The organism is Gemmatimonadota bacterium (genome assembly GCA_040388535.1).
Lineage (GTDB): Bacteria > Gemmatimonadota > Gemmatimonadetes > Gemmatimonadales > GWC2-71-9 > Palsa-1233.
On the sequence record JAZKBR010000007.1, the window covers coordinates 227867 to 285537 of the forward strand.

At 66.1% G+C, this 57671-nt stretch carries 50 protein-coding genes and 8 tRNA genes (2 of these 58 running past the window's edge); 22 read left to right on the forward strand and 36 right to left on the reverse strand.

The annotated features are described in order from the left end of the window. The 3 genes in view from V4558_14365 to V4558_14375 are tightly spaced (at most 31 nt apart) and all read right to left on the reverse strand, a layout consistent with a single transcriptional unit that may run on beyond the window. Window positions 1-889, reverse strand: partial view of a hypothetical protein gene (locus tag V4558_14365; protein MES2306691.1) — the 5' portion only. 206 nt of this gene lie to the left of the window's left edge; 889 of the gene's 1095 nt are visible here — the first part of the coding sequence; its start codon is at window positions 887-889; the stop codon falls past the left edge of the window. Beyond that, complete coding sequence (locus V4558_14370) at window positions 886-2808, reverse strand: acyl-CoA dehydrogenase (GenBank protein MES2306692.1); 1923 nt, start codon at window positions 2806-2808, stop codon at window positions 886-888. The genes V4558_14365 and V4558_14370 overlap by 4 nt, the downstream gene beginning before the upstream one ends. A gap of 31 nt (window positions 2809-2839) precedes the next feature. After that, a complete protein-coding gene (locus tag V4558_14375; GenBank protein MES2306693.1) occupies window positions 2840-6253 on the reverse strand; it encodes a glycosyltransferase in 3414 nt (1137 codons plus the stop codon). Between the two features lie 141 nt (window positions 6254-6394). Here V4558_14375 and V4558_14380 point away from each other — a divergent pair, with 141 nt between their 5' ends. The 3 genes from V4558_14380 to V4558_14390 all read left to right on the forward strand — a co-directional run bounded on the left by V4558_14380 (window position 6395) and on the right by V4558_14390 (window position 10771). Beyond that, on the forward strand, window positions 6395-7633 hold the full coding sequence (locus V4558_14380; protein MES2306694.1) for an aminoacetone oxidase family FAD-binding enzyme: 1239 nt from the start codon (window positions 6395-6397) through the stop codon (window positions 7631-7633). 26 nt (window positions 7634-7659) lie between these two features. Then, window positions 7660-10356: a M14 metallopeptidase family protein gene (locus V4558_14385; GenBank protein MES2306695.1), complete on the forward strand. Its 2697-nt coding sequence runs from the start codon at window positions 7660-7662 to the stop codon at window positions 10354-10356. Between the two features lie 64 nt (window positions 10357-10420). Then, window positions 10421-10771 (forward strand): hypothetical protein, encoded by a 351-nt coding sequence (locus tag V4558_14390; GenBank protein MES2306696.1) that lies wholly within the window; start codon window positions 10421-10423, stop codon window positions 10769-10771. Between the two features lie 79 nt (window positions 10772-10850). Here the strand turns inward: V4558_14390 and V4558_14395 are convergent, their stop codons facing one another. The 5 genes from V4558_14395 to V4558_14415 all read right to left on the reverse strand — a co-directional run bounded on the left by V4558_14395 (window position 10851) and on the right by V4558_14415 (window position 16254). Beyond that, window positions 10851-11225 (reverse strand): cupredoxin domain-containing protein, encoded by a 375-nt coding sequence (locus V4558_14395; GenBank protein MES2306697.1) that lies wholly within the window; start codon window positions 11223-11225, stop codon window positions 10851-10853. Beyond that, complete coding sequence (locus V4558_14400) at window positions 11222-11806, reverse strand: YceI family protein (protein MES2306698.1); 585 nt, start codon at window positions 11804-11806, stop codon at window positions 11222-11224. Before V4558_14400 ends, V4558_14395 begins: the two co-directional genes overlap by 4 nt. Beyond that, window positions 11806-12639 (reverse strand): hypothetical protein, encoded by an 834-nt coding sequence (locus V4558_14405; GenBank protein MES2306699.1) that lies wholly within the window; start codon window positions 12637-12639, stop codon window positions 11806-11808. The genes V4558_14400 and V4558_14405 overlap by 1 nt, the downstream gene beginning before the upstream one ends. Continuing rightward, window positions 12636-13631 carry a plastocyanin/azurin family copper-binding protein gene (locus tag V4558_14410; GenBank protein ID MES2306700.1) on the reverse strand — a complete coding sequence of 332 codons (996 nt, stop codon included), beginning with the start codon at window positions 13629-13631 and terminating at the stop codon, window positions 12636-12638. Before V4558_14410 ends, V4558_14405 begins: the two co-directional genes overlap by 4 nt. Window positions 13632-13824: 193 nt before the next feature. Further along, window positions 13825-16254 carry a prolyl oligopeptidase family serine peptidase gene (locus tag V4558_14415; GenBank protein ID MES2306701.1) on the reverse strand — a complete coding sequence of 810 codons (2430 nt, stop codon included), beginning with the start codon at window positions 16252-16254 and terminating at the stop codon, window positions 13825-13827. A gap of 85 nt (window positions 16255-16339) precedes the next feature. Between V4558_14415 and V4558_14420 the strand changes: the two genes are divergently transcribed. From V4558_14420 to V4558_14435, 4 genes are all read left to right on the forward strand, one after another. Continuing rightward, complete coding sequence (locus V4558_14420) at window positions 16340-17062, forward strand: metal-dependent hydrolase (protein ID MES2306702.1); 723 nt, start codon at window positions 16340-16342, stop codon at window positions 17060-17062. 8 nt (window positions 17063-17070) lie between these two features. After that, a complete protein-coding gene (gene rocF / locus V4558_14425; GenBank protein ID MES2306703.1) occupies window positions 17071-17976 on the forward strand; it encodes an arginase in 906 nt (301 codons plus the stop codon). 10 nt (window positions 17977-17986) lie between these two features. After that, a complete protein-coding gene (locus V4558_14430; GenBank protein MES2306704.1) occupies window positions 17987-18712 on the forward strand; it encodes an SIMPL domain-containing protein in 726 nt (241 codons plus the stop codon). Between the two features lie 135 nt (window positions 18713-18847). Then, window positions 18848-19456, forward strand: a complete 609-nt coding sequence (locus V4558_14435; protein ID MES2306705.1) for a C40 family peptidase — start codon at window positions 18848-18850, stop codon at window positions 19454-19456. A gap of 74 nt (window positions 19457-19530) precedes the next feature. Here V4558_14435 and V4558_14440 read toward each other — a convergent pair whose 3' ends face one another. Then, window positions 19531-20847 (reverse strand): amino acid permease, encoded by a 1317-nt coding sequence (locus tag V4558_14440; protein MES2306706.1) that lies wholly within the window; start codon window positions 20845-20847, stop codon window positions 19531-19533. 152 nt (window positions 20848-20999) lie between these two features. Here V4558_14440 and V4558_14445 point away from each other — a divergent pair, with 152 nt between their 5' ends. Genes V4558_14445 through V4558_14460 form a run of 4 tightly spaced genes read left to right on the forward strand, consistent with a single transcriptional unit; the run spans window position 21000 to window position 26276 of the window. Beyond that, window positions 21000-22367: a Gfo/Idh/MocA family oxidoreductase gene (locus V4558_14445; protein MES2306707.1), complete on the forward strand. Its 1368-nt coding sequence runs from the start codon at window positions 21000-21002 to the stop codon at window positions 22365-22367. Then, window positions 22364-24136 carry a sodium:solute symporter family protein gene (locus tag V4558_14450; GenBank protein MES2306708.1) on the forward strand — a complete coding sequence of 591 codons (1773 nt, stop codon included), beginning with the start codon at window positions 22364-22366 and terminating at the stop codon, window positions 24134-24136. The genes V4558_14445 and V4558_14450 overlap by 4 nt, the downstream gene beginning before the upstream one ends. Further along, window positions 24133-24954, forward strand: coding sequence for a sugar phosphate nucleotidyltransferase (locus tag V4558_14455; GenBank protein ID MES2306709.1), 822 nt, complete (start codon window positions 24133-24135; stop codon window positions 24952-24954). The genes V4558_14450 and V4558_14455 overlap by 4 nt, the downstream gene beginning before the upstream one ends. Then, window positions 24951-26276, forward strand: coding sequence for a galactokinase family protein (locus V4558_14460; protein MES2306710.1), 1326 nt, complete (start codon window positions 24951-24953; stop codon window positions 26274-26276). Before V4558_14455 ends, V4558_14460 begins: the two co-directional genes overlap by 4 nt. On the opposite strand, the gene V4558_14465 is transcribed toward V4558_14460, so the two are convergent. Beyond that, window positions 26277-27929: a M1 family metallopeptidase gene (locus V4558_14465; GenBank protein ID MES2306711.1), complete on the reverse strand. Its 1653-nt coding sequence runs from the start codon at window positions 27927-27929 to the stop codon at window positions 26277-26279. Window positions 27930-28084: 155 nt separating this feature from the next. Between V4558_14465 and V4558_14470 the strand changes: the two genes are divergently transcribed. Both V4558_14470 and V4558_14475 read left to right on the forward strand, forming a co-directional pair. Continuing rightward, window positions 28085-29662, forward strand: coding sequence for an Ig-like domain-containing protein (locus V4558_14470; protein ID MES2306712.1), 1578 nt, complete (start codon window positions 28085-28087; stop codon window positions 29660-29662). A gap of 205 nt (window positions 29663-29867) precedes the next feature. Beyond that, window positions 29868-31820 (forward strand): serine/threonine-protein kinase, encoded by a 1953-nt coding sequence (locus V4558_14475; protein MES2306713.1) that lies wholly within the window; start codon window positions 29868-29870, stop codon window positions 31818-31820. Between the two features lie 121 nt (window positions 31821-31941). Here V4558_14475 and V4558_14480 read toward each other — a convergent pair. Then, window positions 31942-32015: transfer RNA gene (locus V4558_14480), tRNA-Pro, on the reverse strand. Window positions 32016-32112: 97 nt separating this feature from the next. Here V4558_14480 and V4558_14485 point away from each other — a divergent pair. The 3 genes from V4558_14485 (at window position 32113) to V4558_14495 (ending at window position 33830) form a co-directional block, all read left to right on the forward strand. After that, complete coding sequence (locus V4558_14485; GenBank protein ID MES2306714.1) at window positions 32113-32571, forward strand: MarR family transcriptional regulator; 459 nt, start codon at window positions 32113-32115, stop codon at window positions 32569-32571. Beyond that, window positions 32568-33224 carry a dienelactone hydrolase family protein gene (locus V4558_14490; GenBank protein ID MES2306715.1) on the forward strand — a complete coding sequence of 219 codons (657 nt, stop codon included), beginning with the start codon at window positions 32568-32570 and terminating at the stop codon, window positions 33222-33224. The genes V4558_14485 and V4558_14490 overlap by 4 nt, the downstream gene beginning before the upstream one ends. A gap of 147 nt (window positions 33225-33371) precedes the next feature. Further along, entirely contained in the window at window positions 33372-33830 is a 459-nt protein-coding gene (locus tag V4558_14495; protein ID MES2306716.1) for a hypothetical protein, read from the forward strand. A gap of 33 nt (window positions 33831-33863) precedes the next feature. Here V4558_14495 and V4558_14500 read toward each other — a convergent pair whose 3' ends face one another. From V4558_14500 to V4558_14515, 4 genes are all read right to left on the reverse strand, one after another. Continuing rightward, window positions 33864-35555, reverse strand: coding sequence for a GspE/PulE family protein (locus V4558_14500; GenBank protein MES2306717.1), 1692 nt, complete (start codon window positions 35553-35555; stop codon window positions 33864-33866). A 159-nt stretch (window positions 35556-35714) separates the two neighbouring features. Then, window positions 35715-35789, reverse strand: a tRNA-Thr gene (locus tag V4558_14505). Window positions 35790-35802: 13 nt separating this feature from the next. After that, window positions 35803-35884, reverse strand: a tRNA-Leu gene (locus V4558_14510). 36 nt (window positions 35885-35920) lie between these two features. Then, entirely contained in the window at window positions 35921-36553 is a 633-nt protein-coding gene (locus tag V4558_14515) for an outer membrane beta-barrel protein (GenBank protein MES2306718.1), read from the reverse strand. A 170-nt stretch (window positions 36554-36723) separates the two neighbouring features. On the opposite strand from V4558_14515, the gene V4558_14520 reads away from it, so the two are divergent. Next, window positions 36724-37440 (forward strand): SURF1 family protein, encoded by a 717-nt coding sequence (locus V4558_14520; protein MES2306719.1) that lies wholly within the window; start codon window positions 36724-36726, stop codon window positions 37438-37440. Here V4558_14520 and V4558_14525 read toward each other — a convergent pair. After that, window positions 37385-38587 (reverse strand): dipeptidase, encoded by a 1203-nt coding sequence (locus V4558_14525; GenBank protein MES2306720.1) that lies wholly within the window; start codon window positions 38585-38587, stop codon window positions 37385-37387. The two genes, V4558_14520 and V4558_14525, sit on opposite strands and share 56 nt — an antisense overlap. Window positions 38588-38592: 5 nt before the next feature. Then, complete coding sequence (locus V4558_14530; GenBank protein ID MES2306721.1) at window positions 38593-40179, reverse strand: alkaline phosphatase family protein; 1587 nt, start codon at window positions 40177-40179, stop codon at window positions 38593-38595. An 85-nt stretch (window positions 40180-40264) separates the two neighbouring features. On the opposite strand from V4558_14530, the gene V4558_14535 reads away from it, so the two are divergent. From V4558_14535 to V4558_14545, 3 genes are read left to right on the forward strand one after another with little or no spacing between them, the layout of a single operon-like run. After that, window positions 40265-40642, forward strand: coding sequence for a transcriptional repressor (locus tag V4558_14535; GenBank protein MES2306722.1), 378 nt, complete (start codon window positions 40265-40267; stop codon window positions 40640-40642). 4 nt (window positions 40643-40646) lie between these two features. Continuing rightward, window positions 40647-41573 carry a CopD family protein gene (locus V4558_14540; GenBank protein ID MES2306723.1) on the forward strand — a complete coding sequence of 309 codons (927 nt, stop codon included), beginning with the start codon at window positions 40647-40649 and terminating at the stop codon, window positions 41571-41573. A 35-nt stretch (window positions 41574-41608) separates the two neighbouring features. Beyond that, a complete protein-coding gene (locus V4558_14545; GenBank protein ID MES2306724.1) occupies window positions 41609-41995 on the forward strand; it encodes a MarR family transcriptional regulator in 387 nt (128 codons plus the stop codon). Here V4558_14545 and V4558_14550 read toward each other — a convergent pair. The 11 genes from V4558_14550 to V4558_14600 form a co-directional block, all read right to left on the reverse strand. Next, window positions 41992-43266, reverse strand: coding sequence for an FAD/NAD(P)-binding oxidoreductase (locus tag V4558_14550; GenBank protein MES2306725.1), 1275 nt, complete (start codon window positions 43264-43266; stop codon window positions 41992-41994). The two genes, V4558_14545 and V4558_14550, sit on opposite strands and share 4 nt — an antisense overlap. Then, the gene (locus V4558_14555; GenBank protein MES2306726.1) at window positions 43263-43514 is read right to left on the reverse strand and encodes a (2Fe-2S)-binding protein; all 252 of its coding nucleotides are present in this window, start codon (window positions 43512-43514) and stop codon (window positions 43263-43265) included. The genes V4558_14550 and V4558_14555 overlap by 4 nt, the downstream gene beginning before the upstream one ends. After that, the gene (locus V4558_14560; GenBank protein MES2306727.1) at window positions 43511-44650 is read right to left on the reverse strand and encodes an FAD-dependent oxidoreductase; all 1140 of its coding nucleotides are present in this window, start codon (window positions 44648-44650) and stop codon (window positions 43511-43513) included. The genes V4558_14555 and V4558_14560 overlap by 4 nt, the downstream gene beginning before the upstream one ends. Further along, on the reverse strand, window positions 44647-45591 hold the full coding sequence (locus tag V4558_14565) for a proline racemase family protein (GenBank protein MES2306728.1): 945 nt from the start codon (window positions 45589-45591) through the stop codon (window positions 44647-44649). Before V4558_14565 ends, V4558_14560 begins: the two co-directional genes overlap by 4 nt. Then, window positions 45588-46490, reverse strand: coding sequence for a dihydrodipicolinate synthase family protein (locus V4558_14570; protein ID MES2306729.1), 903 nt, complete (start codon window positions 46488-46490; stop codon window positions 45588-45590). Before V4558_14570 ends, V4558_14565 begins: the two co-directional genes overlap by 4 nt. Before the next feature lie 20 nt (window positions 46491-46510). After that, the gene (locus V4558_14575; GenBank protein MES2306730.1) at window positions 46511-47950 is read right to left on the reverse strand and encodes an aldehyde dehydrogenase family protein; all 1440 of its coding nucleotides are present in this window, start codon (window positions 47948-47950) and stop codon (window positions 46511-46513) included. After that, window positions 47947-48618, reverse strand: a complete 672-nt coding sequence (locus tag V4558_14580) for a GntR family transcriptional regulator (GenBank protein ID MES2306731.1) — start codon at window positions 48616-48618, stop codon at window positions 47947-47949. The genes V4558_14575 and V4558_14580 overlap by 4 nt, the downstream gene beginning before the upstream one ends. Before the next feature lie 142 nt (window positions 48619-48760). Continuing rightward, window positions 48761-49423, reverse strand: a complete 663-nt coding sequence (locus tag V4558_14585; GenBank protein ID MES2306732.1) for a hypothetical protein — start codon at window positions 49421-49423, stop codon at window positions 48761-48763. Beyond that, entirely contained in the window at window positions 49420-50034 is a 615-nt protein-coding gene (locus V4558_14590) for a hypothetical protein (GenBank protein MES2306733.1), read from the reverse strand. Before V4558_14590 ends, V4558_14585 begins: the two co-directional genes overlap by 4 nt. Before the next feature lie 174 nt (window positions 50035-50208). Further along, window positions 50209-50919, reverse strand: a complete 711-nt coding sequence (locus tag V4558_14595) for a hypothetical protein (protein ID MES2306734.1) — start codon at window positions 50917-50919, stop codon at window positions 50209-50211. 119 nt (window positions 50920-51038) lie between these two features. Continuing rightward, window positions 51039-52757, reverse strand: a complete 1719-nt coding sequence (locus tag V4558_14600) for an NAD-dependent malic enzyme (protein ID MES2306735.1) — start codon at window positions 52755-52757, stop codon at window positions 51039-51041. A 151-nt stretch (window positions 52758-52908) separates the two neighbouring features. Between V4558_14600 and V4558_14605 the strand changes: the two genes are divergently transcribed. Then, on the forward strand, window positions 52909-53817 hold the full coding sequence (locus V4558_14605) for a hypothetical protein (GenBank protein MES2306736.1): 909 nt from the start codon (window positions 52909-52911) through the stop codon (window positions 53815-53817). Window positions 53818-53873: 56 nt separating this feature from the next. On the opposite strand, the gene V4558_14610 is transcribed toward V4558_14605, so the two are convergent. The 7 genes from V4558_14610 to V4558_14640 all read right to left on the reverse strand — a co-directional run bounded on the left by V4558_14610 (window position 53874) and on the right by V4558_14640 (window position 55921). Further along, window positions 53874-53946, reverse strand: a tRNA-Lys gene (locus tag V4558_14610). A 13-nt stretch (window positions 53947-53959) separates the two neighbouring features. Further along, window positions 53960-54031: transfer RNA gene (locus tag V4558_14615), tRNA-Glu, on the reverse strand. Window positions 54032-54056: 25 nt separating this feature from the next. Then, window positions 54057-54129, reverse strand: a tRNA-Glu gene (locus V4558_14620). Between the two features lie 83 nt (window positions 54130-54212). Further along, window positions 54213-54285: transfer RNA gene (locus V4558_14625), tRNA-Trp, on the reverse strand. A 12-nt stretch (window positions 54286-54297) separates the two neighbouring features. Then, window positions 54298-54371: transfer RNA gene (locus tag V4558_14630), tRNA-His, on the reverse strand. Between the two features lie 45 nt (window positions 54372-54416). Beyond that, window positions 54417-55070 (reverse strand): aminotransferase class IV, encoded by a 654-nt coding sequence (locus V4558_14635; protein ID MES2306737.1) that lies wholly within the window; start codon window positions 55068-55070, stop codon window positions 54417-54419. Continuing rightward, a complete protein-coding gene (locus tag V4558_14640) occupies window positions 55067-55921 on the reverse strand; it encodes a DMT family transporter (GenBank protein MES2306738.1) in 855 nt (284 codons plus the stop codon). Before V4558_14640 ends, V4558_14635 begins: the two co-directional genes overlap by 4 nt. Window positions 55922-56069: 148 nt before the next feature. On the opposite strand from V4558_14640, the gene V4558_14645 reads away from it, so the two are divergent. Continuing rightward, entirely contained in the window at window positions 56070-57065 is a 996-nt protein-coding gene (locus V4558_14645) for a COX15/CtaA family protein (protein MES2306739.1), read from the forward strand. On the opposite strand, the gene V4558_14650 is transcribed toward V4558_14645, so the two are convergent. Beyond that, window positions 56987-57671, reverse strand: partial view of an HD domain-containing phosphohydrolase gene (locus tag V4558_14650; GenBank protein MES2306740.1) — the 3' portion only. 437 nt of this gene lie beyond the right edge of the window; 685 of the gene's 1122 nt are visible here — the last part of the coding sequence; its start codon lies beyond the right edge, outside the window; the stop codon is at window positions 56987-56989. The two genes, V4558_14645 and V4558_14650, sit on opposite strands and share 79 nt — an antisense overlap.

A 57671-nucleotide genomic window follows, 5' to 3' on the forward strand; every position in this document is an offset into this window, starting at 1 on the left:
GCCCTGCCCCATCCTCGGCAATCGCTGTCACCGTGATCTGGGCCTTCGGCCTCTTGAGCAGCGGGTCGATGATTGCGTGCGCGGCCTTCAATTGCTCCGCTGTCGCGCCCTTGAGTTGAGTAGCCAGCTGCTCCTCCACCCGGGCCTTCTCCGCCTTGGTCATGAACTCTGGCGGCATCCCTGGGCGGCTCATCGTCAGCCGCTTGATCCCCTTGGCATCGAGCACGAAGACCATATGGTCGCGTGGCGCCGGCAAGTACCAGCCGCCAGCACGACGAGGCAGCACCGCGGTGGCGAACGGCGTAACCATCTTGAGATTCGGGTCAACGAAATGGCCGGCCGAGTCGGCAGCGATCGGCGCAAAGTGCGCGACACTCTTGCCGCTCGTCAACGATACCGCGACGAGCGACTGGCCCTGCGTCGCAGGCTTGCCGGCCACCGGGGCATCGTTGGAATTCGTCGGGACGCCCAGCCCGTAGATCGAATCACCCACGACCTGATAGACGCCGAGCATAATGCCCGGTACCGACACTGAGCGCTCGATCTTCCAGGCCGACGAGATGAGCGACATCCGTGCATTGGCCTGATCGTAGGCGACCACGCCGCCCCCGGGCCGGGCGACGATCGGGCCCGCCAGCCGGAACTCGCCGGGTCCGCTTCCCTTGTGGCCGACCGAGCGCGTCGTTCCGGTCGCCATGTCCGCGCAGAGCACCACTGCATCGTCGGCATTGAACATTGCCAGGCAACCAGACTTCTCGAGTGCAATGCGTGGATCGATGCGGAAATCGAGCTCCTGCAACGAGGCCGCCACCGGCAAGGGTGTCAGGGTCGGTAGCGCCTGCGCCTGCATCGGCAGCGGAAGGAACGCGAGCAACAGGAGGCGTTTCACGAGTGTGCCGTGGGAAGAGGATCAAAGGCAATCGGTGCGGCGAGTACCGCATCGGGAATGGCAAAGGACTGGGTGATCTGTTCCGCGACCGGTCGCATCTCCTGCATGCAGTTGTTCACCAGATACCGGATCGCCTTGGCCTTGGGAGTCTCGACCACGCCGTTCATCAGGAACCAGCCGAGATCGCGTTCGACGCGCGTGGCCCAGAAGGTGTCACGGACCAGCGCCAGCACCGGTCGCAGCGAACGATTGGCCCGCTGGACCTCCTGCTGGACCGCTTCGAATGCCACCCGTTCAACATGCGCGGTCGCGAGGTGCATCAGGTGGTCCTGCACGTCCTGCATCGTGGCTCCCGGATCACCCTTCTTCATTCCCGCGCGAATCCGTCGGGCGGCACCATCGAGCAGCCGTTCCTCGCGGTAGCGGAGCAGGTCGAGCTGCTGCTCGGGGTCGCGGAGGTGATCTTCATCATCGCGCCGGGCACTGACCGGGTTCATCGATTTGAGCACGGCACGTGCGCGGCGAGTCATCAGGCGGATGACGCCGAGTTCGGCGAACTCCTCTTTGTACCCAGTGAGCAGCGCCTTCGCGAGCAGTTGCATCAGGACGGTGTTGTCGCCCTCGAACGTCGTCCAGACATCGATATCGCCCCGCAGCACCGCGATCCGGTTGATGGCGAGATATCCCTGGCCGCCGCAGCACTCGCGCGCATCAGTGATCGCCTCCTGCGCCGCCCACGAGGCATACGCCTTGAGACCGGCCGCGAGCCCTTCGAGTTCCCTGCTCTCGCTCTCCTTCCGTGTCACAAAGCGATCGACGAGTCGTGACAGTGCGAGATCGAGCACGACTGCCGTCGCGAGAGCCGGCAGCAAGCGACGCTGATGGGTGCGATAGTCGAGCAGCAACGTCTCCGGACGCCCTTCCTCGCCGAACTGGCGCCGGCGATTGCCATAGCGTACGGCAATGGTGAGCGCGCTCTTGGCGGCCGACAGTGCCGACAGCGCAATGGTGATGCGGCCACCGACCAGCGTACCGATCATCGTGAAGAAGCGTCGTGCGGGATTCGCAATTGGCGACGAATAGATCCCGTCGGGCGAGACATCGCCGAAACGATTCAGCAGATGCTCGCGCGGCACGCGCACCTGATCGAACCAGATTCGCCCGTTGTCGACCCCGTTGAGGCCTTCCTTGATGCCGGTGTCGCCGATCCGCACCCCGGCGCAGACGGTGCCGTCGGCCTCGCGAATCGGTACCAGCAGCGCGTGAACGCCGTGCCGCTGATCACCGACGTGCAGCTGGGCAAAGACCGTCGCCATCCGCCCGTGCACTGCGGCATTGCCGAGCCACTCCTTGTGCCCGCTCCCTGAGGGAGTATGGATGACGAATTCCTGGGTGGTCGGATCGTACGTCGCCGTTGTCTCGAGATCGCGCACGTTCGAGCCGTGCCCGAGCTCCGACATCGCGAAGACGCCGAGGAGTTCGCCTCGCGCGATGCGCGGGAGGAAGTGCTCGTGGTGCCAGCGGGTGCCCAGCAGCTGGACACTCCCCTGAAAGAGGCCGAACTGCACGCCGAACTTGATGGTGAGCGAGAGATCGTGAAAACCGAGCGTCTCCATCGCCGCCATGAACCCGCGGATGTCTCCCTTCCCGCCGAACTCCGGCTCCACCGATAGCGCGCCGAGGCCATCCTTGGCGAGTTCACGAAGCCACTCCAGCACCACTTCGCGATACTCGTGATGGGAGATGCCGTAGCGGTAGGCGAAGCGGGGATCGGCGAGCCGGGCGCGCAGGAAGTCGCGGATCCCGACCGATTCACCATCGAACAGCGCCTTGAGTCCGGCGACGTCGACGAAAGGCGCCGGCCGTGGCGGAACCGGATCGGGACGTGACGGCGTGCGGCGAGCAGATGGAGGCGTCATCGGATCCTGTGAGCGTCGAGAAACATGTCGGTCATGGCGCGGTGGCGCGCGCGGCCACGGTGGCCTTGCGGTCGAGCTTGCCCCAGCCGACGAGGCCCCCGCGCAGTGCGGCAACGACCGAACGCACCACCACCCAGTACATCACTTGACGATACGCGAATCGCTGCAGAAAGACGAGCCAGGTCAGCCGCCGATCCTCGCCCGGTTCCATCAGGAACGCGAGCACTGACGCGAGCCAGTCGACCAGCAGGAAGAGCGCGTACCAGGAGACCACCTGTTCCAGCGACGCGAGCGCGTAGGTACTGCCGTGCGAACGCTGCGTCAGGGCGATCGAGAGCAGGCTCCAGACGAAGAGCAGGTCGGCCAGCGGAGCGATCACGGCAAAGAGCAGCTGAAAGATCCAGACATTTGGCAGCGCCACGAATCCGAGCGTGCCGGCGCTCGGCCGGAAGAGGAGGTCGCGATGCTTCCAGGCACACTGCAGGGTACCAAATGCCCAGCGGAATCGCTGCTTCGCCAGCGTCCGCAACGTGTCGGGCGCTTCCGTCCACGCCACGGCGTCGCCCGCGTACGCCACCCGATGGCCACGACGGCCAATCGCCAGCGTCAGGTCCTGGTCCTCGGCGAGGGTGTCGCTACTGAAGCCGCCGGCTTCGAGCACCAGCGATTTCCGCCAGGCGCCGACCGCACCAGGAACCACGGTGATGCAGTCGAGCAGGGCGAACGCCCGTCGATCGAGATTCTGTGAAGTGATGTATTCGAGCGCCTGCCACCGGGTGACCAGGTTGATGCGATTGCCCACCTTGGCATTCCCCGCCACGGCGCCGACCTTGGGGTCGACCAGCGGCGCCACCAGGTGCGCCACAGTACCGGGCTCGAACAGCGTGTCGGCATCAAGACCCACGACGATTTCACCTTGCGCCCGCGCGATGCCGAAATTCAACGCGCTCGCCTTGCCGCCATTCTCCTTGCGATACACCGTCACGCGCGCGTCGTCTGCGAACCCCTGCTCGACGATGGCGCCGGTTCCGTCAGGCGAGCCGTCGTCGACCACTACGATCTCGAATGCGCCGAGGTACTCCTGGGCGAGCAGGGACCGCACCGTCTGCGGAATCACCTTGGCTTCGTTGTAGGCCGGCACAATCACCGAGACGGACGGGTGGTAGTCCATCGATGCGCGCGACCGCCGGAAGCGCTGGATCGCCGCCAGCACGAGGATGAAACCGAGGCGCCCCATGCCGAGCACGATGGCGATGAAGAAGATCGTGTAGACGCCGCGCTCGACCAGCGAGATGCTCCCGAAGGCCATCAGTTCCATCGCCCGGAGCCAGGCGCCACGGGGCGGTATCGGCGGCATGGTCACCGATGGTGGCAACCCGGCGAGATCGCCGAGCGACACGAATGTGTCGCCCGCAGCGCGCAGCGAGTCGATCAGCGGACCGAGCGCCGCCACGGTCTGCGAGCGGTCGCCCCCACCGTCGTGGAGCAGCACCACTTCGCCCCGCGGCAACGCATCCATCACGTTTTCGACGATCCTCTCGGCGCCCGGGTTGGTCCAGTCCTCCGCGTCGACACGAGTGCCCACGTTGATGTATCCGAGATCTGTCGCAATCGAGACCGGCACCAGTTCGTCGGCAGTCGTCGGCTCGGCATCGCCGAAATACGGTGGCCGGAAGAGAATCGTCCGGCGATCAAGTACCGCTTCGATCAGGCGCTCGTTGGCGTCGATTTCGAGTCGGGTAACCCAGTCGGAGGTGAGCGCGAGGTTGGGGTGGGTGAAGGTGTGGTTGCCGATCTCGTGCCCTTCGGCGAGGACACGACGTGCCAGCGCCGGCGATGCCTCGATGTGCGTCCCGATCATGAAGAAGGCCCCGTGCACCCCGCGCGAGCGCAGGGTATCGAGAATCATCGGGGTCCAGCGACGATCGGGGCCGTCGTCGAAGGTCAGCGCCACTCGGCCGGGGTGTCGGCCGGTGCGATTGACCACCCACGGCGACGGAACACGCTCCATCGTCTCGCGGGCGATCGCACCGGTGGCATCCACCGCAACAGTGCGCGACCCGGTGCGTGGGTGCGAGCCGATCGCCAGCAGCTCGCCACCGCCCCGGAACTCCACGTCGGAGCCCGGCTCGATCAGCCGAAGTGAATCGGGTGACTGCAATTCGCCGCGACGGTTGATAGCTCGCCAGAGCGACTGATCTTCTTCACCCAGCCGCCAGACCGCATGACTGGTGATCCCGAGCGCACGCGCACTGCGCATCTGATCGAGCGCTGTCACGGCGTCCTGGTACCAGATCACATGGTCGGTTGAATCCGGTGCGGTCCAGGCGAGATACGGATTCCGCGACAAGGTATCGAACTGGGGCAGGACGTTATTCTCGCGCGAGAAGCGCCAGACATCCTGGCTCGTGACGGCATCGCCCGACCCGCTGCCGGCATCGTTCCAGTCGTAGCCGTAAGCGGAGAAGGCCGCGATCGCCTTGGCCGCTGGCACCGCCTCGAGCAGATGTCGCGTGCGTTCGGCGTACCAGGCCCGGCTCGCCACCGGCCCGGCTTCAGCGCCGGGGCCACTGCCGTAGTGCTCATCGTAGAGCATCAGCAGGACACGATCACAGCGGGCAGTGAAACGTCGTACCCACGAGAGGTCGAGCGAGGGTTCGATTGCCATCGTCAGCAAGGGGCCCTGGCCGAGCGCCTTCCGCAACTCGTCGAGGAATCGCTCGATATCCGGCAGCGAACCCTCGGGCATGCTTTCGAAATCCACCGTGATGCCGGCGAGCCCGAGACGTCTGACCGCACTGACGGCCTGGCGCACGGCACGCTGCCGCCGGGTCGCATCGGCGAGCAGGCGCGGGCCACTGCTGCCACCAAACTCGCCGACTCCCTGCGTGACATTGCTGAGCATCAGCAGTACGCGCGGTCGTGCCGAATCCGGCAGCGACTGGATCAGGAAGAGCAGCTTCGGGTCGATTTTCAGCTGCAGCGAATCGCCACCGGGCGTCACGAAACCCCACTCGGCAATCACCCAGTCGAGCTGGTCAACATGCGCCTTGAGCGATGCAAAGGAGTTGTCGTCCCAGTTGACATAGAAACCGGCGAAGATCGAGTCAGGACTGCCACGGCGCTCCCTGACGGGGTGGAGCGGCAACCGGCCCGGGCGAACCGCTGGCGGCTGGCCTTGATGCCGCAACGCGCGGTAGAGACGTTCCCGGGCACTCTCTCGGAGCCGGGCGGCGCGGGAGCCGACCACGGCGGGCGCGTGGCGGCGGGTGGCCGGAGTAAAAGCGTCAAACTGAGGGAGCGCCGGCGGCAGCAAGGCAGCAACGATTAACCCGAAGACGCCGACCGTGCTGAGTGCCCCCAGGAGGTAGGCTCCTGCCCGGACGCGCTGCCAGCGGCGCCCAGTGGGCTCCGAGAAGACATGCGCCGAACGGTCTGCCGACAATCACACCTCGCTAAGCGGTGAAACAGAGAGGGGTCACGACCCGGGATGCGATAGATTCTAAGGGTTCGCCTCCCCCGATGTATTCCCTGTGAGCCCCGGAGTCCCTGTGCCACACGTCCGCCCGCGCCTGCAGGGGCGCTGATGCCGGAGATCGCCGTCATTGGCGCGGGGGCTGCTGGCCTGATGGCAGCAATTCACGCGGCCGGACCTGGTCGACGGGTCCGCCTCTACGAATCCACCGCCGACGGTGGCCGGAAGATCCTCATCTCCGGTGGCGGGCGTTGCAACGTGCTGCCGTCGGTCCTGGAGCCGCGCGACTATGTCACGGCGTCATCTCCGAACACGATGCGCAATATCCTGCGCAGCTGGCCGCTGGCCGAGCAACAGCAATTCTTTGAGGAAGAGGTCGGCCTCCCGCTGGTGCTCGAACCGGAAACCGGCAAACTGTTCCCGGTGGCGAACAAGGCACGCGCGGTGCGCGACTCGCTCCTCCATCTCGCCGAACGACGTGGCGTGGAGTTTGTCCCTGAGACCCGACTCGTCGACCTCATGCCAGACGCGGGGCGCTGGAAACTGATCTTCGCGCAGGCCGCAGCCAGGACCGCCGACGCGGTCATCCTGGCGACCGGCGGACTCTCGGTCCCGCAGACCGGATCCGATGGCGCCGGCCTCTCCCTCCTCGCCCGGCTCGGCCACACCGTCCACCCGACGTATCCCGCGCTCACCCCGCTCACACTCGAGCCCGCGCACTACACCGACCTCGCGGGCATTTCCCTCACCGTCACGATCACCGCGACAAGTGCGACCGAGAAGCGGATCGCAACAGGGGGCTTCCTCTTCACGCATCGCGGGTTCAGCGGCCCGGCAGCGCTCGACGTCTCTCACGTGGCGGTGCGAGGTCGGCTTGCTGGCGACGCACCGGCTCGGCTCTCGGTCCACTGGGGAACCCGCACCCAGGCGCAGTGGGAGTTCTCGTTAGCACCGGGTGCGCAATCGGTGGCGAACGCAGTGCGACAGTGGCTCCCCGCTCGACTTGCCGATCGGCTGCTGGCTCATGCCGACGTACCGGGTGCGACTGTGCTGGCGCAGTTGACCCGCGGCGCCCGACTGAAGGTGCTCGATGCCGTGCTACGGTATCCCCTGCCCTGGACTTCCGACGAAGGCTACAAGAAGGCTGAAGTGACTGGCGGCGGCGTTGCGCTCGCCGAAGTCCAACCACGTACCCTCGAAAGCCGAATCCTCCCCGGACTCTTTCTCGCCGGTGAATTGCTCGACGCATTCGGCCCGATTGGGGGCTACAATTTCGTCTGGGCCTGGACCACCGGTCGGCTTGCCGGCCTCGGCGCAACGCAGCACGAGGTCACCGTTCCGGGCCTCTGATCCACTCCTTCAACCCACCACTACCTATGCCACTACCGCGCCTGCTCGCCGCCTTGTTGCTCGGCCTGAGCGTCTCCGCAACAGCCCAGGCACCAGCCCACCTCACCACCCCGCAGGAAGCGCTCGGGCACGCGATCGGTGCCGACTATCGGCTGCCGAACTACACCCTGCTGCAGCGGTGGTGGGAGCAACTGGCGAAGCAGTCGCCCCGGATGCGGCTCGACACGATCGGTCGCACCGCCGAAGGACGGCCGCAGCTGATGGCGGTGATTTCCTCGCCGGCGAATCTCGCGAAACTCGAGGAATACCGTCGCACGAGTGAGTCGCTGGCGCGCGGGCGCATCGATGAGGCCACGGCACGCAAGTTGGCGGCGAGCGGCAAGGCCGTGGTCTGGATCGATGGCGGACTCCACGCCGACGAGGTGCTCGGCGCCAATCAGCTGCTCGAACTGGTCTGGCAGTTCGTCTCGATGAACGACCCCGAAACACTGCGGATTCTCGATGATGTGATCATCCTCGCGGTGCAGGTGAACCCCGATGGCATGGAGCTGGTGGCCGACTGGTACATGCGCAGCGCCGACTCGCTCAAGCGCTCGACCGGCGGGCTGCCGCGGCTCTACGAGAAGTACGCGGGGCACGACGACAACCGCGATTTCTATCGCAACGCACTCCCCGAGTCACGCAATGACTCGCGGATCCAGTATCGTACCTGGTACCCGCAGATCATCTACAATCACCATCAGACCGGTCCGGCCGGCTCGGTGATGTTCGTCCCGCCGTTCCGAGATCCGTTCAACTACTTCTTCGATCCGCTCATCCCCACTTCGCTCGACTGGGTCGGGATGGCGATGCAGCGACGCTTCGCCGCCGAAGGCAAGGGCGGCATTGTCGACGAGAACTCCACCTCGTATTCCACCTGGTGGAACGGCGGACTCCGCACTGCCGGGTACTTCCACAACATGATCGGCATTCTCACCGAGTCGATCGGCAACCCTACCCCGCAGACCATCCCGCTGCGCCTCGACCGCCAGCTGCCGAGCGGCGACGGCGTCTTCCCGGTGCAGTGGGGACCCTGGCGGTTCCGCCAGTCGATCGACTATTCGATGACCGCCAATCGCGCCATCCTCGATCTCGCGTCACGCTATCGCGAAGACCTGCTCTTCAATTTCTGGCGGATGGGCCGCAACTCCGTGGAGCGCGGGATGCGCGACAGCTGGACCGCCGAGCCGAACATCATTGATGCGGCGGCCAAGGCGAGCGTCGGGATGCAGGGCGCCGCCGCACAGCAGGCCCAGGCCGCCGTGCTGCGGGAGCCTGCTCGTCGCGATCCGCGCGCGTACGTGATTCCCGCGGGGCAGGCCGAGATGGGCAACGCGCTCGATTTCCTGCAGGCGCTGTCGACGTCGGGGATCGAGATTCACAAGGCCACGGCACCCTTCACCGTGAAGGGCGTGACCTACCCCAAGGGTTCCTTCGTGGTCCGTGGCGACCAGGCCTTCCGCCCCCACGTGCTCGACATGTTCGAGCCACAGCACCATCCGACCGACCTGCAGTACCCGGGTGGGCCGCCGAAGCGACCGTACGACAACGCCGGCTACACTCTCGCCTTTCAGATGGGCGTGCAGTTCGATCGCCTGCTCGATGCGTTTGATGCGCCACTCGCACCAGTCGTGACCGAAGAGATTCAACCCGATGCCGCACCGTTCGACAGCAAGGCGAAAGCGTGGCGAATTGCGGCGGGCTCGACCGATGGCTTCCTCGCGGTGAATCGCCTCGTCAAGGCGGCCCAGAAGGTTGATCGCCTCGCCAACGGTGATTTCCTCGTGCCGGCGAGCAAACTCAGCAGCCAGATCCTCGGCGAGCTGGCTCGCGAGCGCGGCCTGCCGACTTTCGCAGTCGCGAAGAGCAGCGGCGGCACTCCCGTGAAGCCGTTGCGTGTCGGACTCTGGGATCGCTACGGTGGCTCGATGCCGGCAGGCTGGACCCGCTGGATTCTCGAGAAGTACGAAATGCCCTTCGAACTGGTGTATGCTCCGCGACTCGATGCCGGTGACCTGCGCAAGCAGTTTGACGTGCTGATCTTCGTCGACGGCGCCATCCCTGGTGCACCGCGCGGTGGTGGGCCCGGCGGCGGTGGCCCTGGCGGTCGCGGCATCGATACCGCCACGATCCCGGTGGAATACCGCAACCAGGTCGGCAATGTGACACTCGCGACCACGGTGCCGCAGCTCAAGGCCTTCCTCGAACAGGGTGGCAAGGTGGTCGCCATTGGCTCTTCGGCCCTCAACCTTGCCAGCGGGCTGGTGCTGCCGATCGAGAGCCAGCTGGTCGAGAAGCAGGCGGATGGTTCAGCGCGACCGATCTCGCTCGACAGGTACTACATCCCTGGCTCGGTCCTGCGTGTGGCGGTCGACACCGCGCAATCCGCGGCGCTCGGCGCGCATCCGGTGACCGATGTCTTCTTCGACAACTCGCCGGTATTCCGGTTCCTGCCAGGTGCCGAGGCGAAGGGACTGAAGCGCATCGCCTGGTTCGCCGAGCCGGAGCCACTCAAGTCCGGCTGGGCCATCGGCCAGAACTATCTGCGCGACGGCATTGCAATGGCTTCGGCGCCGGTGGGACAGGGCACCGTCTACCTCTACGGGCCCGAGATTCTTTTCCGGGCACAGCCGCAGGGGACGTTCCGATTCCTGTTTAATGTGATGTACGGGACGACGCGATGACAGATGACAGATGACAGATGACAGCCGATAGATGACGGACGACGGAGGAGGAGGAGGAGGACGGATGGATCGAAACATTGCTTGCGTCGCGATCGCGCTGGTACTCGCGGCCAGCGGCTGCGCTGAAAACCCGGCATTGTACGGGCCCGGCGAAGGGAAGGTACAGGCGACCAACGCGCTGGTCTTCACACCGGCGACGGTGTTGACCACGGCAAACCATGACGTGACCTTCTCATTCGGCAGCACGGCGCATTCCATCATGTTCGATCCGAAATCTGGCGTGCCCGAGGATGTTCCACCGTCAAGTAACACCAGCGTCACCCGGAGATTTTCCGGACAGGGCCCGTTCAGCTATCACTGCGGGATTCACCCCAGCATGACCGGGACCGTCAACGTGTACTTCGCACCAGACTAAGGCAAGAGAAAGCGAAGACCGGTCTCCCAAACGGGAAGCCGGCCTTCGCTTCTGTCATCTGTCATCCGTCATCCCTGCTTCAGTACGTCCCCGTCACCGGCGCCGCCGTCACGTGCACGGTCCCCGTCATGGTCGGGTGGATGCCGCAATGATACGGGAAATCTCCCGGGGTATTGAAGGTGCGGGTCACCGACTTGCTGCTTGAAGGGGTCGCAATATCCTCCGGCTTGCCGTCGGCGGCAGCGAAGATCACCGTATGCGCGGTGCTGCCGAAGACAAATCGCATCGGCTCACCGGTGTTCACGTTGAGTACGGCCGGGGTGAAGGCAAGCGCGTTCGAGGCCTGGACGGCTGGGCCGATCCCGTTCCCGTTGGTCCCCGAGTCGCCGCTGCAGGCAGACAATCCGACCGTGGCGGCCAGGGCGAAGAGTGCTGCGAAACGTGATGCGGTCATGATGTTCCTCCGGTGCCGAACGTGACGTCGACACGCACGATGATGTTCTCGTTCATCCGGAGCATTCCGAGCGCCTTGGTGAGACCGCCAATGCCGTAGTCCTTCACATTGACTGGTGTCGCGCCCTTGAAGCGGATGATACTCCCCTGTCGCCAGACCCAGCCGGGGAGCCGTGCAGAGCGGGTCTGTCCATGAAGCGTGAAATGCCCCATCAACACGACAGACGTTGAATCACCGTGCAGTTCACCGGGCGCAACCGAGTCGAGCTGAAAGCGCAACGCGGGATACTTCTCGACTTCAAGGGAGGACCAGGTATCGCGATCGCGCTTGCCGTTCTGGCTGCTCAGCGTTTTCGCCGGCGCCTCGACCCAGCCGCGAACCCGGGCGAGTCCATCGGTGCTCGACATCTCGCCCTTCAACGTGGTCGTGGTGCCGGTGAACGCGCCGAGCGTGGCCTTGGCATCAAAAGAGAGCGAGCCACGCAGTGCGGTCGCGGCGGGGTAGCCCTGCGCGATGGCCGACGACTGAGGCACCCCGCCGATCACCAGCACGCTGCAGAGCGCCAGCCAGCGCGTGTGCATCAACGCACCAGCGGCGCGCGAACTACCAGGCGTCCGACCACGGCGTCACCCACCGTGCCATATCCTTCGGCCGTCACCCGCAACACACCGACGGGAAATGTCACGCCGCCAAAGAGTGACGCACGCTCCAGATTCACCTCGACCTTGCGCCGGTCGGTCTCGCCCTGTGCATTGGTGAAGTCCACCTGGAAGCGCGGACGCAATACGCTGTAGCCCACGCCGAGGTGCGGCCGGACCCTTCCCTTGCCGCCGCCGACGACCGCCTCGACCCCGAACACGCCCGGCGCCCAGCGATCGTCCGAGATGGTGCCACCAGAGCACTCGCTCGCGGGGTCTCGGATGGCGGCCTTGTCGCAGACAATCGGTGCGTGCAATGCGCCGAGAACACCTTCGGCCCGCAGGCCCAGTGCCCAGCCGTTCGAGAGCGCAAAGGGGTGCGCGATCGCGAGTGACACCAGATTCGCCTTCACCCCACGCACGCGCACGGGTGGAATCCAGGCCGCCTCGAGCAGGAAGCCGCCGACCACCGCACTCAGGCGCGGACGCACCACCACCGGAATCGGATCGGTGTTTTCCGGACCCTTGCCCGGACGGCAAGTCGTCGGCGTCGCCGTGGCGTCGTTTACCTTCGGCAGGTTCGCGACTTCGACGCCGATACTCACCCCGCGCGGCTTGCCCACCGGGGCACGCGCACCGGTGAACGCCATCGGCACCGAGAGGATCGCGAAGCTCTTCGCCTCGTTCGATTCCTTGCCAGGGAAGCAATCGCCCTGCGCACGGAGCACCATCGGCGCGAGCATCAGCGCCGCCACAATTCTCGAAGTCTTCCTCACTGGACGATCACCGTACCGCGCATGCCGCTGGTCGTGGAGCCGTGCACGCTGCAGTAATACTTGTACGTGCCCGGCGCCGTGAACTTGACCTGATAGGTCTTTGGAGGATCGAATCCCCCGCCTTGGCCAGGGAAGGACGGATTGCCGTAGGGCACCAGATCGTGGAACCCATCCTGCCAGACGAAGCTCACCGTCGTCCCCGCTGCGATCACGAGAGTCGCGGGCTCGAAGCGGGCACCGCCAGCGGTGAAGAGCTTCACGGTGGCCGTACCTGGCGGCAACGCGACGCTCGTCGCGGCGAAGCCAAGGCTCGGCCCTGCGAGCGTGCCGGCAAATGCCGTTGCGGTCTGCGCGCCGATCGCCGTACCGAGCGTCCAGAACGAAGTCGCGATACCGTCCACGCCGGAGGTCGTCTGGGCCGGCTCGAAGAACGCGTTGGCACCGTCGGCCTGCCAGATGACGAGCTCACCACCAGCCGGTACGCCACCACGAGTCACCATGACCCGCAATTCGTTGCCGAGCTGGGATCCGGCGTTGCCCGTCTGCCCGTTCCCGGCGCTCCCGGGGAAGGCCAGACCGAGTACGCCAGGAGTCGCAGTGAGTACCGTCGCGGCGAACTGCGTTGACGCGGTCCCCACCGTGGCGTTTGCCGTTTGTGGTCCCGCGATGTTGCCGACGGTCCAGGCCGCGGTGGCGACTCCGTCGGCATTGGTGGCACCGCTGCCGATGATGGTCCCTCCGCTCGCGGTCCAGGTGACGTCCTGGCCTGTAACGGCCGCGCCCGAACGCGACACCTTGACGCGCAGGGGAACGGCAATGGCCTGACCGGTAATCACGGTCTGCGCATCGCCGCTGGGTGACCCCTTTTCCACCAGGATGGGTGCGGGCGGCGGCGGCGGAGGAGGGGCAGTGCCGCCGTCGCCACCGCAGGCACTGACCAGCAGCATCGCGAGCACGGGAAATGACGCCCGTGACGAACAGTTGCGTGACATACATCTCCTCGGCGGTGAACAGCGCAAGCACTGAGAAGCTAGTATCAGCCGCCCGGCTGTGAATCAGTAGCAATCCGGACCGGCGAAGAAGCCGACGGGGAGGGGCCCGGCGTGCGAGCAGACGGCGGGGCCTCTGCTGGAGATGCGCGGCGCGCCGGGAATCCCGACATGGAGGAGACGTTTGTACGCGCGGTCAGGGCACCAACGCCTTCGGTCCCTTCAAATGCTTGTCCAGCCACCCCGTCATTTCGGCGAGGGTCTGACCAATCGATTCGCGTGCCGCGTAGCCGTGACGCTCTCCCGGTAGCATCACCAGTCGCGCCGTGCCGCCATTCCCCTTCACCGCCGCATACATCCGCTCGGACTGGATCGGGAAGGTGCCCTGATTGTCGTCGTCGGTGCCGTGGATGAAGAGAATCGGATCCTTCAGCTTGTCGGCGTAGTTGAATGGCGCCATCCGGTTGTAGACATCTTCCGCTTCCCAGTACGTGCGCTGCTCATTCTGGAAACCGAACGGCGTCAACGACCGGTTATAGGCGCCACTGCGCGCGATCCCCGCCTTGAACAGTCGGGTATGCGCGAGCAGGTTCGCCGTGGTAAAGGCGCCGTATGAATGTCCGCCGACAGCCATCCGGTCGCGATCGCCAACGCCCATTGCCACCAGCGTGTCGATGGCGGCCTTCGCTGACATTTCGAGCTGCTCGACATAGGTGTCATTCGGCTCCTTGCCGTTGACACCGACAATCGGGAAGGTCGGGTTGTCGAGCACACCGTAGCCCTGCGTCAGCAGGAAGAGCTGCGAGGCTCCGGAGGGCCGCACGAAGCGATACGGCGAGCCGCTCACTTGCGAGGCCGCGTCAGCGGATCCGAACTCGGCCGGATATACCCAGAGCAGGAACGGCAGCCGACCATCGCGCGATGCGTTGTAACCCGGTGGCAGATAGAGTGTGCCGGAGAGCTTGACACCGTCGGCGCGCGTGTAGGTGATAAGCTGCGACGTGACCCCCGCGAACTCGGGCGCGGGATCCTTCACATCCGTGAGTGCCAGCGGCGCGCGCCGCAGGATCACGTCACGCTGGAAGTAGTTCGCCGGCTCGGCCTTCGATTCGCGACGGGTCAGAAAGGTTCCGGCGTCGGCATCGAGTGCCGCGACCACACTCTCGTAGTAGGGAGCCTGCGACCGGAAGAGGCGAGTGGTCTTGAGCGTGGCGAGGTCGATCTTGTCGAGAAACGGGCGATCGCCTTCCGACGAGGCGCCGGCGCCAGTGAGCCAGAGCGCCTTGCCATCGCGGGAGAACTGCAGCAGCGATCGACCATCCGGCGTCTGCATCATCAGTGGCGTCCCGGGGTCGTTGTAGCGATCGTCGCTCGATCGCTCCCAGAGCAACCGCGGGGTACTCCCGGGGTGCGATGGATCCAGGATCCAGGTGCGCGACTTCCGCTCCTTGGCATTCGATTCACTCAGGAGGGCGAAATTCCCGCGTCCCCAGGTGATCCCCCCGGCGCGCCATTCGGTTTCGGCGAGCGTGGCAGCGGTTCCGGTGAACGGCGCGTCGAGGGCAAGAATCCGGTCGCGCTTTGGCGCAGCAACCCGCGGATCGCCACCGTCGAGCGCTTCGGTCCAGAGTAGCGTCGCCATGGCATCGGCGCGCCAGCGATAGCCACGCGGCCCCGGCAGGACGGCGCCCCGCACGTTGGGTGCGCTCTCGATTCTGGTACGATCCTCGAGCACCTTCGCCACGGTGCCATCACGGCGCCACAGTTCCGTGCGTGCCGGGAAGCGGCTCCACGGGAAGAGATAGGAGAACGGCCGGTGCACCGTCGTCACGAGGAACCACTGGTCGTCAGGCGATGCGTTCACCGATGTCACCAGGCCTGCCTTGCCGAACGGGGCCATCTTCCCGTCGAGCTCGACGACCAGGTACTGCGTCGCGAAGTAGTACTCGAACATCGACTCGTCGGTCGGATCCTTGAGCAGGTCCTCATAGGTCGGGGCTGGCACCCCCTTCCCTTCGGTCTCCTGCGTGATCGCCGACGTCGGCGTGTTCGGCCGAACAGGTGGTGCACCTCGCCCGGCCGGAATCGTGGCGCAGAGCAGCCGGGCTCCACCATCGAGCCAGTCACAGGCGGCGCCGTGGGCAAGATTCAGTACCGGACCGGTGAGTCGCCGCACCTGCCCCGTCGTGTCGCCGAGGAAAAGCGAGATGCCCTGGTCGCTCGTCTGCGTGAAGGTGAACTTCGCCCCGTCGGGCGCCCAGTCGGCGCCGCTGAGTCGACCGCCTTCCGGCACCCGCACCGTGACCTGCGTGCGATCACGGGCGCGCTGCAACGTCAGGGCGATGTATCCCGTGGCATTGGCCGGACCGTTGGTTCGCGGATCGATGCGACTGCCGGCAAGCTTGAGATGCGGTGCGGCGACCTCGGTGATCGGCGCCAGCTGCCCCTTCCGCTCCGCCAGCACGAAGAAGTTTCGTCGCGGCGAGAGTGAAAGCACGGGAGTCGGTCGGGCGTCGAGCATCCGGGCAATGGCGGCGGGTGCGTCGCGATAGCCACCCTGCGCCGGGAGCGATGTGGCGGAGGCGGCAACAATGAAGAGCAGCGTGGCAGGGACGCGACGAAACATGAATTCTCCGGGAGGGTTGCGACCCTAGGTATCCTAGTGGTCAGCCGCCACCCCGCAACCCGCACACCCCCGTGGAGCCCTCCCAATGTCCCGACTCGGATGCGCCCTTACCTGGCTTGGTCACAGCGCCTTTCACCTTCAGGGGGAACCGGCCGGGCCTGGGATACTGATCGACCCCTGGCTCGAGAATCCGAAAGCGCCCGCGAACGCCACGGCGCTCGCCGAAGCCGCCTCGCTGATTCTCCTCACCCATGGTCATTTCGACCACCTCGCCGGTGTCGCGGCGCTCGCCATCCGGACCGGCGCGACCATCGCGACCAATTATGAACTGGCGTTTGAACTCGGCGCCGAAGGTGTCCCCGATGCGCAGCTCATAGGCTTCAATAAGGGCGGTGCGGCAACAGTCCAGGGCATCACTGTCACACTGACGCAGGCATTCCATTCTTCCTCGCTCAGGATGGAGGACGGCCGGGCGCGATCGGTGGGTGACCCTTGCGGCATGGTGATCGAACTGCCCAGCGGCACCGTCATCTACAACACCGGCGATACCTGCGTATTCGGTGACATGGCCCTCATCGCGGAACTCTACCGACCGGGCGTGCTGATGCTGCCGATCGGAGATTTCTACACCATGGGCCCGCGACAGGCAGCCAAGGCCTGTGAACTCGTCTCGCCGCAGTGGATCATCCCGCAGCACTACGGCACCTTCCCCGGGCTGCCCGGGACTCCCGACGCATTGCGCGCCCTGCTGCCGACCTCCCTGCGCGATCGGGTGCTCACGCCCCCGCCCGGCGAAACAATCAGGTAAGTTCGAGTATGGCATCCATCTCGTTGCTCGGAGTTCCGCTCGACCTCGGTGCGTCCCGGCGCGGCGTGGAAATGGGCCCCTCGGCGGTCCGGCTGGCGCAGCTGGCGACGCGACTCGAATCGCTTGGCCACCAGGTCACCGACACCGGCGACGTGGTAGTTCCCACGCGAGAGACGCTCGGTTTCGAAGCCGGCATCGATTATCTGCAGACCATCACCACCGTCTGCCGCGAAGTCGCCCTGCGCACCGCGGCCCTCGTGCGCAGCGGCAGCATTCCGCTGGTGCTCGGCGGTGACCACTCCGTCGCGGCAGGCTCGGTCGCTGGCGTGGCCACGGCGCTGGCGGAGCGCGGGGGCAAACTCGGCCTCATCTGGCTTGATGCCCACGCCGATCTCAACACGCCGCAGAGCACCCTCAGCGGCAACGTGCACGGTATGCCCGTCGCGCACCTCCTCGGTCACGGCGACGCGAACATGGCGCGCCTGGCATCGCCAGCACCAGCGGTCAGTGCCGAGCACACCGTCATCATCGGCGCACGCGATCTCGACCAGGCCGAGCGCAGCAATGCGCGCGATTTCGGCGTGACGATCTACACCATGCGCGATCTCGATGAACGCGGGCTACGCACGGTGCTGGTCGAGGCGATCGAAAAGGTGAGCCGGGGAACCGCGGGTATTCACGTGTCGCTCGATCTCGACTTCGTCGATCCCCAGGAGGCACCGGGAGTCGGCACGCCAGTGCGCGGCGGGGCGACCTATCGCGAAGCCCATCTGGCGATGGAGACGCTCTGGGACACGGGACGAATCGTCTCGATGGATCTGGTCGAGGTGAACCCGGTACTCGACCGCTTCAATCAGACGGCCGAACTCGCCGTGGGCCTGATGGCCAGCGCGTTCGGGCAACGCATCCTGTAGCGAGGTTCGGATGGCAGACCAGGGTTCGTCACGCGGCTCACTCATTATCGGAATTGCGGTCGTGCTGGCCGCGCTCATCGGCGCGGGTGCGGTCTCATCGCTCAAGCGTGCCGGCGATGACATCACCGTAACCGGCTCGGCGAAGCGTGCCGTGCAGGCCGACCTCGCCGTCTGGCAACTCGACGTGAACGGGCAGGCGAGCACTCAGCTCGATGCGGCGCGCGTGGCGCGCGATGGCTCGGTACGCACCCGCGCCTTCCTCGCGAAACAGGGCTTTCCCGATAGCGCCATCACGGTGCGCGCCCCGACCACCTTCGCGGTCAATGAATTCGTCAACGGGAGTGAGACCGGACGCATTCTCGGCTACCGCGTGATGGTACAAGTCGAGTTGCGGACCCCCGATGTGGCCAAAGTGGCGGCGCTGGCCGGCGATGTCGCGGCGCTCCTCGGCGAGAACATTCCAGTTGTCGCCCAGGCTCCCCAGTATCTCTATGCCAAGCTCCCCGAACTCCGCGGGCCATTGCTCGCCGACGCGACCCGCGACGCCAAGGCACGAGCCGAGGAGATCCTCAAGGCGGTGGGCTCCGAGGTCGGCCGCATCAAGGCGGTCCGGGTGGGGGTATTTCAGGTCACCAAACGGAATTCCACCGAGGTCAATGACTACGGCATGTACGACACCAGCGACCGGGAGAAGGAGGTCACCGCCGTGGTCCGGGTCACCTTCGCGCTCCAGTAGCCGCCCGGGATTGGCTGCGATTTCTCCATCGAATGGCGGAGCGGCGGGACGGTAGCAGAGTGAAACGCTGTCTAAGGTGGACGGTGCGGCGACCCGATGCTACAATCGTGAGTTGCCGATCGACCGCCCTTTGCGATGCGAGTGCCCGTGACCCTGCTGCGCCACACCCGGAAGACCACCCTGCTCGCCGCCATCCTGGTCGCGAGTGTTGCGGGCTCCCTCTCGGCGCAGTCGTCCACCTTCTCGAAGTCCGAGAAGCCGTTCGCGACCATCTCCCGGATGTTCTCCAAGGCGCCAAACCAGGATTCCCTGGTCCAGGTGGCGCGTGAACAGGTCGGTCTTCGCTACAAGATGGGCGCCAAGGCCCCAGGCAAGGCCTTCGATTGCAGCGGCCTGGTGCAGTGGGTGATGGCCCGCTTCAACCTCGATGTCCCCCGGACCTCACGTGAGCAGTCGAAGCTCGGACTCGAGATCCCCAAGGATCCGGCTCAGCTTCTGCCGGGCGACTTGCTCTACTTCGGCAAGGGAAAGAAGGTCGACCATATCGGCATCTACGTCGGCGACGGTCGCTTCGTCCACGCCGCAAACCGTCGCAAGGGCGTGATCGAATCCTCGCTGCCGACTGGTCGCTGGGCGACCAACTGGTGGAAGGGCGTTCGCCGCATCTTCGAGCCGGGGACCGGCGCCGATTCGCTCAACGGTGCAACCGTGGATTCGATTCTCGGGGCGCACACGATCAGCTGACGGCATCGCTCGAGGAAGAGAAGAGGGGGACTCCACGCGGAGTCCCCCTTCTTATTTCCATCACCAAGCCGGTTTCACGGCGATGGATCGTCCGCGGGACGCTCGGTCACGAGCCACGTCAGCAGCGCGGCAACACCTAAAGTCACCGCACCACCCACGGCCTCCATCGGCCGGTCCCGGATCACCACCAGCAACGTCCAGAGGGAGAAACCCGCGAAGAAGAGTGGAATCCACGGGTACGCCCAGACGCGGTATGGCCGCGGCAGGTCGGGCTCGCGGCGGCGCAGGATGATGACACCGAGTACGGCCAGAAACGTGAAGAGCGTGAGCGTGAAGCCGGCGTAGGTCAGGATCCCGTCGAATGAATCGGTGAGCACGAAGGCCAGCGCCAGCGCACCCTGCAGCAGCACGGCCCTCGCGGGCGAACCAATGGCAGTGCGCTGCGCCAGCGGTCGTAGTGGCGGCAGGTCTTCGGCCATCGCTTCGATCACGCGAGGCCCTGCCAGTGTCATGGCACTGATCGAGGAGACGAGCAACAGCGCGATCACCGCGCGCATCAATCGCCCCCCCGCCGCGCCGAAGATCTGTTCGCCGGCAATCGCGCCCACATCGATCTGACCGGCGAGATTCTCGATCAGTGTGGTGCGGAGGAAGATCCAGTTGAGCCCCACGTAGAGCGCCGTGACGAGCAGCGTGCCCAGCGCGAGGGCGCGTGGCACGTTGCGCTCGGCGTTGACGACTTCCGCCTGGAAGTATGCCGCGGCATTGAAGCCGGAATACGCGTAGGAAACGAAGACCAGCGAGAGCGCGAACGAACCGCTCGCGATGTTGCCCAGCGAACTCGCCGCCGGCGCGAACGTCATCCCCGAATCGGGACCCCGGATCCAGCCGACACCGATGAATGCGAGAATGAGCAACACCTTGATGGCCGTGACGACAACCTGCACTCGGCCGCCGACCTGCGGCGCCAGCAGATGGACACCTGTGGCTGCGAGGATCGCGAGGATGCCGAGCGTGCGCGCCGGGATGCCAAGCAACGGCCCGGCGTATTGACCCAGCGCCATCGCCGCGAGTGCCACCGGTGCCGCGAACCCCACCGCAACGGAGACCCAGCCGGCCACGGTGCCGAGGCCAGGGTGATAGATCCGGCCGAGGAACCGGTACTCGCCCCCCGAGCCACGGATCGCGGCGGAGAGTTCGCCGTAAGTGAGCGCGCCGGCCAACGCGATCAGCCCGCCGACGAACCAGAGCGCGAGCAGGGTGAAGCCGTCGGTGGTCTCCTGCACTTGCAGCCCCAGCGTCACGAACACCCCGGTGCCAACGATGTTGGCCACCACGGTGGCGAGTGCGGCCGAGAAGCCGAGGGGACGAGGCGAAGGCGGTGTGGTCATGGCGAGGTTGTACATCGAAGATAGCGTCGCGCGGTGTGCCGGCGCGTCACACGACCGACAGGTGCCTCGCGCCAGCGCCGGCGACCTGCTAGAATCCGGCCGTGGCCACTGTCCCCCGGTCCACGCCGACCCACCCCACACGGATCCCGCTCATGTCGCACGGTTCTCCCGACGCGTCGCTCTCGCGCCGCGACCTGCTCAAGGTGGCCGGTGCCACCGGTGCGGCGTTTGCGCTCTCCCCCGAACTCGCGGACGCTGCCGCGCCTCCGGTCTCCCCCCTCGCGCGCGCCGCCACGATGATGGATGTGCCGTTCGAGAAGCACGCCAAGGTTCGCATCGCGATCGTCGGGACCGGCTTGCGAGGCAAGTCAGTGCTGGGTGAACTGCTCGCCGTCGACGGTGTCCAGATCACCGCCCTCTGTGACATCGTCCCCGAAAAGGCGCAGCGTGCGGCGAAGATGGTAACCGACGCGGGCCAGCCGGCGCCTACGCTCTACACCAGCGGCGAGCGTGCCTTCGAGCAACTGGTGGAGCGCGACGACATCGACATTGTCTACACGGCGACGCCATGGCCCTGGCATACACCGGTCTGTCTCGCCGCCCTGAAGGCCGGCAAGCACGCGGCGACCGAAGTGCCGGCGGCGACCTCGCTCGAGGAGGCCTGGGCCCTGGTCGACGCGTCCGAGAAGTCGCGCAAGCACTGCCTGATGATGGAGAACTGCTGCTACGACTTCAACGAGATGCTCGTCGATACCATGGTCAAGCAGGGCCTGTTCGGCGAGGTCCTCTATGCCGAGGCGGCGTACATCCACGACCTCAGGGCGCTGCTGTTCGAGGACCGGGACGAGGGACTCTGGCGTCGGCTGCCGCATACCAACCGACAGGGCAACTTCTACCCGACCCATGGGCTCGGGCCCGTGGCGTGGTATCTCGACATCCACAAGGGCGACCGGTTCGACTACCTCGTCTCGATGTCGACCGCAGAGCGGGGCCTGTCGCTCTGGCGTGAAGCACATGTCCTGAAGGAGAGTCCGAAGTGGCGCGAGACCTACGTCGAGGGTGACCTCAACACCTCGCTCATCAAGACAATGCTCGGCAAGACCATCCTGCTACAGCATACCGTGAGTTCTCCCACGCCGTACGACCGACTCAACTCCATCCGCGGCACGAAAGGCGTCTTCAAGGACTACCCCGCGCGCTTCTTCCTCGATGGGCAGCAGGGCGGCGAGCAGTTCAAGCCGATCGACGAGTTCAAGGCGCAGTATACCCATCCCCTCTGGCAGCGCGTGGGCGAGATCGCGCGCGCCAAGGGCGGCCACGGCGGCATGGACTACATCATGGCATACCGGCTGGTGGAGTGCATGCGGGAAGGATTGCCGCCCGACTTCAACGTCTATGACGCCGCAGCGTGGAGCGCACCATGGCCGCTCAGCGAAGCCTCACTCAAGAAGGGGAGTGCCCCGATGAAGTTCCCTGATTTCACCCGCGGTGTCTGGCAGCAGCAGCGGAAGGGCGCATGAACCCGACAACGCTGGACTGGGGCATTGTCATCGCTTCAATCGTCATCTGCTTTATCCCGCCCGTGCTGCTTGCGCGAAAAGCCGGCAGCAGCACGGCGGAGTTCTTCACCTCGGGCCAGGCGGCGCCATGGTGGCTCATCGGCGTCTCGATGGTGGCGACCACCTTCAGCACCGATACGCCGAACCTCGTCACCAACTTTGTCCGGACCGGCGGCGTCGCGAGCAACTGGCAATGGTGGGCCTTCCTCCTCACCGGGATGGCAACGGTCTTCTTCTTCGCGCGACTCTGGCGGCGCAGCGGCGTCCTCACCGATCTCGAGTTCTATGAGCTGCGCTACAGTGGTCGCGCTGCGACGCTGGTGCGCGGCTTCCGGGCCGTCTATCTCGGCTTCTTCTTCAACTGCTTCATCATGGCCTCGGTCAATCTCGCGGCCGCGAAGATTGCCAACGTGGTGCTCGGCTGGCCGATCGGCAAGACCTTGCTCATCTGTGCCATCCTGAACGTCGTCTTCGCCGCAACGTCCGGGCTCTGGGGCGTGCTGGTCGTCGACTTCATCCAGTTCGGCATCGCCATGAGCGGCGCGTTCGCGGCCGCCTACTTCGCACTCCATCAGCCCGAAGTGGGTGGCATGGCCGGCATTGTCGCCAAGCTGCCGGCCAACACGCTCAATCTCGTCCCCGACTTCAGCGACTGGGGACTCACGTTGTCACTCTTCGTGATTCCGCTGACGGTACAATGGTGGTCGGTCTGGTATCCCGGTGCCGAACCGGGTGGCGGCAGCTACATCGCCCAGCGGATGCTCGCGGCAAAGTCGGAGCGCGACGCCCTCGCCGGCACGCTCTTCTTCAACGTGGCGCATTACGCCCTGCGGTCGTGGCCCTGGATCATCGTCGCCCTCGCCTCGATCATCGTCTTCCCGACGCTCGACTCGATTCGCGTCGCCTTCCCCAACGTCGATCCTTCGCTCGTGGGGCACGACATGGCCTATCCGGCGATGCTCAAGTTCCTGCCGCACGGTTGGCTTGGCGTGATGATCGCCGGTATGCTCGCGGCGTATGTCTCCACCATTGTGACGCACCTGAATTGGGGATCGTCCTACCTCGTGCATGACTTCTGGCGCCGGTTCGTCAAACCCGACGCGAGCGAAAAGCACTATGTCCTCATGGGCCGCGTCATGACCCTGCTGCTGATGGTGGCTGGTGTCGGCTTCACGTACATGCTCGACAACGCGAAACAGGCGTTCTCGCTACTCCTCTCGGTTGGCGCGGGGACGGGCCTCCTCTATCTGCTTCGCTGGTTCTGGTGGCGCATCAATGCCTGGTGTGAAATCGCGGCCATGGTCTCGTCGTTCGGCATGGCGGTCGGCTTCTTCATCGCCGAAAAGCAGGGCTTCGTCATCCCGGCCTCGCTCCCGCTCCTGGGAACGATTGCGGTCACCACGCTGGTCTGGGTCACCACCGCATTCCTCACCGCACCGACCGAACATGGGACGCTCCTCGCCTTCTATCGCCAGGTTCGACCGGCCGGGCCGGGATGGCGCGCCATTCGTGAGGAGTCCGGCCTCGGCGCCTCACCCGATTCCCTCCCGCAGGCCTTCCTCGCCTGGATGCTCGGCGTCATGATGGTCTATGGGGCGCTTTTCGGAACTGGCTCACTCCTGTACGGCCGTACCGGCCCTGCCCTCTTCTGGATCACCACTTTCGTGATCAGCGCGGCGTGGCTGATCCGGCTGGTCCCGCGCCTCTGGAGTGGTGCCTCCACCGGATGAACCACCCCGCCACCAGCGCGATCGTGCTCGCGCGCGGCCTCGGGACGCGGATGCGTCGCGAGGCCGTCGGGGTCGTGATCGATCCGGTGCAGGCCGCCGCCGCCGATCGCGGCCTTAAGATGATGATTCCGGACGCGCGCGGACGACCGTTTCTGCTGCATCTGCTGTCGAGCCTCGCCGACGCCGGCATCAGTGACGTCTGCCTCGTGGTTGCTCCGGACCACGACATCCTGCTCGACTACTTCGCTCAGCATCCCGCGCAACGCTTGCGCATCAGTTTCGCCATCCAGGCTGAGCCACTCGGCACCGCGAACGCGGTCCTGGCGGCCGAGTCATGGCGAGCAGACCGCGACGCCCTCGTGCTCAATGCCGACAATCTCTATCCAGTCGAGGCCATCAGGGCGATGGTGGCACTCGACGGGCCCGGGCTCGCCGCGTTCGATTTCGCTGCCCTCGTGCGCGAGGGAAACATCGATGCAGCCCGTCTCGCCGCGTTTGCGATTCTCGAGATTCGTCCCGATCACATGCTCGCGCGCATCATCGAGAAACCCGACCCGGCCCAGCTCGCTGCGGCCGGGCCCGCGCCGTGGGTGTCGATGAACCTGTGGCGCCTCGACTCCGCGACGATCGCAGCATGCCGTGACGTTCCGAAGTCGGCGCGCGGTGAGTTCGAGCTGCCCGAAGCGATCGCACTGGCGATCAGCCGGGGCGTCGCAGTTCACACGGTCCGCATCCGTGCCGGCGTACTCGACCTGTCGGCACGTGGCGATATCGCGTCAGTGGCGACCCGACTCGCAACCCGGGAACCGACAGCGTGACGCGCACCTGGGCCGATCGGGTTGCGGCCCTGGGTCTGCAGGGTCGCAGCGCGCTCCTTGCCACGGAGCGCTTTGCGGAGGTCGAGCGCCGCTTCGCCGAGCGCTTCGGGAATACTGCCACGGCGCGCGCGTGGTGGGTGCCGGGTCGCATCGAGGTCCTCGGCAAGCACACCGATTACGGCGGAGGTCGCTCGCTGCTGGCGGCGGTCGAGCGCGGCTTCCATGTCGTCGCACGACCGCGGACCGATGGCCTGATTCGCCTGCTCGACGCTTCCTCCAACGCGATGCTGTCGGTGCCGCTCGCTGCCGAGGTCGAGCCGCGCCCAGGACACTGGACCGACTATCCGATTTCCGTGATCCGACGCGTCGCGCGCGACTTCCCCCGTGCCACGACCGGTCTCGACATGGTGATTCGTTCGTCGTTGCCGGCCGCGTCCGGATTGTCGTCCTCGAGCGCCCTCGTGATCGCCACCTTCCTGCCGCTCGCGAGCGTCAACAACCTGCGACAGACGGCCGAGTGGCAAGCAGCATTTGCCAATGACGATGCCCTCGCGGGCTATCTCGGGGCCGTCGAGAACGGTCGCGTCTTCGGCAGCTTCCCCGCTGATCGCGGCGTCGGCACGCACGGCGGCAGTGAAGACCACACCGCGATCCTCCGCTGCCGCGCGGGAAGGCTGTCGCAATACCATTTCCTGCCGGTGACCCCCGAGGCCGACTTCGCGCTCCCCACAGGCTGGACCTTCGTTGTGGGAGTCTCAGGCGTCCACGCGGCGAAGGCGGGACGGGTTCAGGCACACTACAACGCGCTCTCGGGGGAACTCTCGACGCTCCTCGCACGCTGGTGCGAGGCGACCGGTCGCAGCGATCCCTCGCTCTTCGCCGCCCTGCGCAGTGCGCCGGACGCCCCGCCACGGCTCGCTGCGATCGCAGAAGCAACATCGGCCGCACTCGCCGCCCGGCTGGCGCAGTTCCGCGATGAAGTCGAGGTGATCATTCCGGGCGTGGTGGCAGCATTGGCGAATGGTGATCTCGGACGCGCCGGAGAACTCGTGGCGCGATCGCAGTCCCACGCCGAGCGGACCCTTGCGAATCAGGTGCCCGAAACTGTTTACCTCGTCCACAGCGCCCTCGCGCACGGAGCCGCAGCCGCGTCAGCGTTCGGAGCGGGATTTGGGGGGAGCGTCTGGGCACTGGTGCCCGAAGCATCGGCGGCGCAGTTCCGCGCCGCCTGGCTCGAAGACTATATCGAGCATTTTCCGGAGCATCGGCAGCGCGCCGACGCCTTCCTCTCGGCGGCTGGCCCCGCCGCGACCGAGATCTGATCAGGGCGCCGTCGCGCTCACATCCTTGGTCTTGACGTAGAAGTTGCGGTCGACCGCGAACGCCGCTGGTGCCGACAGCTTCACCGGGATCGTCTGCCACTCTGCCGTCGGGTGGACCACCACATAACTCGAATCCGCGGTCGTGACCGGCAGCGGCATATCGAAGCCGTTGACCACGTTGGTCCAGCGATACGAGAGCGTGGTACCGGCGATGCGGTACTCGAGCACCGGGATCTTGATCGTGGTGAGATACTGTTCGAAGACCTTGCTCAGGTTGATGCCGGATTGGGCACTGATGTAATCCTCGATCTGCGCGCCACTCACCGTCTGGTGCCAGAACGTGCGATTGAGCCCGCGCAGGATCGCGAGCCACTTGTCATCGTTGTTGATGATGTGACGGATCGTGTGCAGCATGTTGCCGCCCTTCGGGTACATGTCACCCGAACCCTGATTCTGGACCCCGAAGGTCCCCTGGATCGGCGAGTCGTTCCGGATGCCGCGCCGATTGCCGATGTTGTAGTCCTCGCCCGCCTTCTTGCCGAACTTGCACTCGGTGAAGAGCCCCTCGGCATAGTTCGCAAAGCTTTCGTGCACCCACATGTCGGCCACGTCCCTGGACGTGATGTTGTTGCCGAACCATTCGTGGGCGCTCTCGTGCACGATGATGAAGTCCCATTTCATCCCGTACCCGGTGCCGGAGGCGTCGCGCCCCTTGTAGCCATTGGCGTAGTCGTTGCCGTACGCGACTGCACTCTGATGTTCCATCCCGTTGTGCGGTGATTCGATCAGCTTGTAGCCGTCCTCATACCACGGATACGGGCCGAACCAGTGTTCGAAGCACTGCAGCATCTCCCTGGCCTGCGGAAAGGTCCGCTGTGCCGCGGCGAGGTGATAATCGAGCGGATAGAAGTCCATCGTGAGCGGACCATTCTCGCCCTGATACTGATCGCTGTAGTGGGCGTAGTTGCCCGCGGACACGGCGATGTCGTAGTTGTTGATCGGGTTGCGGACGAACCATTCCCACGTGCTGGTGCCGTTGGCGTGATGGGTCACCCGACGCAGCCGGCCGTTCGAGACATTCATCAGCGGATCGGGCACCGTGATCGCTACCCGCTGGCTGTCAGGTTCGTCCGTCTGCGAGTCCTTGTTCGGCCACCAGACCGACGCGCCGAGCCCCTGGTTCGAGGTCACGATCCAGGGCCGCGAGAGCGAATCCTTGACCCAGGTGAAGCCGCCATCCCAGGGCGGGCGCTTGGCGGGTCGAGGCTTGCCGTGGTAGTACACGGTGATCGCCTTCTCACTGCCGACCCGCTGAGGCGACACCAGCATCGCGAAGAAGGCATTGCCGTCGCGACGGAACCGGACGCGGCGACCTTCCTGCACCATGCTGTCGACTTCGAGCGGCGTCTGGAGATCGAGCTGCATTTCCTTCGCCGCGCTCCTGACGCGATAGCGAATGATGTTCACACCGGTGATGCTGCTGTCGGCTGGACGAATGGTGACGTCGAGGTCGTAGAAGGCCACATCCCACCAGGCTCGCTGGGGGGTCACGGTCCCCCGGAGCGTATCGGCGTGGGTGAACACCTTTGGCTGCTGGGCGGCGAGCGAGCCGGCCAGCACGGGAACCAGGGCAACGAGACACCAGCGACGCATCTGGGCCAGTCCGGGATTGGAAGGAGAAGCGTCAAGTATGGCACCTCCGGGGTAACGGGTCCATTCCCGGGTGGGGGCAGCCTACAAAACCGCTCCCCTGCGGTCGATACGATGGGATTGTCCACGCTCAATCGACCCCCCGAAAGGAGCCCACGATGCGCCCCCGTTCTCTCTTCCTCAGCCTGACACTGACACTGGCCGCCATCGCCGGCTGCAGCAGCGACAATGGCACCGGCGACCCCACGTGCAGCATCAGTGCCGTCGCGATCACCGGCGCCCCGGCGACCATGCTTGTTGGCGGCTCGACGACACTCGGCGCCAACGTCACCCAGACCAATTGCACCGCGACCACGGTCGCCTGGACGACCGACAATGCCTCGGTCGCCACGGTGTCCGGAGCAGGTGTGGTCACCGCTGTCGGAGCCGGCACGGTAACGATCACCGCCACCAGCGGCGGCAAGAGTGGCACCGCAACAATCACCGTCTCCATCCCCCCGGTCGCAAGCGTACTGATGGTGCCCGACTCGGTCGTGGTGGCCCCGGGCGGAGCATTTCTCTTCGCCGCCACTCCGAGAGACGCCGGCGGCATCGCGCTGACCGGTCGGACCATCGCGTGGAGTTCGACCAATGTGGCCTCAGCCACCGTCTCGGGGAGCGGCCTCCTTGCGGCCCTCGCACCGAGCACCACGACGACCGTGACCGCGACGAGCGAGGGTCAGGTCGGATCGGCAAAGGTCTGGGTGGTCCGCCCGCGCCTCGCCTATTTCTGGAACAATGACCAGAACCCCGCCGCCGTCTACGAGCCGACGACGGGCTACTCCTTTGCGTCATTCGCCGGCGCCTTCAGCGTCAACAAGGCGGGCACCGGGAACTACACCGTCGGCTATCCGCAGATTGGCCGCGCCACGCGGGAGACCGAGGCGCTCTTCGTGACGGCCTACGGCACACCCGATGGCTACTTCTGCCGCGTCGGCGGATGGAATGATGTCGCGGCGAACCTGAGCTGCTTCGATGCGGCCGGCACGCCTGCCGATGCGCGCTTCGATTTCACGGTACTCGGTTCGGCAACCTTTGCGGGCCGCTACGGCTACGCCTGGGTCGATGACGCGGCATCGGCAACATCCATTGCGAGTCCCGATTACCGATACTCATCGAGCGGACTTCCAATCACGGTGAGCCACAGCGGCGCCGGTGTCTACTCAGTGCGCTTCGCCGGACTCGCACGGGCGAATGGCGCGGATCGCGAGGGCGTCATCGTCTCCACGTACGGCGGCGGCGCGACTGCTATCCAGTGTCAGCTCGGCGGCTGGGTCAGTGCCGGCGCGAATACCGACGTCGAGGTCCGTTGCTTCAACGCCGCAGGGGATCCGATCGATTCCCGCTTCGATATCGCTCTGATTTCGGGACCTCGAACTGACGCGAAGGTTGCCTTCGCCGACGCCGACCAGCCCGCGGTCGCGAGTTACGTCCCGACGAGCAGCGCGGTCAAGCCGACGGGCGATGTCGTGGTCACCCGCAGCGGAGCCGGAACCTATCAGGTGCTCTTCAACGGCTTCGGCCGCTCGGCCGGTGCCACCGAGACGTTCCATGTTGCCGCCGTCGGCACGACGGCTCGCCGCTGTCACGTGACGAGCTGGGGGGGTGATGCCGGTTCGACGACGGTCGGCATCGCGTGCAGCACCCCGGCGGGCGTGCGGGCCGATACCCGGTTCGCGGTCGTCGGCCTGCAGTAGTTTTCGAACGCGAGCCGGGCGCTGGGCCGGGGAACACCGGCGGGGGCGGAGTCGTTTCCTTGACTCCGCCCCTGTCGTTGCTACTCTCCTAGCATTCTCCCCACGCCGGCGACCAATGAGCCAGCCAACTCGCACCTGTCCGACCTGTCACACTCCTCTCCCGGGTGTCGCGGCGTATTGCTACGTATGCGGGACCGAAACGCCCGTGGGCCTCAATCGGGAAACGGGCGAACGGGTAGCGGTGACGCGGTCGGGCATCGGCCCAGTGGCGCTGCGGAGCAAGCTCCAGCGCGCACTTGGACCGGGCTACGAGTTGCAGGACCGGATCGGCGCCGGCGGTTTTGCCGAGGTCTTCAAGGCACGCGATCTCCGGCTGAAGCGCGACCTAGCCGTAAAGGTGTTGCGTCCCGATCTGGGCCTCTCGCCGGATCTCCTGCAGCGCTTCCGGCGCGAGGCCGAAACGATCGCCGCACTGCGTCACCCGAACATCGTGCCAGTCTACGACGTCGGGGAGGCCGAAGGACTCGCCTACATCATCATGCCGATGATCCAGGGAGAGAGTCTCCGCGCCATCCTGGACCGCGACGGCGCCATGCCGATTGCCGAAGTGCGGCGCATCCTCAAGGAAGCCGCCTCGGGACTGGCCGATGCCCACGATGCCGGCGTGGTGCACCGCGACCTCAAGCCCGAAAACCTGATGCTCGAGGGCAAGGACAAGCGCGTCCTGCTCATGGACTTCGGCATCGCCAAGATCGTCGGCGCCGCGACCGGTGAAGACGGCGATCCCGCCGAGGCGTTGACCACGACGGGCATCATCATCGGGACACCCCAGTACATGAGCCCCGAGCAGGCGTGCGGCGACAAGACCATCGATGCCCGCACCGACCAGTATTCGCTTGCCGTCGTCGGCTACCGGATGCTGAGCGGGGTGCTGCCGTTCGAGGGCGAATCAACGCGCGCGGTACTCTACAAGCAGTTGGTCGCCGACCCCAGTCCGATCACCGAGAAGGTTCCGGAACTTCCGGCGCCGATGGCGACGGCGATCCAGCGCGCCATGGCCAAGGAACCGGCAGAACGCTTCCCGTCGATGCGCGAGTTCGGTGCGATGCTCGACGCCGAGAGCACCCTCACGCCACCGCCACCGCTGCATATAGTCACGCCGAAGAAGACCTCGCCCTTTGCTGTGCTACTGCTGCTGGTAGCCGTGGGCCTCGGCGGGATCTTCTGGTACTCAAGCCGGACCGAATCAGGCCTGGCGGCTGACGAGCTCGCCAATAGCACCGCGGTTCCTCCGGCGACGGCGCTCCCCGGCGCGCCGCCGGCGGCTCCGCCAGCAGCAGGCGGCGCCACGACCGCGCCGACCTCGGCACCAGGAAGCCCCGCGACGAAGGGAGAGAAGAACGCCCTGCCGGCGGGGTCGAATGCGCCACTGGCGAAGGGAGCTAAGGTCCCGGCCGGAACTCCCGGCGGACCCGCAACAACCAGCCCGGCGACCTCGGCAGCAAGCTGTGGTCGCGCTTCGGACGCAGGCGACTGGAGTGCGGCCGCAACCGCCTGCGCCAAGGAAGCCGAGGGCGGCAGTGCCAGCGCGCAGCGGATTCTCGCCACGATGTATGATCGTGGCAACGGTGTCGCGCAGGACCCGGCGCAGGCAGTAAGCTGGTACCGGCGGGCAGCGGCAACCGATGCCGAGGCGAAATTCCAGCTCTCCCGGATGATTGAAATCGGTCGCGGCACACCGCAGAACAACGGCGAGGCCATCGCACTGCTGCGCGAGGCAGCGGCCACCGGGATGCTCAAGGCGCAGCAACTGCTGGCCTTCCGGCTCGAGAACGGCGGCGGTGTCAAGAAGGACGAGAGCGAGGCCGCACTCTGGTATCGCCGTGCTGCCGAAAAGGGCGACGGCGCGGCCATGGAGAAGCTGGCCGAGTTTCTTGCCAAGGGACGCGGCATTCCGAAGAACGAGACCGAAGCACTCGACTGGTACAAGAAGGCCGCCGACAAGGGGTCGGCCGAGGCCTCGTGGCAGGCCGCCCAGATGTACTTCAAGGGCAAGGGCACCCCGAAGGACGAAGCCGCCGGGATGGAATGGCTCAAGAAGGCTGCCGCGAAGGACCTGCCTGACGCCGTCAAGGAGCTGAAGAAGCGGAACGGATAGCAAGACTAGAGACTAGAGACTAGAGAAGAGAGAAGCTGTAAGGGCCGGCACCTCGTCACGAGATGCCGGCCCTCTCAGTCTCTAATCTCTGATCTCAAGTCTCTAGTCTCTGCTTTTCGCATCGGGACGGCGGGATTTGAACCCGCGACCCCTACCACCCCAAGGTAGTGCGCTACCGGACTGCGCTACGTCCCGCGATACGGACGACAAGCTAGCGGCAGCATGAGGGCATCGGAAGGGTGCCGGAGCGGTGCTGGCGTCCCGGCCAATCCGAAAGTACCTTAGCACTAAGATGCCAACTGACGCTCTCAAGCTCTGGGTCGTCCTCGCTCGTGCCTATCAGGCCATCGGGGCGCGTGCCGAAGAACATGCCCGTGAACACGACCTCACCATCGCCGAATTTGGCGTGCTCGAGGCCCTGCACCACGACGGCCCGGCACTCCTCGGCGAACTCCAGAAGAAGCTCCTCGTCTCGAGCGGGGGCGTGACCTGGCTGGTCGACCGGCTCGAGCGACGCGGGCTGGTGGAGCGCGCCGCGTGCAATGAGGATCGCCGTGCCCGGTACGCGCGCCTGACCGAGCCGGGGAAACGATTCATCGCCAAGATCTTTCCTGCTCACGCCGAAGTCATTCGCGACGCCTGCTCCGCGCTCAACGGGGCGGAACAGCGTGAGCTCGCCGCGCTGCTGCGCACTCTCGGCAAGGGCGCGGCCGGTATCGCCGAACCAGCTACTTCAGGACGCCGTAAATGACCACTCCATTGCTCCAGGCGCTTGTGTCACCAGGCCAGCCCGACGCGCCGGTGCTGGTGCTCCTGCACGGGCGCGGAAGTGACGAACGCGATCTCTTCCCGATCGGTCGTGAACTCGACTCCCGCGCCACCGTGGTCTCGGTGCGCGCACCGTTCGAAGCCGCGCCATGGGGCTACGGCCCGGGTTGGGCGTGGTATCGCTTCCTCGGCGGAACGACGCCCGAAGCGGAATCTTTCGTCGCCGGCCAGGAAGCGCTGGCCCGGTTCCTTGATGATCTCCCCGCCCTCCTGGGCCGTGCGGTTTCCTCTGGATCCATCGTCCTCGGTGGTTTCTCCCAGGGGGGCACCACGGCCCTGGCCTTCGCGCTTCGGAACCGGGGCCGGGTGGGAGCGGTGATGGTATTCTCGGGCTTCCTCGCCGATCACCCGTCCGTGGTGGCTACCCCTGCCACGGTCGCGACGCTGCCGATCTGGTGGGGCCATGGAACCGCCGATGGGGCCATCCCCTTTGCGAACGCGGAGGCCGGGTGGGCCGCGCTACGCGACGTCGGCGCCGAGCTGACCACCGAGAGTTACCCCGGGATGGGGCACAGCATCTCTCCGGCAGAGCTTCGATCAGCATCCCTGTGGCTACGGTCCACAGCTTGCCAATAGGGGAGGTGTGGCGTCGCTGCACGGGGGGCTTTTTCGCCCCCGTACCGGAACCGGGAAGAGACCCGTAACTCCTTCCAGCTTCATCACTTGAAAGGTTCGTCCCCCAGCCTTTCGACGCGGTCCAGCCCTCTCCGGAACCAGTCGAAAATGCTTCCCTCGTCCAAGCTCCCGTGGCGCGCTCTCGGCATCCTGTTGTTGCTGTCCTACACCATCCCGACCACCGTGCTGTCGCAGGACATCAGCGCCAGCGACCAGGTTACCATCACCCGACTCGGCTATCGGGCGACCAAGGCAGTCACAGCCTTCGGTGCCTACGCTGTCGCTCGTGAACTCGGGATGGGACGCCCCGGAGCGTCCGTGGTGGCCGCCACGGCCCCTGTCGTCGCCTCGAAGCTGCTCTATGCCCTGCGGGGTCAGCCGGGCGGCAAGTGGCCGAATGCGGGGTTCGTGCTTCGGGACGCAGGGAGCGAGATCGTGGAAGGCAGTGGGCCGATGCTCATGGTCTGGGCGAAGCAGGGTGGCCGGAAGCAGTGGTATCGCTGGCCCATCGCCGTGATGAGCTACGGCGCGATGGTTGGAGCGACGTGGAAGTGGGGCGCGCCCTGAGCGAGTCGCAGCACCTCCCCGATTGCTGAATCACTAGCGGTCGGGGGCGAGCCGTTCCGGCGGCAGCATGGTCCGGAGCTCTTCCAGCGGAATCACACCCTCGCGCACCAGTTGCAGCGCGTGCTCGCGGAGCGGGAGCAACCCCGCCCGCAGCGCGAAGCCGCGTAGTTCATCCACGGTGGCGCGGCGCGAAATGGCGACCCGCAGTTCCGGCGACGCGGGCAGGAACTCGATCGCGGCGATCCGGCCGTAGCATCCGCTGCCGTGGCAGTGATCACACCCCTTCCCGTGAAAGAACTGCATCGTGTCGGGCACGCCGGCCGGGAACACCTCGGCGACCAGATCGGCCGGGGGCGTCGCGACTTCGCGACAGGCAGTGCAGATACGCCGGACCAGCCGCTGCGAGAAGACCGCGAGCAATTCGCTGCCGATCGAATTCGGGTGCATGCCCAGATCAATCAATCGCTGCACCGCGTCGACCGTATCGTTGCAATGCAGGGTCGAGAGCACCAGATGGCCGGTCTGCGATGCCCGCAGCGCTTCGAGTGCAGTCTCGCCATCGCGGATCTCGCCCACCAGGATCACGTCGGGATCCTCGCGAACGAAGGCCCGCATGGCGTTGGCGAATTCGAATCCGATCTCCGGGCGGACCTGCGTCTGCTGAATGCCGTCGAGCGCGTACTCGATCGGATCCTCGACCGTGATGACCTTGCGCGACGTGTCCGCGGCGAGGACCTGCAGGCCGGCGTACAGTGTCGTTGACTTCCCCGACCCCGTCGGCCCCACGACCAGGATCAGTCCGCCCGGAGAATCGAGCAGCCGCCGGTAGATCGCCGCGATCTGCGGCGGGAACCCCAGTTCCGAAATCCCCACCAGATTGTTGGTGTCCTGGGGCAGGAGGCGCATCACCACGTGCTCACCATGCAGGCAGGGCTGGGTCTGCGTGCGGATGTCGAAGACCTGCTTTCCCGACCGGGTGACGAAACGACCACCCTGCGGCAGTCGGTGCTCGGCGATGTCGAGGCCGGCTCGCACCTTGATGACGTTGATGAGCCCGAGCCGCTGCAGATCGGTCAGGTTGTAGTGCTTGAGATCGCGGAGGTCGCCATCGACGCGGATCCGCACGCGCGCGCGCCCGCGATAGGTCTCGACGTGGATGTCGCTCGCGCGCTCGGCGACCGCGTCAAGCAGCAGTTCGTCGAGCAGTCGCAGCGCCGACTCGGTCGCGGCGGGATCACTCATCAGCAGATCCTGCGCCTGCCGTTGCGACACCACCGGCTGTTGCTGTTTCCCCGCCTGCTCGAGCTCGAGTGCCATCCGCAAGCGTCGCAGGTCGGTCGGCGTCACGACCACCTGATCCACGACGCGCGCGCCAAGAGCCGCGCCGAGCTCCGGCACCTCGATCCGCGGCTCGCTGGTAGCAACGAGCAGGCGACCGTCGGCCAGTGTGATGGGGAGGACCTGGTGGAGTTCCTGGAATCGTGGCGGGACCGCGAGCGCGAGCGAGGGGTCGATCCGGGTGAGGAGATCTTCGCTATCGGTAAACGGAAGCTCGTGGATTGTCGCGAGGGCGCGGTAGAGGTCGCGCTCGTTCACGACGCCGCGTTCGAGCAACATGTCGCCGAGCCGATGGTGACCCCGGCGGGCCTCGACGACGGCGGCCTCCACCACCTCGGACGTCGCTGTCCCCGTGCGTACCAGTTCGTCACCAAGTCGCTGTAGCATCGCCTATCTCCTTCCGCAGTGTCCTGGTCGGGAAGGTAGAGGCGGTAGAGGAACGGGGTTTGAAGGGAACGGAAATGGAAGATGAGGGAACCTTCAGGCGGTCGGGCGCATGCCAGCCGCTCCCGGAAATGACGAACGCGGCCGGAGCCGCGTCATCACTGGAGCCACTGGTCAGATTTGAACTGACGACCGCTCGATTACGAATCGAGTGCTCTACCCCTGAGCTACAGTGGCGAGGCCCTCGCAATGCCCTGACGCGGATTCGAACCGCGACGCCTTGCGGCACTACCCCCTCAAGATAGCGTGTCTACCAGTTTCACCATCAGGGCGTGGCGGGCAGAGTATAGCGGGCCACGCCGGGAGGGTCAACGCCGCCGTCCGCCAGTCTGGAAGGAGAGCTGGACGCCGATGTTGAGGACGCGGTCGCTCAGGGTCGGCTCATTCCGCTTGGTGAAGGTCCCTTTGTAGAAGTCCACCGTGGGCCCCAGCGACACCTGCGGCGACAGCGCGATGTCAAATCCTGCACCTACGCTCCAGCCGAAGCCGGTTTCGGTGATGTTCGGCCCGATGAAGTCCGGCGGCGGGGTGCCCGCCTGCGCAATGCCGCCACCGGCCTTGAGGTACAGTCCCGCGTTCTTCAGCGGGTACACCTGCGCCATCACCAGCCCGGCGCCGAACGTCTCGGTGCCACCGTCCACGGAATTGAACCAGCCGAAGAACTCGCCGCCGACCCGGACACTCGAATTGGGCGTCCCACCGAGGCGGAGTCCGAGCGTCGGCTTGGTGAGCGACTGGGTGTATTCCGTCTCCACCGAATACTTGTTCTGCTCGGCACCGGCACCTACCGTCCCGCTGATGAAGAAGCCGGAGCGCACCCCTTCGGCCGGAAGTTCAACCAGTCCGCGATCCCGCCCGCCGCGGCGTCCCTGAGCAGACAGCGAAGTGGTGGCACCCACGGCAAGGGCAATCAGGGTGAATGCAACTAGTGAGCGTGGCATCGTCGGGTTCTCCGTGGAAGTCAGCGTCGAAAAATAAGGGTATGTGGGCGACTGCTGGTCCTCGCAGTGGGCAGGTCGTGTGCCAACACGATATCTTGTGCTACTACAACAGCTTGCACGATTTGGTGCCACCGGAAACCGGGTGCCACTGTCCAGAAAGAGGGTCACAGGTGTCCCGAACTCGCCGCGTCGCACTCCTGGGTGCCACCGTGCTGCTCACGACAGCCGCACTGCTGCTCTGCCGCTGGCAGCTCCGCCGACTCCAGCAGCGTCGGGCCTCGAACACCGCCCTGCTGGCCGCACGGGCGCTGCCTCCGCTCGACCTCACCGATTCCAGCGTGGCCCCGGTTCCCGGGCGCCGCCTGCGCGTGCATGGTGAGTTCGGCTCCGGACAACTCACGCTGCGGGGCAGAGTGCACGACGCCGCCCCTGGGCTCGAAGTAGCCACCGCGTTTCGAGTGGCCGGGAGCGGGGCGACGCTCTGGGTCGTGCGCGGTTTCGTCACCTCACCCGACGCCACCACCATTCCTGCTATCCGGGAGCCGACCGCGGGCGAGGTGACCATCGAAGGGCTCGCCCTTCCGGTACCCGTCACGACCGATGCCGGACAACCCCTCGTGCGGGGTCGCGATACCACGTGGCGCCGGCTCGACCGCAGCGTACTGCGCCAGCGCACTCCGGCCAGCTACGACGTGTATCTCCTGCTCACCGGGAATGACTCCGGCCCCGGGCAACTCCCGTCGGTGGAGCCGCCCGTGCTCGACGACGGCCCCCACCTGAGTTATGCCTTGCAGTGGTTCGGAATTGCGCTGGCGATCGCCGCGTTCGGAACTATCGCGTTGCGGCGAGACGGTCGCGGGTCTGTTCCACCCCGCGGAGCACCCTGAGAATGTTGCCGTTCGCGAGCTTGGTGAGTTCGGCGTCGGTCCAGCCGCGCCGGATCAACTCGGCGAAGAGGAGCGGGTAGCCGGTCACGTCGCCCATGCCGTCTGGCAGTTCGGTGGTGCCGTCGTAATCGCCACCGAGACCGACGTGGTCGATGCCGGCAATCTTGCGCACGTGCTCGACATGATCGGCCACATCCTTCGCCGTGGCATTCGGGCGCGGATGGCGCTGTTCGAAGGCAGTCCGCGCCGCCGCTCGCGCTGTCGAGTCGGTGATGCTTCGCACCGAGTCGCGCAGCATCTGCTGCCATTCCCGCATGCCAGTGGTCTTCACGAAGCCGCTGACGAAGGTCACCATCACGACGCCGCCGTTCTTCGGTAGCCGCGCGAGGATGGAGTCCGGCACATTGCGCGGCACGTCCGCAATCGCACGCGCCGACGAATGCGAGAACATCACTGGCGCCTGACTGACGTCCAGCGCGTCGCTCATCGTCCCCGGCGACACGTGGCTGAGGTCGACGATCATCCCGAGGCGATTCATCTCCCGGACCACATCGCGGCCGAAGTCGGTCAGTCCGCCGTGCTTCGCCGTATCGAGCGCCGCATCGGCCCAGTCAAGCGTCACGTTGTGGGTGAGTGTCATGTAGCGCGCGCCGAGGGCGTAATACATCCGCAGTGCGCCGAGCGAGTTCTCGATCGCGTGGCCGCCCTCCATCCCCAGGAGCGAGGCCACCTTGCCGGCCTTGCGCGCGGCGACGATATCGTCGGCAGAGAGCGCCAGCTGGAACTGATCGGGGTACATCGCAATCATCCGCCGGGCGATGTCGATCTCCTCCAGCTGCATCTTCGCGTAACCCGAGTCTTTTGCTTCACCGGGGATGTAGACCGACCAGAACTGCCCACCGAGCCCGCCAATCTTCATTCGGGCGAAATCGGTCTGGCCAGGTGCGCGGGTCCGCAGCGGGTACTTGGCCACGTCCATGGGGCCGGCCTTGTTCATCCGGATTTCCCAGGGCAAATCGTTGTGTCCGTCAATGATCGGTCGCGAGGCCAGGAACTGACGCGCGTGAATCATCGCGGCGTCCTCTGCCTGCGCCACCAGTGACACGGGAATCAGCAGCATCCAGCCCAGCAGCATCCGAGCTCGCATCGCGGTTACCTCGTCGGCCGTCGGCCGAATAGTTCAGGAAGCGGCACGCCATCGAGGCGTTCCGTCGGTCGGACTCCAAGCACCTGCGCCAGCGTGGGGGCAATATCTACGGTACGAATGATCCGTTCCACGCGCCGCGGCGCGACGCCGGGAACACGGAAGAGAATCGGTACTCGCATATCATCAGTGTTGAGGGTGCCGTGCGAGGTCTCGGCCTTGTTGGATCCGAAGATAAAGTGTTCGTCGACCACGGCCACCACAAACCAGCCAAAGCCCGGCGGCAGGTTGCTCCGCCAGTACGACGCATCCCGGTCGTTTGATCGGGCCGCGGCAAGCGAGCGGTTCGTGAAGACCCGCCGCACACCCGGCATTTTCCTCACCTCGGCAGCCAGGACGTCATCGAGGGAGTCGACGTTAACGCCGCGGCTCGCGAGCGCGGGGCGATCGCCGTAGATCAGCCCGGTCTCGACACCGGCGCCGATGTCGATCCGCCAGCGCGTGCGCGCCCAGGTGTTGAGCATGCGCGCGAATGGCGCGAGCGCCACACGGCCCCCGACCCCAGCCTCGGGGTACTCCGTGACACCGTGGTCCGCCGTGAGTGACACGATCATCTGACCGGGCGGCACAATGGTCGCAAGGGAATCGAAGAACGCGCCGAGGTAGCGATCGAGCTTGAGCAGCTGATCGTGGATCTCGCGCGAGCCCGGGCCCCAGCGATGGCCGATCGCGTCGGTCGTCGAGAGCGAGAGACTCAGGAAGTCGGCGCCGTCGCGGGTGCCGAGCCGCATCTGCTTCACGCCGGTGAAAGCAAAATCCAGCGTGAGGGAGTCCATCGCCGGACGCTTCTCGATCTCGACGATCGCGGTGGCAGAGTCCGTCGACAACAGATGAGGGAAGAGTCGGTCGGCGCCATTGACTTCGAAGGGTCGATCGTCTGGCTCGGGATAGCTCGCCGGATCGCGCTCGAGGGTCCACGCGCTGCCACGCAAGCGACCGACCGGATCACGCGCATCCCAGGCCGTGACCCAGGATGGCAGCGTGTCGGCGTACCAGCGACTGGTGGTGAAGATTCCCTTGGAGAACCAGAAGACGGGGACCTTGGCCCGGCCAACCGGCAGGATCGCACCGCGATCCTTTCTCGAGACGGAGAGGACGCGCGTCGCCGAGTCGTGCGCCAGCATCCAGTCAAAGAGGGTCGAGCCGAGCATGCGTCGCGGCGAAGCACCCGTGGCGGTACTGCGGATCAGTGGCGTGGTCAGGTCGGGGACGCCGAGATCATTGTAGACGATGCCGACATGGGCAGGTGTCCGGCCCGTCATCATCGTGGCGTGCCCCGGGGCCGTTTCGGTCACACCGTGATCCTGCTCACCATTCCGGAAGAAGACGCCGTCGCGAAGCAGCATCGCGAAGCCGCCACGAAAATCGCCACGAAAGCGGTCGAGATAGTCGGGGCGCATCTGGTCGACAGCAATCGCCACGACAAGCCGGATCGGCTTGGCCGTCGCAGGCCTGGCGACCGTCCGCTGGGCGGCGAGTGGCAGGCTGATCGCGAGCAGGCTGATCGCCACCATGGTGGCGTAGCGGTGCAACATTCGGCTTCTCCGGTGGTGTGAATCCGGGGAATGAGAGCGTATTATTGTCACGAATCCGCGATCCACTGGTGGAGGTGCCGCGGCCATGGAACGTAATACCAGACAGCGCGGAGCGATCCGTCGCGTGTTCCAGCGCAGCGATCGCCCGCTCGGTATGGGCGAAGTCCTTGCCGGCGCGAGGAGCGAAGTCGCTGGACTCGGCATCGCCACTGTATATCGCAACATCAGGATCCTGATTGACGAAGCGTGGCTGGTGCCGGTCGAATTACCGGGTCAGCCCCCTCGTTATGAACTCCAGGGCAAGCCGCACCACCACCATTTTCATTGCCGCCAGTGTGACCGTGTCTTCGACGCACCGGGCTGCCTCGACATGCTTGACCAGCTGGTCCCCACGGGATGCCGCCTTGAAGCTCACGAGATCATCCTCAACGGCACCTGCGTCGATTGCCTGATGGCCTCCTGAACCAATGACATCCGCCAGCGCCCCGCTCTTCCCCGTCGTCCGTGGCCTGATCGCGACGACCCTGCTCTTGCTCGTCGGCGTCATCCTGGCCGAGGGGATTGTCGCCCGTCGAGTCACCGGTCGCGATGCTGCGGTCGATGCCGAACTCCGTGGCTGGTTCACCCGGCTTCCCGGCTTGCTGGGCTGGTTCATGCTGATGCTCTCGCTCGGGCGCGCCGCATTGCAGCTCCTCTCGTTCGTCGATCCAGGCGAATCGGTGACGACCGACCTGATCCGCGGGATGCTCTGGCAAGGGAGCTGGGGCAACGCGTGGGTGCTGCAGACGAGCGCGGCCTTTGCACTGCTCACGACCAGTTGGTTGCTACGCAACAATGAGCGAGTACGCCGCCCCGTCACCGTGCTCCTGGTCGCGGCCCTGTTGTGGAGCGAGACCGGCATGGGGCACGCGGCCGATGCGCTGTGGGGCCCCTGGCTCGGCCGCATCGTGTCAATGACCCACCTCATCGGTGGTGGCTACTGGCTCGGCACTCTTGGCGCACTGGCACTGATCGTCTTTCCCGCGCTGCGCGGTGATTCGCACTTGCCGACGCTCGCTGCCGTCGTACGCGACTTCTCGGTGCCAGCACGGATCGGCGCAGCGCTGCTCCTGATCTCAGGGGTGCGCTCGACCTGGACCGATGCCGGGTCGCTCGCGGCGATCCCGACGACCACGTGGGGTCAACTGCTGATCGCGAAGGTGGCCTGCCTGGCCGGTGTTGCCGCGATCGGCTGGTGGAACTGGAAGGTGGTCACCCCAGGACTCGAACGCGGTCTGCCGATCGCACCATCGCGCCTGCGACGCGCCGTCGTCATCGAGCTCTCACTCGGCCTGGTGATGCTCGCCATCACGGCATTCCTGATTGCGGCTCCGCTGCCCGTCCACGCCTCGTGACTTCGCACGCCCCGCTCGGCCTCGCCCTTCAGGCCATGGCTCGCGCCCACCGGGCACGCCTTGGTGCGCTGCTGGCACCGCACGGCGTGCATCCGGGACAGGATCTGCTGCTGCTGGCGATCTGGGATGAACCTGGGCTACGCCAGGCGACCCTCGCCGCGCGGCTCGGTGTCGAGCCGCCGACAGTCACCCGCATGGTGCAGCGTCTCGAGCGGAGTGGCCTGCTCGAGCGCCGGCGCGATCCCCACGATGCCCGGGTGTTGCGGATTCATCCCACGACGCGTTCGCGGCTGATCGAAGGCACCGTCCGACGGGTGTGGAGCGATGTCGATGCCGCGCTCGTCGCGGCGCTCGGAGAAGCCGATGGCGAGCGACTGCGACGGCTTGCCGAGGCGGTGACGCAGGCGCTGCGCGCGCCTTAGTCGTCGTGCGTGAGGGCGGCGCTCCAGCCGCCGACCTCGGGCGACTGCAGCGGCGGGCGCACTGCGTTGGGCTGCCATCCGAACATGGCGCTGCACGCCGGGCCGCAGACGGCGCCCTGACAGGCTCCCATCCCGACGCGCGTCCAGAGCTTTGCCTGCCGCTGACTCCACTCCGGCTGGATCGCGCCACACGCCACATCCTCACAGCGGCAGAGGATGGTATCATCCGCGGCGAGCGTGAGCACCTCGCGACGCGGCGCGAAGGTGGCTGCAAGCCGGGCAGCAAAGCGACGACCCGCGTCACGACGCCCGGCGAGGGTCGCATGTCGTGCCGCGCGAAGATCTCCGGCCGCAGCACAACCGGCAATCTCTCCTTCCGCGATCCCGGCGTCATCGCCCTTCACTCCAGTGCACTCCCCTGCCGCCCACACGCCGGCGATGCTGGTCTGCTGCAGTGCTTCCGTGGCGATCGCGTCCTCTCGCATGGTGCAGCCGAGCAACTGCGCGAGTTCGGTGTTCGGCACCAGACCCATCGCGGCGCCGGCGAAATCACAGTCGAACTCCTCCATGCGCTTTCCGATCTGTACCGTGACGCTGCGCAGTCGACCTTCGCCCGCCGCGCGGACAATCCAGCTATTCGTGCGATACGGTGTCGAAAGAAACGCCCCGCGATAGCGAACGCCCTCGAGCAGTTTCGCCGGTGAGGAACTGAGCGACGCGGCGAAGCGCAACAGCGCGACGCTCCCGGCCTGCTCCGCCACGAAGCGCACATCTGCCCCGGCGTGTGCGAGCGCTGCCGCCACGGGGAGCAGGAGCGGCCCTGTGCCACCGATGACGACGCGCTTGCCGGTCATCCGCAACCCGGATTTGCAGAACGATTGCAAACCACCGACACCCATCACGCCGGGGAGTGTCCAGCCCGGAAAGGGGAGGAATCTCTCCTTGGCGCCAGTCGCCAGGATGATGCATTCCGTGCCGACCGGGGCGATGCGCCCGCGGAAGTCGACGATGAGCTCGTGCGGCGAGTTGATATCGACGACACGCGCCTCGGCGGCGAAGGTCGCCCCGGCATTGCGCGCGCGCACCATCAGCGCTCGTGCACGGGTCGGCAGCTCCGTCTCGCGCTGATGCCGCCAGACCTGGCCACCTGGTCGCAGCCCCTGGTCGATCACCAGCACCCGGCGGCCACGGGCAGCGGCCGACGCCGCGGCTGCCAGCCCGGCAGGGCCCGCTCCGATGACGACGATATCGACGCGGCGACGATCGCTCACGTTCCGGTCTCCACGCGCATGCCCTCTCGCACCGGTACCAGGCAGGCGCGCAGATCGTGTTGCCCGTCGATCGTCACCCGGCATTCGAAGCAGGTGCCCATGCCGCACACGGGTCCTCGCGGTCGACCGGTGAGGTCCCGTCGAAAAGTGGTGATGCCGAGCTGCAGCAACGCCGCGGCGACGGTCGCCTCCGCGGGTACCCGGCGCGGTACGCCGTCGACCGAGACCGTGACATCGCTGTCGCTCACGCGGCCTCCGACTCGAACTGCGGCATCGGTCGTTCAGGGCGGAATGGCGACGGGTCGACTGCTGGGGTTTGTCCCAGAATTCCCGCCACAATCATTTCGGCCGTTCCCGGCGCCATCGTGATGCCCAGCCCCTCGTGTCCGGCAGCGATCCACAGGTCGGGCAGCGAGGGCCACCGTCCGATGAGGGGAAGCTTGTCGGGTGTCGTCGGGCGGAAGCCTGTCCAGGTCCGCACCGCACGCGCCTCGCGCAACCGGGGAATGAATTGCTGGGCACGGGCGAGCATGCGCGCGAGCAGTGGCCGATTGACCGCAGCATCGAGGCCCACGAGTTCGCGCGACGAGCCGATCAGCAGCTGGCCGGTGCGTCGCGGCTGCACGTTGAACGCAACCGATGCCGCGCCAAAGGTGTGGGCACTCTGCAGGTAGCCGAGTTCTACCAGCTGATGCTGCACCAGCCCAGGCTGGCGATCGGTGATCACCAGGTGCCCCTTGCGAGGAATGATCGGTAACCCGGGGACGAGGCCAGCGGAAGCGACGCCGGCCGCAATCACGATAGCACCCGTCGCGAGGCGGCTCCCGTCAGCAAAGCGCACCTCGCGGGCTGCGAGCGCGCTCACCGACGCGTGCTCGCGCAGCCGGGCGCCACGTGCCACTGCACGCAACACCAGTTCGCGGGCGATGGTGGGCGGATACACGACGAGGTCGCCCGGGACGAGCAACGCGCCCGCCAGCCCCGAAGCAAGATGCGGCTCCACGGCCATCAGCTCGCGCTGGCCGAGCACTGCGGCGTCGATCCCCTGCGCCGTGTATCCCGCCACGCGTTGCGACGCCGCGTCGAGCTCCTCGTCGTTGGCGGCGAGCCAGAGCGTGCCGCAGCGATCGCACTCTGCCGCCGCAGGCAAGGATTCGCTGAGCACGTCCCAGCGACGGCGCGAGTCGGCGCAGAGCGCCAGCTGCGCGGGGGAATCGTCCATCGCCACGATGTGACCCATCGCCGCGCCGGTGCTGCCGCCGCCTGCAAAATCGGCGTCGACGAGCAGCACCTGCAGGCCGGTCTCGGCGAGCCGGAGCGCGGTCGCCGCGCCCACCAGGCCGGCACCGATGACGGTTACATCGGGCGCGCTACTCGTGTTCATGCGAGCCCGAAGCGGAAGGGATCGTCGTTGTCGAAGAGCAGCGTGGTGCGGCCCGTGACATACGCGCGACCCTGAATGAAAGGGATCAGGAGATCGCCCTCTCGCTCCAGCCAGCCGACGAAACGGGAACCGACGATGCTCTCCTGCCGCCACTGCTGACCGAGTGCGAGCTCTCCCTTCGCGAACAGCGCGGCCATCTTCGCCGAGGTTCCGGTGCCGCACGGGGAGCGGTCGTACGCCGCACCTGGACAGAGCACGAAGTTGCGCGAATCGGCGTCGGGCCGAGTCGGTGCGCCGAAAAGCTCGACGTGGTCCACCAGCTCACGGTCGGCACCAGTCAGGCCGGCGGCAGCGAGCGCCGCCCGAATCCTGATCGTGACGTCCATCAGCGTCGCGCGATTCGCCAGCTCGAGTGCCACAGCTGGCCACGTGGTCAGGAAGAACCAGTTGCCGCCCCAGGCGACATCACCGGTGATCGAGCCGAGTCCAGGGACATCGAGGGTGAGCCCCTGACGATGCACGTACGCCGGCACATTGCGGATCGTCACCGTACCGTCGATGCCGAGCACCGCACTGACGGGGCCTACTGGCGTGTCGACTTCTACCGGACCCGGCCCGATCCGGCCAAGGTGATCCAGCGTGCGCACGACGCCGATGAGGCCGTGGCCGCACATACCGAGATAGCCGGCGTCATTGAAGAACACCACGCCGGTCGCCGCCCCTGCGCGCTCGGCAGGAACCAGCAAGGCACCGACTATGGCGTCGTGGCCGCGCGGCTCGAGCACGACAGCACGACGCAACTGATCCTGATGCAGGCGCATTGTATCGCGGCGCTCCGCCACGGTCCGGCCAGCCGGTTCGGGCCAGCCACTCAGCACCACGCGTGTTGGTTCACCCTCGGTGTGCGAGTCGACGACCTCGATCGGCGCGTGGGATTTCACGCGACCGCCGGCCGGTGGGCCAGCCGCTCGCCGATGAGGCCCAGGACCATCTCGCGCTCGACGCCGGAGATCACCATCCGGGGCGCGCGCACTCGTTCGTTGCCGAGCCCGACCTCCTGCTGCACCAGCTTGATGAGCTGAACGAACTTCGGCACCGTGTCGAGACGAAGCAGCGGCAGGAACCAGTCGTAGAGGGCGCGCGCCTCGCTCGTGCGACCGGCGACCGCGTGCTCGAACAGCAACACCGATTCATCCGGCAGTGCGTTGACCAGACCAGCGATCCACCCCTGGGCCCCGGCGGCAACGCCTTCAAGGATCGCGTCGTCGAGTCCGACGAAGAGCGCGAGACGATCACCGAGCAACGCGCGCAACGCCGTGATCCGGCGGATGTCGCCACTCGACTCCTTTACGGCGTGCAGGTTGGCGTGCTCGCACAGGATGCGCACCTGTTCCGGCAGGAAATCGGTGCCGTAGGCGATCGGATTGTTGTAGAGCATGCAGGAGAGCGGCGTCGCCTTGATGATGGCGCTCACGTAGCTCCGCATCTCGGGCCAGTCGCCCTGATAGACGTAGGGCGGCAACACCATCAGCCCGCGGCAGCCCGCATCCGCAGCAGCGCGCGCGAGCGTCACGGCTTCATCGGTGCCCAGCGCCGAGACGCCTGCGACCACAGGTACCTTGCCGCCGGTGGCAGCGACGCAAGTCCGCAGCACGGCCACCTTCTCGGCCGCGGTGAGCGTGGCTGCTTCACCGAGCGAGCCGAGGGGCACCAGGCCGCGACACCCCGAGGCGAGGAGACGGCGGACGTGGCCGGCGAGAAATTCGTGGTCCACGGCGCCGTCGGGTCCGAACGGCGTCGTGATGGCGGGGAATACGCCGCGCCAGTCGGCGGGAGTCATGGCAGTCATGGGAAATCCTCTCAAGGATGAATCTGTACGGTACGAGTCTCGGTGTAAAAGTCTCGGGCGGCGCGACCCTGCTCCCGGCTTCCCGACGAGGACGATTTCATCCCGCCGAACGGCGCGTGCGGGTCGACACCGGTGGTGTCGCCGTTGACCCGGACCAGCCCTACTTCGATTCGGCGAACATAGCTCAGGGCGCTCGCGAGATCACGGGTGAAAAGCGAAGCAGAGAGGCCGAACGGTGTGTCGTTGGCGAGGGCGACGGCGTGATCGAGATCGTGAGCGCTCAGCACGCCGAGCACCGGTCCGAATAGTTCGCGACGGGCGAGTGGATGGTCGCTGCGATCCAGCCGGACCGCCCGCGGCGCAAACCAGTGACCTTGCTGGTACTGCGGCGCTTCGGGGAGGACCCCGCCGAACAGGAGTTCTGCCGGCGAGTCGGCCAGCGCCTGCTCGATCCGCGCTCGCGATTCGGCCGAGATCAGTGGTCCGACCGCACTCGCGAGATCGTCGACGGGCCCCAATGGCAGTGCCCCGACGGCAGCAGCAAGCAGCGAAAGAAATTCCGCCTCCACTGCGTCCTCGACGATGACACGTGACGTCGCGGTGCACTTCTGTCCCGCGTAGCGCATCGCGCCGGCCGCGGTGAGCACGGCGGCCTTCTGCAGGTCCGCGGTGCGCGACACGATGACGACATTCTTGCCGCCCATCTCGGTCTGGATGCGGATATTTCGTTCAGCACCGATCGCCGCGACGCGGGCACCCACCGCCTGCGAGCCGGTGAACGAGGCGGCACGAATGGCCGGGCTCCGGAGTAGCGCCTCGCCGCTCGAGCCATCGCCGTGAATGACATTGAACACGCCGGCAGGGATCCCGGCGGCGAGCGCGGTCTCGGCGAGGAGATGCGCCACCCCCGAGGCAAGCTCCGATGGCTTCAGGACCACGGTGTTGCCGAAGGCCAGCGCCGGTGCCGCTTTCCAGAGTGGGATTGCAACGGGAAAGTTCCAGGGCGTGATCAGCGCGACGGGGCCGACCGGGTCCCGCAGGGTGAACTGCAGTGCATCGGCGGCCTGAGCCGGAATCACCTCACCGACCTCGCGCACCGCTTCACCAGCGTAGTAGCGACAGATCACCACCGCACGCGCGACCTCGCCGCGGGCTTCGCCGATCGGCTTCCCCACCTCACGTGTGATGGCGCGCGCGAGTTCATCCGAACGCGCCGCAATCGCTTCACCCCAGCGGTAGAGCGCCTCGGCGCGCGCGGGCCCGGACGTGCCACGCCAGCCGGGAAATGCCTCGGCAGCGGCGGCCGTCGCAGCGGCAACGTCGCCGGCGTTGGCCACGGGCGCGCGCGCGATGAGCAGGCTGGGCGCGGAAGGATCGAACCGGTCGCGGTAGTCCGAGGTCGAGGCCGGGCGGAACGCCCCGGCAATGAGGTGCGGGAGGATATCAGTCATGCGGATTTCTCCGGCGGACGGTGATGTTCGAGGGTGTCCGCGAGCGCGCGCCCGGCGCTGAGGATGTGCTCGCGCAACAACCGCACGACCCGGGTGGTATCGCGAGCGCGCGCGGCGGCCGCGATCGCCCGGTGTTCACGAACGGCGCGCGAGGTCCCGCGAGTGAGTGTGAGTTGGAGGCGCAGGAATCGGTCGGACTGTGCGTGGAGGCGGGCAACAGTTTCGAGCGTGCGCGGTCGTTGCGCCGGCGCATAGAGTGCGAAATGGAATGCCCGGTTCGCATCGCCCCACGCGCTCACGTCGCCCGTGGCCACCGCGCATTCGAACGCGGCGGCGTGATGGCGCAGCGCGGTGTCATCGGAGGTGGTGAGGCGCGGCACCGCACGGCGTGCAAGATCGGCCTCGATCAGCGCCCGCAGCTCAAAGAGTTCGGCCGCCTCGGCCACCGCCAGGGGGGCCACCACGGCGCCCCGATGCGCTTGAAGCGCGACAAGCCCCTCCGCCTCGAGCTGGCGTAGCGCTTCGCGCAGCGGGATCCGACTCACCCCCAGCTCGGCGGCGAGCGCCTCCTGGCGGAGCGGCGCCCCGGCGGGCCATTCTCCGGACAGGAGCCGGGTGCGGAGCGCCTCGACAGCGGCGTCGGTGAGGGTGCGTCGGAGGAGTGGCATCGGATTGTATACAATATCCCAAACAGCTGGAGGCGCAAGGGATGAGGATGAGGGTGATGGGTGATGGGTGATGGGTTATGGGCGATGGGTGATGGGTGATGGGTGATGGGTGATGGAGGATGGAGGAGGGAGATACGGAGAGCTAAGAGCGGGCCGGATCACCCCAAGGTGTGTAGTAGACCGTCCGGGAGACGTTTCGGATGCCTCGCGGGGGATTCTCGATCGAAATCCGAACCTCCAGGCTCTTGCCATCTCTGCTGCGTCGGAGCTCGCGCCGGATCGTGGTCGGGCATTCCGGCAATCCGCGTTCAACCTGCAGCGAGTTTCGTCCCCACTTGGCCATGAATTCAATGATGCCACCTGCCGCGAGTACTCCGGAATGCCAGCGCCCGTCAATCACTCCGTCAAGCGTTGCCGTCTCGCTCCCAGTGATAGTGACGAAGCCGCTATCCCCGGTGATGGTCAGCGAGCTGTCGGGCCGTCCATCGCGCGTCATCACTTCGAACTCCGCAGGCAACGCGTTCCCGGTGGGGTGCTTCGCAATTGTTGCCATGGTGACGGTCCTCCCGGACGCGATCAAGCGCGCCCGCGACAACGAATCGGCAAGGGCGTATTCCGGAGCGATACGATCGCGCTTGACGATCGACCCACAAGCACTGAAGGCCTGAACGAAGGGTCGATCCCCCCTCGTGGGATCAAGCGACCACTTCCCCACGAGCGTGCGCATGACAGCGCCGGGAGACGGCGCCTGGCTCGGGAGCGGATAGGTCAGGATCGCGAGCGCAAATGCCAGGCGGCTGATCATGGCATCGTCTCGCCAGTTCCGCGCGAATAGAAGAACCTCTTCTTCGTTTTCGGCCCAACCGAGGAGATTGTCATCTGTACCTCAAGGCTGTTGCCATCAACTCCAAACCGAAATTCCCGACGCAACCCTAAGTGGCACTCCGGGATTCGACGTTCGACGATCAGCGTTTCGCCCTTCAAGCTCGCCTCAAACTCGACGAGCCCACCCTCCATCTGCGCCTCCTGGTGCCGTCGTCCATCCACACGCCACCGGGTCGCATACTTGGGGCTGTTGGAGATCACGACGACACTATCCTCTGCGTCGATCGTGATGCGAGCGAAGAGTCGGATTTCATCCATGAACGCGATGACCTTCGGGTCGAGTATCGGCCCCGCGCGGCCTGCCCCCGGAGGCGGGAAGTTTCCCTGTCGCACCAGATCCCGAGGCACCAGGGTGAGTTTGCCGCTGGCATGGCACCCGCCGGGGTATCGACCGCCCGGGAACGAATCGCTGCGGGCCGCGTCATTCAGCCACGTTCCAGCGAATCCGTTCAGCGTTGTCGCAAGCGCCGTTTGCGCCGAGAGGGGTGCCGCAGCGAGAAGGAGGGCGAGCGGAGCAAGGCGTGAGCGCACTGGTTTCTCCAAGGGGGATGGCAGCCCTCTCAAAATACTCCCTTAAAGCAAGAAGCGAGAGACGAATCGCTCGCCCCTCGCCTCCATCATCCATCATCCATCATCCATCATCCATCATCCATCATCCCTCATCCCTCATCCATCATCCATCATCCATCACCCTCACCCTTCAGTTCACGGCTTCGACGCCCCTTTGCTGTAGACAAACTTCCGCTCGACCTTGCGGCCGCCGTTGTCGATTACTGTCTTGACCTCGAGCGACGCACCGTCCTCGCTGAGCTTGAATTCGCGACGGACGGACGCGCCTTCGGGGATGCCGCGCTCGACCACCAGTGTCTTCCCCTTCCACTTCGATTCCGTCTCGAGCACGCCACCTTCCATCTGAGCTTCCTGGTGCTTGCGTCCATCAGCACGCCATGGCGTGATGTGCCCCTGATCATCGGCGATGGTGACATCGAAGTCGCTCGCGGTGATGACCATCAGCGGCGCCGGCCGGGCCTCGCCCATCACGATGCGCATCTTGGGGTCGTTCATGCCGCCGCCACCGCGACGCGCCCCGAGGCCGGCTCCCCCACCACCCCCACCCCCGCCACCGCCACCACCGCCACCACCGCCCCCACCGCCACCACGGCCAGCTCGACGTCCCCCGCCCCCGCCTTCCGGCGCCCCACCAACCGCAGCCGCAGCACCGGCCGCGCCACCGGCGCCGCGTTCGCCGCCACCACCCATCATCGCCATCGGATTGCCCGGGATGGAATCACTACGGGAAGGATCGAGGGTCCAGGTGCCGGCCAGAGCCGTGGTGACACTGGGAGCTGGCTTTTCCTGCGCCGCGATGGGTGCGACAGCGAGGATAACGGCGAGAGAGGCAAGGGAGACGCGCACGCGGCAACTCCTGCGAATGCGACACGGTGATGGGGGAACGGACCAGAGCGGCCCGACAGCATGATACGCCGGCCCACATCATCAGGTTGCAGAGCGTGCGCCGGGCTGCGAGCGGCCGATCAGTGCTCGGGATAGCGTGGATCGTAGAGATTCGCCGCGATCAACTCGCGGACTCCCTCGAGATCCGTGATTTCAGCCAATCCTTCCGCGAAGGCGGTCCGCACCACCGCTTCGGCCACCTGGATCGAGACAGCCAGGATCCGCTCGACCGGCGGGTACATCGATCCGGTCTCGAGTTCTGCCGTTGCCGTGGCTGCCACCAGCGCGTCGGCGGCCGCCAGAAACATCGAATCGGTCACATGGCGAATCCCTGCCGACACCACCCCGAGGCCGAGACCCGGGAAGATGTAGGCATTGTTGGCCTGGCCGACGATGCGCAGTGCCCCCTGCCAGTCGACCGGCTCGAACGGCGAGCCGCTGGCAAAGACCACCCGGCCCTCGGTCGCATGGTAAGCGGCCTGGGCGGTGCATTCGGCCTGCGAGGTCGGATTCGACATCGCGAAGACAATCGGCCGCTCGTTGATGGCGGCCATCGCCTGCAGGGCCTGCTGGGTGAAGAGGCCGGTAACCCCGGAGAGACCGATCAGCGCGGTCGGCCGCACCAGATCGATCGCCTCGACCAGATCACGCGTGCCAGGATGCTGTTGCGCAAACGGCCGCAGCGATTCGGAGAGAACCGGGCGCCCGGCCACCGCGAGGCCATTGCTGTCGAAGAACCAGCAGCGCGCACGCGCATCGGCCTCACTCATCCCGCTCCGCTGCATCGCCTTCACGATCAGCTCGGCACATCCGACGGCCACACCGGCACCACCGAAGAGGATCCGCTGTTCGGTGAGCGGCACCCCCGTGACACGGCCGGCATTGAGCAGGCCGGCGAGGGTGACTGCGGCCGTGCCCTGGATATCGTCGTTGAAGGTGCAGGCCTGCATCCGGTAGCGCGCCAGTAACTTGGTGGCATTGTTGGTCGCGAAATCCTCGAACTGGATCAGGGCACCGGGGAAGACTTCCTCGACCGCCGCCATGAACTCATCGACGAGCGCCGTGTATTCGTCGCCCTTGAGGCGCGGTTGCGCCAGCCCGATGTAGTGCGGGTCGACGCGCAGCGCCTCATTGTCGGTGCCCACATCCAGCATGATCGGCAAGCCGAGCGCCGGGTCGACGCCACCACACGCGGTATAGAGCGTGAGCTTGCCGATCGGAATTCCCATGCCGTGCGCGCCCAGGTCGCCGAGTCCGAGAATGCGGGCGCCGTCGGTGACCACGATGACCGAGACCTTCTCTGCCGGCCAGTTTCGCAGCAAGGCGACGATCTGCCCACGATCGCGAGCTGAGATATAGAGGCCGCGTGTCTCGCGAAAGAGCCGGCCGAACTTCTTGCACGCGTCGCCCACCGTCGGCGTGTACACCACCGGCAGGAACTCGGCGAGGTGATCGATGATGGTGCGGTAGAAGAGGCGTTCGTTGCGATCGAGCAGCGCGACGAGCGCGAGGTACTGATCAAGCGGGGCGTCGAGCGAGCGAAGATTCGCGAGGACGCGATCCTCCTGCTCTTCCTGCGTGAAGACGCGGGGCGGCAGCAGCCCGCGCAGTCCCAGTCGATCGCGTTCGTCTTCGGTGAAGGCAGTGCCCTTGTTGAGGCGACCATCCTGAAGAATCTCGACGCCGCGAGGGGCACGGCGTTCGCTGTTCGCGCGCGGGGTGATGCTCATTGCCGTCCCTTCGATGCCCGGTATCGCCGGATGAAAACTGAAAGCGCCGCCACGAGGTGACGGCGCCATACTTTCTTCGGAGTGCCCGACCCGACTGCCGATATCGGGTGACGGGGGCAGAACATACGCCATCCGCCCGGGGAGGCGCAAGAAGTCGCCATACGTGGCCCGCGGACGCCGCCGGGCCTAGAATCCAGTGACAACATCGCCTCAGGCCGCCATGCGTCGACTGCTCCTCCACACCTCACTCGCCCTCACGGCGATCCTGCTCTGTCCGGGCACCGTATCTGCTCAGGTCGTCAGGGCGAGTCAGTGCGCGCCGATCGCGCCACATGACGGATATGCGGTCGCGCTCCGCAAGAACGTAATTCGACACCTCAACGCCCCCACGCAATCGGAAGCGACCTTCAAGTTTTCGGGGGCGCGCCCCGCTGACACGAGCGTGAAAATCCTGACATCGGATTCGCTGTGCAGTCGCGCGGCCATCGCCATGCAAGCATATCGACCAGAATCGTGGGCACAAACGGCGAGCTCCGACTCGACTTCCTACGATCAGGTATTCGTCATCAGCATCGGGTCAAATCGGTTTGTCGCGGAAGGAATTAATCTACGCGGCGTTTCGAGAGCCTACGTGCTGGACTCCACGCTGACCACCGTACTGACATTCTGGGAACAGATCAGGATAGATCATCGATGGGAATTGTTTGCCTCCCGGCAACTGCCTTTCCTCACCATAATGTCCTGGGGGCCGAGCGGGATCGCACCCCCGGATCTCACGCGATGCGCCACACCAACGGACTATGAGGGGCACCTCGGCAATCAGCTGGAGTGGCTCACCCACCTGGTCGGGGATAGCACGGAGCACTCGTTCCTTCGGGGACTCTCATTGCCGTTCATGCGTGATCCCCAGGTTTCAATCATCTCAGATCATTCGCTGTGCAAGCTCGCAGCAAAGACCATCAATCGTGACTCGAAGCTTCCGCAGTCTGCACCACACGTGATCTTCCTCCTCCGAATCGGGATAAACCGCTTCTGGGCCGAGACTGACGACCTCTCGGCCGGAGAATGGGGACTCGGGTTCATCCTGGATGGGACGCTCAGGAGGGTGCTCGCGCGCGCGATGATCTAGGGGTTCCCAAAACAGGAACCGCGTCTCCGGAGTTCTCCGAAGACGCGGTCCTTTTATGCCCCGACCAGGACTTGAACCTGGAACCTAGTGATTAAGAGTCACGTGCTCTACCAATTGAGCTATCGAGGCGATCTTCTGACAGTAGCCCCAACGGGAGTCGAACCCGTCTCTCGACCTTGAAAGGGTCGCGTCCTAACCGATAGACGATGGGGCCGAGGGTCCCGGTGAATCAACTGTCATAGCGCTAACGGGATTCGAACCCGTGTTCCAGCCTTGAGAGGGCTGTGTCCTAGGCCTCTAGACGATAGCGCCGTGTCGCGAACAGCCGCGCAATATAAGCCAGCGGCCCAGACCTTCAACCCTGCCCCTCGCAGGACAGCGGCGTGCCCTCTCAACAGGCCCGGCAGGAATCGAACCTGCAACCCCCGGTTTTGGAGACCGGTGCTCTACCAATTGAGCTACGGACCTTCGCGCGATCAGGGTGCCCGACGGGGATTGAACCCGCAACCTCCGGAGCCACAGTCTGGCGCTCTAACCAATTGAGCTACGGGCACCATTTGACCGCGAGAGGCCTAAAATGCCCCGCAGCGGGGGGGCGGTCAAGCGTCGCGTCGTGCCCAGAAGCGTCGAGCGAGTGCCAGAGTCCGATGATTGGCCGGCACGGCGTCATCATCGAGCGCCGCCACCGAGACCACCCCCCGCGCTGCATTGCAGGCCAGGAGCGCCACGCCGCGCAATTGCTCCCGGCTGACCGCCGCCTCCTTCACCCCGCCCCGGACGGTTTCGGCGAGTCGCGCACGCGCCACGCTCGGAAGCCCGCCGAGCGCCAACGGAGGGAAGACCAGTGTCTCGCCGTCCCACCAGGCTATCGCCCAGATGGTGGCCTCGATAGCTCGCCCTGCGCTATCAAGCATCAGGGCGTCGTCGGCCTCGAAGTGCCCGGCGGTCATTCTGGCGGCCTCGAGCCACGCCCGGTCGGCGGTCTTGTGGGGATACCCTCGATGCGGCGCGGGCGAGGTATACAGCGCCAGCGGCGCCGTCCCTCCGACCTCCCGGTCGCTGGCCAGGACGCGACCGGCCGAGACCTCGATCCGGACGACACGGTCTTCCCCGCCCTCGGGGCGGGTGAGCTCGGGGAGGGTTAGCCCGAGTGCTTCGGCACTCCGCTCCAGGCGCGCCAGATGCAGCGGCCAGAGCGGCGCCCGGCCGTCGATTACCCGGACGGTCTCGATCAGCGAGGTCGCCAGGGTCAAGTCGCCTCCACCGCGGGAGCCACGGCAGGGGCACGCAGCGCTTGCAGGACCGTGGCAACGATGATCAGCCCGCCGCCGAGGAGGGCGAGGACACTCGGCACCTCATGCAGCAGCAACCACGACCAGACCGGGTTGAATGCAGTCTCGACCAGCAGGAGCAACGACACCTCGAGCGCCGGCACTGACCGGATCCCCGTCGCCACCAGCACATACGCCCCCGCGATCTGGAAGATGCCGAGATAGAGAATCACGCTCCACGCACTGAATGGGTGGCTCCCGACTGGCAGCGCCATCGGAAGAATCGCGACGCAGGCGATGATGTTGCCGAGGATGCACGCGGCGATACCCCGACCGCCGGCATCACCATCGCGCCCAAGCCAGCGGAGGCCGCAGATCATCAAGGCATACGACAACCCGCTCACCACCGCAAACAGGTTGCCCCTCGCCGGATCAGGAGCCGTCGTGGAAGGCGCGTCATCCCCGAGGAATACCAATACCAGGCCGCCGAGCACCGCAAAGAGTATCGGCAGGTCGCGACGCTGGATCGGCTCACGGAGCAGCCAGGGGCCGAGCAGCAGCAGATAGAGCGGCGCGGTCGACTGGAGGTAGATGGTATTCGCGCTGGTGGTCAGCCGGTTGGCGAGCACGAATGACACCAGCGTCGCCGCATACGCCGCCCCGACCAGCAGGGGCTTCCACCCGAAGCCGCGCCAGGCCTTGGGCACCAGGATCAGCAGCGTCAGCGCCGCCACCCCAGAGCGAAAGGACGCCACCTGATACGCCCCGAAGTCGGACGCCTTGATGGCAGCGCCTCCGGTCGAGAAGAGCAGTGCGGCGAGGGCGATTCTCAACCGTGGCGAAAGGGTCAAACCGTAGCTGTCCTTGGCGGGAGGGACGGGGTGCCGGTCTCGCCATCAAGTTCGCAGGAGAAGCGACCGGTCGGAAGGCCGAGGGCACTGGTCACGTGCCACGACCCAGCGAGGTCGCTATTTCTTCAGCATGATTGACTCACCCGACCGCTCTTCCCCGATCGTCCGGTTTACCTTCGCGACCCTCGCCGTGAACCTGCTGGTGATCGTCTGGGGCGCACTGGTTCGCGCCACCGGTTCGGGAGCGGGCTGCGGCAACCACTGGCCGTTGTGCAATGGGGAAGTCATTCCACCCTCGCCAACAGTGCACACGATCATCGAGCTGACCCACCGGGTAACCAGCGGACTTGCGCTCGTGCTGATTGTTGCGCTGGTACTCTGGACACGGCGCCGCTTTGCTGCCGGTCACTGGGCGCGTCGCGGTGCGATGGCCTCGCTGATCCTGATGCTGATCGAGGCGGCCATCGGCGCCGGCCTGGTGAAGTTCGAGTTGGTGGCCCACAATGCTTCGCTCGCGCGTGCCTTCTCGCTGGGCGCGCACCTCATCAACACCCAGCTGCTCCTCGCGGCGATCTTCCTGACGGCCCGATGGGCGGACGGCCGACGCGCCCCGACCCGCCTGGGCATCGGACGTGGCTGGTGGCTGCTGCTGCTCGCGATGGTCGCCCTGCTCGCGATCGGGATGAGCGGCGCCATCGCCTCGCTCGGTGACACGCTCTTTCCCGCGCGCACCCTGACCGAGGGGCTGGCCCAGGATCGTGACCCTACGGCGCACGTCCTGTTGCGGCTGCGAGTCTGGCATCCGGTGCTCGCGCTGGTAACCGGTGCCCTGCTGATCGTGCTCACAACCCAGGTGCGACACTGGCACGACGACCCGCGGCTCGCGCGCGCGGCACGTGTCACGGGGGCGATGGTGCTGGTGCAGTGGAGTGTGGGATTGCTCGCGCTGGTGATGCTGGTGCCGATGGCGCTGCAGTTGCTGCATCTCATCACCGCCGACCTGCTCTGGCTGTCGGTGGTCCACCTCGCCGCGGAAGCGACGGCGCCTCAGATCGAGCGCACCACCGTCGCGAGCATGTTCGCGGCCTCGGCGTCGAACACGGTTCCTGCCCCCGACTCGAGGTAGGCCAGCGCGCGATCGGCGGCCCAGCGCGGGCGGAAGGCGCGCGGTGAACGCAGCGCCGCATACGTCGATGCTGCACTGACCAGCCGACTCGCCCAGTGCGGCGTGGGTCGGAAGCGGCGTGTGGGATAACCGGACTGATCGGGGCGAAGGTGATGCTCGTACGCCACCGCCGCCGCGAGCTCCATTCCCCGGCCACCTGCCTCAAGCAGCAGGCGGGCGCCGAGCACGGTATGCGTTTCGACCGAGATCCGTTCTGCGACCGTGAGCATTTCCTTGTTCCCAAGCTCCTGATTGATCCGTGCCATGCCGATGTCGTGCAGCAGTGCCGCCACGCCGAGGCGGTGACGGCCCGGTTTGTCGACCCAGGGCGAAGCAGCGGCCATGGTCAGCAACGCCGTGTTGATGGCGTGCACCAGCGGATACCACTCGGGATTGTCGCCGTGCGCGACCTGCGGCAACTCGTGATGCTCGAACAGGCCGCCGAGGATGCGCACCACGGCCTCGGCTTCGCCTCGCGCCACAGCACCGCGCGCCGCCTCCGACCGAATCCAGGCCATCGCCTCCATCTCGTCGGCGAGGTCGAGTAGCAGTTCGCGGTTGGGCGCC

Coding starts and splice junctions, on each gene's coding strand:
- V4558_14370 (MES2306692.1), bottom strand. CDS start 2,808: ATGACGCCTCCATCTGCTCGCCGCACGCCGTCACGTCCCGATCCGGTT.
- V4558_14380 (MES2306694.1), top strand. CDS start 6,395: ATGCCGGAGATCGCCGTCATTGGCGCGGGGGCTGCTGGCCTGATGGCA.
- V4558_14385 (MES2306695.1), top strand. CDS start 7,660: ATGCCACTACCGCGCCTGCTCGCCGCCTTGTTGCTCGGCCTGAGCGTC.
- V4558_14390 (MES2306696.1), top strand. CDS start 10,421: ATGGATCGAAACATTGCTTGCGTCGCGATCGCGCTGGTACTCGCGGCC.
- V4558_14395 (MES2306697.1), bottom strand. CDS start 11,225: ATGACCGCATCACGTTTCGCAGCACTCTTCGCCCTGGCCGCCACGGTC.
- V4558_14400 (MES2306698.1), bottom strand. CDS start 11,806: ATGCACACGCGCTGGCTGGCGCTCTGCAGCGTGCTGGTGATCGGCGGG.
- V4558_14410 (MES2306700.1), bottom strand. CDS start 13,631: ATGTCACGCAACTGTTCGTCACGGGCGTCATTTCCCGTGCTCGCGATG.
- V4558_14415 (MES2306701.1), bottom strand. CDS start 16,254: ATGTTTCGTCGCGTCCCTGCCACGCTGCTCTTCATTGTTGCCGCCTCC.
- V4558_14420 (MES2306702.1), top strand. CDS start 16,340: ATGTCCCGACTCGGATGCGCCCTTACCTGGCTTGGTCACAGCGCCTTT.
- rocF (MES2306703.1), top strand. CDS start 17,071: ATGGCATCCATCTCGTTGCTCGGAGTTCCGCTCGACCTCGGTGCGTCC.
- V4558_14430 (MES2306704.1), top strand. CDS start 17,987: ATGGCAGACCAGGGTTCGTCACGCGGCTCACTCATTATCGGAATTGCG.
- V4558_14435 (MES2306705.1), top strand. CDS start 18,848: ATGCGAGTGCCCGTGACCCTGCTGCGCCACACCCGGAAGACCACCCTG.
- V4558_14440 (MES2306706.1), bottom strand. CDS start 20,847: ATGACCACACCGCCTTCGCCTCGTCCCCTCGGCTTCTCGGCCGCACTC.
- V4558_14445 (MES2306707.1), top strand. CDS start 21,000: ATGTCGCACGGTTCTCCCGACGCGTCGCTCTCGCGCCGCGACCTGCTC.
- V4558_14450 (MES2306708.1), top strand. CDS start 22,364: ATGAACCCGACAACGCTGGACTGGGGCATTGTCATCGCTTCAATCGTC.
- V4558_14455 (MES2306709.1), top strand. CDS start 24,133: ATGAACCACCCCGCCACCAGCGCGATCGTGCTCGCGCGCGGCCTCGGG.
- V4558_14465 (MES2306711.1), bottom strand. CDS start 27,929: ATGCGTCGCTGGTGTCTCGTTGCCCTGGTTCCCGTGCTGGCCGGCTCG.
- V4558_14470 (MES2306712.1), top strand. CDS start 28,085: ATGCGCCCCCGTTCTCTCTTCCTCAGCCTGACACTGACACTGGCCGCC.
- V4558_14485 (MES2306714.1), top strand. CDS start 32,113: ATGCCAACTGACGCTCTCAAGCTCTGGGTCGTCCTCGCTCGTGCCTAT.
- V4558_14490 (MES2306715.1), top strand. CDS start 32,568: ATGACCACTCCATTGCTCCAGGCGCTTGTGTCACCAGGCCAGCCCGAC.
- V4558_14495 (MES2306716.1), top strand. CDS start 33,372: ATGCTTCCCTCGTCCAAGCTCCCGTGGCGCGCTCTCGGCATCCTGTTG.
- V4558_14500 (MES2306717.1), bottom strand. CDS start 35,555: ATGCTACAGCGACTTGGTGACGAACTGGTACGCACGGGGACAGCGACG.
- V4558_14515 (MES2306718.1), bottom strand. CDS start 36,553: ATGCCACGCTCACTAGTTGCATTCACCCTGATTGCCCTTGCCGTGGGT.
- V4558_14525 (MES2306720.1), bottom strand. CDS start 38,587: ATGCGAGCTCGGATGCTGCTGGGCTGGATGCTGCTGATTCCCGTGTCA.
- V4558_14530 (MES2306721.1), bottom strand. CDS start 40,179: ATGTTGCACCGCTACGCCACCATGGTGGCGATCAGCCTGCTCGCGATC.
- V4558_14535 (MES2306722.1), top strand. CDS start 40,265: ATGGAACGTAATACCAGACAGCGCGGAGCGATCCGTCGCGTGTTCCAG.
- V4558_14540 (MES2306723.1), top strand. CDS start 40,647: ATGACATCCGCCAGCGCCCCGCTCTTCCCCGTCGTCCGTGGCCTGATC.
- V4558_14545 (MES2306724.1), top strand. CDS start 41,609: ATGGCTCGCGCCCACCGGGCACGCCTTGGTGCGCTGCTGGCACCGCAC.
- V4558_14560 (MES2306727.1), bottom strand. CDS start 44,650: ATGAACACGAGTAGCGCGCCCGATGTAACCGTCATCGGTGCCGGCCTG.
- V4558_14570 (MES2306729.1), bottom strand. CDS start 46,490: ATGACTCCCGCCGACTGGCGCGGCGTATTCCCCGCCATCACGACGCCG.
- V4558_14575 (MES2306730.1), bottom strand. CDS start 47,950: ATGACTGATATCCTCCCGCACCTCATTGCCGGGGCGTTCCGCCCGGCC.
- V4558_14580 (MES2306731.1), bottom strand. CDS start 48,618: ATGCCACTCCTCCGACGCACCCTCACCGACGCCGCTGTCGAGGCGCTC.
- V4558_14585 (MES2306732.1), bottom strand. CDS start 49,423: ATGATCAGCCGCCTGGCATTTGCGCTCGCGATCCTGACCTATCCGCTC.
- V4558_14600 (MES2306735.1), bottom strand. CDS start 52,757: ATGGCGCCGTCACCTCGTGGCGGCGCTTTCAGTTTTCATCCGGCGATA.
- V4558_14605 (MES2306736.1), top strand. CDS start 52,909: ATGCGTCGACTGCTCCTCCACACCTCACTCGCCCTCACGGCGATCCTG.
- V4558_14645 (MES2306739.1), top strand. CDS start 56,070: ATGATTGACTCACCCGACCGCTCTTCCCCGATCGTCCGGTTTACCTTC.